Origin of the sequence: Sphingomonas sp. Leaf339, from assembly GCF_001426195.1 — a bacterium.
Taxonomy (GTDB): Bacteria; Pseudomonadota; Alphaproteobacteria; order Sphingomonadales; family Sphingomonadaceae; genus Sphingomonas.
In genome coordinates, this window is sequence record NZ_LMRS01000045.1 from 226,867 (window position 1) to 275,696 (window position 48,830).

The following is a 48,830-nucleotide window of genomic DNA, read 5'->3' on the forward strand; positions in this document are numbered from 1 at the left end:
GACACCGCGCTCGCGAAAGATCTGCGCGGCCTTGGGGTCCATCTTGTCGGAAATCAGTACCTTGGGCATTGTCGTGTCCTTCAATGCGGCCGTCATCCCCGCGAAGGCGGGGATCCATAGTCGCTGACGTGGCGACTCCTGCGACGACCTTTGAGTGTATGGATTCCCGCCTTCGCGGGAATGACGATGATTATGCGGACCGCGCCGTCGCGTAGGCCCAGTCGAGCCAGGGCCCGAGCGCCACGATATCCGCGGTATCGACGGTCGCGCCGCACCAGATGCGCAGGCCAGCCGGCGCATCGCGATATCCGGCGACGTCGTATGCCGCGCCTTCGGCCTCCAGCAGCGACGCCATCTTCTTGATGAGCGCCTCGTCCGCGCCCTCGACCGTCAGGCACACGCTGGTCTTCGACCGCGTCGCCGGATCGACCGCCAGATGGCCCAGCCAGTCGCGTTCATCGACGATCCGGTCCAGCGCGGCGGCATTGGCGTCGGAGCGTGCGATCAGTCCGCCTTCACCCAGACCCTTGCCCCATTCCAGCGCGAAGATCGCGTCCTCGACCACCAGCATCGACGGGGTGTTGATCGTCTCGCCCTTGAACACGCCCTCGGTCAGCTTGCCCTTGGATACCAGACGAAACACCTTCGGCAGCGGCCAGGCGGGGGTGTAGCTTTCGAGCCGCTCGACCGCGCGAGGGCCGAGGATCAGCACGCCATGCGCGCCCTCGCCGCCCAGCACCTTCTGCCATGAGAAGGTCGCGACATCGATCTTCGCCCAGTCGATGTCATAGGCGAACACGCCCGACGTCGCGTCGGCGAAGGAAAGCCCTTCGCGGTCGGCCGGAATGAAATCGGCATTTGGCACGCGCACGCCGCTGGTGGTGCCGTTCCACGTGAAGAGAACGTCGGTCGACCAGTCGATCGCCGCCAGATCAGGCAACTGCCCGTAATCGGCGCGCACCACGACGGGATCGATCTTCAACTGCTTGACGGCATCCGTCACCCAGCCCTCGCCGAAGCTCTCCCATGCCAGCGCCGTCACGCCGCGCGCGCCCAGCATCGTCCACATCGCCATTTCATAGGCGCCGGTGTCCGATCCCGGCACGATGCCGATGCGGTGCGTATCGGGGAGCCTCAGAACCTCGCGCATCAGGTCGATGCAATATTGCAGGCGCTGTTTGCCGATCTTCGAGCGATGCGACCGACCAAGGCTGGCGGTGGCCAGCGCGGCGGCATCCCAGCCCGGAGGCTTGGCGCAGGGGCCGGAGCTGAAAAAGGGTCGAGCCGGCTTGGTAGCGGGCTTGGTCGCACCCCGAACGTCAGGGGCGGTGGCAGTATCCGTCAATGTATCTCTCCTCACAGAGAGCGCGCGCGGCGTTGGGACCGCGTGGCCCGTCGACGGCCCTAGCGGCTTGCGCCCGCCTGTCAATGCGCGGCGCCGGCCCCGATCCTCAAAACCCCAGCTTCTGCGACAGCCAGCCGCGAACCGGCCTGTCATACCACCGGTCGAGCAGCAGGGCCGCCGCCGCCAGTATCGCAGCGATCACGATGCCGACCCAGGGGGCCATGGCAGACCGATCGATGTGCAGCACCGTGAACGCCCGCTCGACGACCTGCACCGTCGGCAGATGAATGACATAAAGGGGGTAGGAAACCGTGCCGAGCAGGACGAACACCCGCTCACCCGTTCCCCCCATCGGCTCCACCCGCACCGCGAGCCAGACGAAAGCGGGAAACACGATCAGGACGATCAGCAGTTCGCCGCCCACACCGCCAAACCCCAGGAAGGGCACGATCACCAGCAGCGGCAACAGCCATGCCATCGGTGTGAACCGATGTTCACCGCGATACAGCCGGTGCATCGCCACGCCGATGGCGAACGACCATGTCACCCGCAGGAACCCGACCCACGGCAACCCCCAGTTCGCGCCGAAGTCAATCGATCCCTGAACATATGCCACCCCGCACAGCCCCGCCCCGGCGACCGCCGCAGCGGCGAGCAGCACCGGCAGCGTAAGCCACCGAAAGGTCAGCGCGAAGACGATGTTGATCGCCATTTCGAACATCAGTGACCATGCCGGATAATTGAATGGTGCCAGCATCATGTCCTGATCGGCGGTCGGTGATGGCAGCATCAGCAAGCCCGCAGCCAGAACGGTCGCAAAGCCACGCCCGTCCAGCACGCCCTGCCCTACCGCCAGCGAGATCGCGGCCCCCATGACGCCGATCGCCAGCCCCACCAGATATAACGGATACAGCCGGATGTAGCGGGCCAGCACGAACCGGCCGACCGACAGGCCACCCGCCAGCTTCGCCGCATAGGCATGGTCGATCACGAACCCGCTCAACAGGAAGAAGAGATCGACCGCCAGAAACGCATGGGGGACGCGGATCGGCGCGATCAACGCACCGGCGTGAAGACAGAACACCGCCAGCGCCGCCACGCCGCGCACGGCGTCCAGTGTAAGAAACCGCCTGCCCATTGCCGTCACCCCCCTTTATTCGCAGTGCCGGGCTATTGGGTGACGACGGCGTCAAACCGGTTAATCAACCTGGGTTTATCCGATCCGCGGCGGATCAATCTCCGAACGGTTTCAATCGACGATGTCCAGCTTGCTGCACGCGGCCGGCATCAATAGACCCGCGACTGTCCACGGAGGTTCTGAATGGCGGGGCGGTCCCGATTGCGCACTCTTGTCTCTCGTTGGTCGCCACGTCGTCGCCTGTCGATCCTGATGATCGCGTTCATTCTCACCGCCTGCGGCCGCACCGAACGTCCCGGCGCACCGCCCGCCTCCACCGCGCCGTCCGCGCGGCAGACCGCGCAATGCCATGCCGATCTGCGCCGCGAAGGCGTCGATTTCCGCGTCCTCCCCGACAAGGATTACGGCGGCGGTTGTGCGGTACTGGGGGCGGTGCAGTTGCTCGATATCGGTGTGCCCGTCACCGGCGTCACCGCCATGCGTTGCGGCACCGCGCGGGCGTTTGCCGGCTGGGTGCGCAACGCGGTCGCGCCCGGTGCGTATCAGATGCTGGGGTCCGAACTGGCGAAGGTCGAGGGGTTCGGCACCTATGCCTGCCGCAACGTCGTGGGGTCGCCGCGCAACAGCGGCCGCCGGTCGGGCCACGCACAGGCCAATGCGGTGGATGTCGGCGGCCTGACGCTGAAGGACGGTCGCCGCATCACCATCCTGCGCGACTGGAACGCGCCGGATGAGGCGACCCGCAATTTCCTGCGCATGATCCGTGCGTCCGCGTGTCGCCGGTTCGGCACGGTATTGTCGCCCGATTACAACGCCGCGCACGCCAACCACCTGCATCTGGAGGACGACGGCGCCCGCTTCTGCCGTTGAGGGCCGCCGAACTTTCGCCTAGAGGCCTTGGATGACCGATCCACGAGCACCGAACCGCGTATTCCCCCCCGCCAGCGAAGACGCCGCCAGCGCCAAGACCGTCGTATCGACGCCGCAGACCGAGCATCCCGCGTATAAGCTGGCGTTCCAGGACATGGATTTCCTGTTGCGTGAGGATTTGCGCCCGGTCCGCTTCCAGCTCGAATTGCTGAAGGCGCAATTGCTGCTAGACGAGGCGAAGATCGCTTCGACCTTCGTGTTCTACGGCTCGGCGCGTATCCCGGAGCCGGACAAGGCGCATGCCCTGCTGGAGATGGCCAGCGACGAGAAATCGCGCAAGATCGCCGAGCGCCTGGTCGCGAAGAGCAAATATTACGAGGTCGCGCGCGAGCTGGCCCGGATCACCAGCCGCCTGCCACGTGACGAAGCCGGCCAGCGCCACTTCGTCGTGTGTTCGGGCGGCGGTCCGTCGATCATGGAGGCCGCCAATCGGGGCGCGTCCGATGTCGGCGCCGAATCGATCGGCCTGAACATCGTCCTGCCGCACGAGCAGGCGCCGAATCCGTATGTCACGCCGTCGCTGTCGCTGCAGTTCCACTATTTCGCGCTGCGCAAAATGCACTTCCTGCTTCACGCCCGCGCACTGGCGGCGTTTCCGGGTGGCTTCGGCACGTTCGACGAGTTGTTCGAACTGCTGACGCTGATCCAGACCGGCAAGATCAAGGCGATCCCGATCCTGCTGTTCGGCCGCGAATTCTGGGAACGGGTGGTGAATTTCGAGGCGCTGGTCGAGGAAGGCGTCGTATCCGAACGCGATCTGGGCCTGTTCACCTATGTCGAAACCGCCGAGGAGGCGTGGGACGTGGTGCGGCACTTCTATGAGGAACAGGCGAAGAAGGATGCCGAGGAGGGCTGACGCCCTCCTGCTCCGTGGCGCATCGATCGCGTTGGAGCGGATCTAGGGCGTGATGCCTTTGGTTTGACCCGTCATGGCGAGCGTAGCGAAGCAACCCAGAGCGTTACGCGCTTGGCTTTGGGTTGCTTCGCTACGCTCGCAATGACGGACGGCTTGTACTGGGCCATCGCGCGCACCGTGTGCGCCTGCGACAGCAGGAGCCCAGGGTTGGAAGCGATATCGTTGGTGGCTCTGGGTTCCTGCCTTTGCAGGAACACGGGGCAGATTGTTGGCCGGTCCGAACCGGGCGCGATCTGGAAGATCGACAAGCAGCCGCGAAACCTGCCCTACCTATGTTCCCCGGCAAACGCCTCGGCCCAGGTGGGACGGCCGTGTTTAATCATCACAAGCGTTCACCCGACTGGACCCCGGCCTTCGCCGGGGAACAGCAAGTGCCGCTCAGCCCCTATTGCCGCGCGCCCTTGCGCGCAGCTTCCGGATCGATCGACGGCGCGCCGGTGGCGGGGGTGCCGGTGTTGGCGAGGTCGCCCGTCTCGCCGCGCGCATCCGTTTCGACCGCGTTGCTCGCCGCGGCGGTGTTGCCGCCGGCTTCTTCCGCCGCCGGTGCAGCGCCAGCCGCGGGGGCGGCCGGCAGCGGCAGGTTCGACCCCTCGCTGTTCAGATACGCGATCACGTTCGCGCGATCCTCGGGGCTCGACAGGCCGGCAAAGGTCATTTTCGTACCGTTGGCGAATTTGCGTGGGCTCGTCAGCCAGGCGTTCATCGTCTCGAACGTCCACTTGCCGCCGACCGCCTTCAACGCATCCGAGAAGGGATAGCCGCCCTTGCCCTGCGCGATGCCTTCACCCAGCGTCGCGTAGAGGTTTGGCCCGATGCCGTTGGCCCCGCCCTGCGCCACGGTGTGGCAGGCCGCGCATTTCTTGAACACCTCGGCCCCCTTGGCGGGGTCGGCGGTGGGCAGCAACGAGGCGATCGAGACTTCCGGCGCGCCGCCGCCGGCGCCCGCTTCCTCGACGCCTTCGATCGCGTAGCCCATCTTTTCGGGGCGGTGCCCGTCGAAGATCATGCCCCCGACGATCGCCGATCCGAGCGCGATCATGCCCGCGCCCAGTGCCCATCCAGCAATCGTGTTGGTCTTCAGGTCCATCATTTGCCCCTAAAACTTTGGTCGATCCTTAGGAAAGGCTGGCGCACACCGCAAGCCGCGCTTGATCGTCCGTCGTCGTCTGTTACCCCGCGCCGCCATGCAGAGCTTTGCCGCCCCCGCGCTGAAACTGGTCGATACCATGACCGCCGCCGCCGCCGCGGCGCCCGAACGCGCCGTCGCGTTTCAGGGCGCGCCCGGCGCCAACAGCCATGTCGCCGCGCGCGAGGCGTTCCCCGATGGCCTGCCGCTGCCCTGTTTCGACTTCGCCGACGCGCTGGACGCGGTGAAGGACGGGCGGGCGGATTGCGCGGTCATCCCGATCGAAAATTCGCTGCACGGCCGCGTCGCCGACATGCATTTCCTGCTGCCCGAATCGGGACTGGCGATCACCGGCGAACATTTCCTGCCGATCCGTCATGCGCTGATGGGCAGCGGCCCGATGGCCGGCATCCGTCAGGCGATGAGCCATCCGCAGGCGCTGGGCCAGTGCCGCCACTGGCTGCGCGCGCACGGCATCGCGCCGGTCGCCTATCCCGATACCGCCGGTGCCGCCGCGCTGGTGGCGGAGATGGGCGACCCCAGCGTCGCCGCGCTCGCACCACCGGGAGCGGCCAAGCTGTACGGGCTGAACCTGATCGCGACCGACATCGCCGATGCCGATCACAACACCACCCGCTTCGTCACGCTGGCGCGCGGCAGCCGCCCGGCGGTGGGCGACGGGCCGTGGATGACGACGATCATCTTCGAGGTCCGCAACGTCCCCGCCGCACTGTACAAAGCGCTGGGTGGCCTGGCGACCAACGGCGTCCAGATGTTCAAGCTGGAAAGCTATCAACGCGGCGGCAGCTTCGCGGCGACCGAATTCTATGCCGATGTCGAGGGACGGCCGGGCGAAACCGGGTTCGACCGCGCGCTGGAGGAACTGGGCTTCCATTCCAAATGGATGCGCGTGCTAGGCACCTATCCGCAGGCGCGGGCGCGAGGCTGAGCCATCACCCCGCCGCCCACGCCGTCAGCAGGTTATACGCGATGGCATAGGGCGGCGGCGCGATGAATGGCCCCACCTCGCCCGCCAGCACCGCGCGCACATCGGCGCGCGACACCCAGATCGCGTCCTCCAACTCGTTGCGGTCGATCGTCAGCACGTCCGATGCCGCGCGGCCGATGCACGCGATCATCAGCGACGACGGGAACGGCCAGGGCTGGCTGGCGACATAGCGGACGTCGGTAACGACCACGCCGGCCTCCTCCGCCACCTCGCGCGCCACCGCTTCCTCGATCGATTCGCCGGGTTCCAGAAAACCGGCGAGCGCCGAATACCGCCCCGCCGGCCAGTTTTTGCCCCGGCCCAGCAGCGCGCGGTCGTCATGCTCGGCGATCATGATGACCACCGGATCGACGCGTGGGAAATGCTCCGTCCCGCAAGCGTCGCATCGCCGTCCCCAGCCGGCGCGGAACATTACGGTCGCCGTGCCGCAATTGGCGCAGAAGCCATGCCGGACATGCCAGTCGATCACGCTGCGCGCCGCGGCATAGGTCGCCGCCTCCCCGCCGCTCAGCGACGCGAGCAGCGCCATCAACGCCGGCGAGCGCATCGCCGGTGCGTTGTCGACCCGCATCCCCGCCGTCAGCGCGGTGAAATGCGGCCGCCCGCCGCCGTCCAGCCCCAGCAGGATCGGCTGAGCCCCCGCCGGCAGATCGGCCAGCGTCGTCCAGCCGAGCAGCCCGTCGTCGGTCGCCGGCAGCAATCCGTCCAGCACCAGCAGCCGCGCCGACGGATCGGCCAGCGCCGCCGCCAGGGCGCCCTCGTCGTGACGCAGCGCATCCGCGCGATCGAGCATCCCGCCGGTGAAACCGATCGCAGACATGGCCTTCACAGCCCCAGCCGCGCCGCATCCTTCCGCAACGCCGTGCCGACATCCGTCGCCAGCGGATAGCGATCGGCGGGGAAGTAATTGACCATGACCGTCGCCCGCGCATGTTTCACCGGGTCGATCCACGCCAGCGTTCCCGCCGCCCCGCTCCAGCCATAGGAGCCCTTGGGCAAGCGTCCCGGCTGGTCGACGATGTTGAAAAAGCCGCCCGCGCCATATCCCTGCTTCGTGCCGTCGCTGTCGAAGAAGACGCCCGCCGGCAGCAGGTTCGACATGCCGAGCCGCACCGTATCCTCCTTCATCACCCGCACACCGTCGACCGTCCCGCCATTGGCCAGCATCGACAGGAACCGGTCGTAATCACGCGCCGACGTCACCAGCCCGGCACCGCCATAAGGGAAGGTCGGCTGTTGCAGGTACACCGACGTCGCAGCGGGGTCGAACGGGGTTAGGGTATCGCCGACAAAGGCGTAGTTCGTCACCAGCCGCTTCGCCTGCGCCGCCGGTACCGCAAAGAACGTCGAATTCATGCCCAGCGGCGTAAAGAACCGCGTCTGGAGGAACCGGTCGAACGGCATGCCGCTCGCCACCTCGATCACCCGGGCCATCACGTCCAGCCCGATCGAATAGCTCCACTTCGTCCCCGGCTCCGCGATCAGCGGCACGGTCGCGACGCGGTCGGCGAATTCAGCCAGCGTCTTGGGTCGCACCTGCCTCATCTGCGCCTCTGCGGCGGCATTGACCGCCGCCGGCAACAGGCCCAGCCGCTCATATTCCTTCAGCAGCGGCCCCTTGGCGACGATCGAATAGCTCAGGCCGGCGGTATGGGTCAGCAGGTTGCGGATCGTGATCGGCTTGGTCGCCGGCACCGAATCCAGGCTGGTATCCGGGCTGGTCAGCACCCGCATCTTCGCGAATGCCGGGATGTATTTCGACACCGGATCGTCCAGCCCGATCTTGCCTTCCTCGATCAGCAGCATCGCCGCCATGCCGGTGATCGGCTTGGTCATCGAATAGACGCGCCACAGCGAATCGGGGCCGGCGGCCGGCGCGTTCGGCTCCATCGCGATCCGGCCCGCCTGCACGAACACCGGCGGCAGATTGCCCGCGCCGAACGCCCCGACGATGCCGGGCAGCTTGCCGTCGCGGACATAGCTGGCGAACATCGCCTGTGTCGCGGGCAGCGGCGTGGCCGCGCGGGACGTCGGGGCGCCGGGAGCCGGCTGACGCAGAACCTGCCGCTGCGCCTGACGGGCATCGACGGCGGTCAGGGCGGGCGCCACCAGCAGCAAGGGCAGAGAAAGAGCGAATATCGGCTTCATGCGGAACTCCTGGAGACGGGATCGATGATGGCCCGCGCGGCCTTTGCGAACAAGGTGGGCAATCCGGCTGATTCGAGATCGTCGATCGGCCACCACTCGCCCGCCACATCGTTGGCGAGCCGCGCAGGCTCGGCAATCGCGAGCGCCAGATCGAGATCGAAATGCGTGAAACCATGCGCGACCCGTTCCGGGCGCCAGCGCCATTCGGCCGCGACCGGCGCCTCCGCCAGCCCCGGCGGCTCGTCGCTCCACGGCCCGGTCGGGAACGCGCGCATTCCGCCCAGCAGGCCCTTGTCCGGCCGCCGCACCAGCAGCACCCGGCCGTCATGTTCCAGCCAGAAGATTGTGCCGTGCCGCTGCGGCTTTGCGCGCTTCGCCGCCTTGGCCGGCAGTCGTTCCTGAATACCCTGGGCATGCGCGCTGCAATCGACGCGGATCGGGCAGAGCAGGCAGCGCGGGCGGCGATTGGTGCAGATCGTCGCGCCCAGATCCATCATGCCTTGCGCGAAATCACCCGCTCGCACCCGCGGCGTGATCGTCGCGGCGGCAGCACGGATCGCGGGGCGCGCGGCGGGCAGCGGTGTTTCGATCGCGAACAATCGGGCGACTACCCGTTCGACATTGGCATCGACCACCACCGCAGGTTCGCCGAACGCGATCGCCGCCACCGACGCGGCGGTATAGGCGCCCAGCCCAGGCAACGCGCGCAAGGCCGTCTCGGTACGCGGAAAAGCACCGCCATGATCCGCCACAACCGCGCGTGCCGCCTTCACCAGATTGCGGGCGCGGGCATAATATCCCAGCCCCGCCCAAGCGGCCATCACGTCCGCCTCGTCGGCGGCGGCCAGGCTGGCGACATCGGGCCACCGCGCCGCCCATGCGGCGAATCGGGGACGCACCGTCGCCACCGTCGTCTGTTGCAGCATCACCTCTGACAGCCATACGCGGTACGGATCGGCGACCTCGCCGGGCCGCGCCCGCCATGGCAGGTCGCGCGCGGCGACGTCGTACCATGCCAATAGATGATCCGGCACGCGGTCGGCCGCAGAAGAGCGCTTGGCGTCCACGCCGCTGCTATGGCATGGCACGCGGCATGAGCAAGCGCCTCCGCGCCCCCACGTCCGGCAGCAAGACCACCGAACCGCAGCGATCCAACCGATCGCGCGCGGTGGCCGAACTGCTGCCCGAAGTGGGCGGCGTCGCCTTTCGCCGATTCGGCTTCGTCCAGTCCTCGATCGTCAGCCGCTGGTCGGAGATCGTCGGCGAGCGGCTGGCCAGGGCTTCGTCGCCCGAATCGCTGCGCTTCCCCGTCGGCCAGAAACAAGACGGCACGCTGACCCTGACCGTGCGCGGCGCCCATGCGCCGATGATCCAGCATGTGATCCCGGAGATCGTGGAGCGGGTGAACCGATTCTTCGGGTACACCGCCGTCGCGCGCATCCAGATCCGGCAGGGCGAAGTGATCGCCGCATCACCCCGACGCGGCCCGGCGGCGATCCGGCCGGTCGCCGTCCCGATTGAGATGGGTGAGGGGTTGAAGGCGATCGTCGATCCCGAATTGCGTGCCGTCCTCGAATCCCTCGCCGCCGGCGTCGCCGCGACGCGGGGCCTGCCAAAGGTATCCTGATGCGCTTTGTCCTTGGCCTGATCGGCCTGTTGTTCCTGGCCCCGATGCTCACCGCCGCCACGCCGACGCGTGACTGGTCGGCCACCGCGACGATGAAACCCGATGGCGCCTATGTCATCGGCAATCCGGCGGCGCGTGTGAAGCTGATGGAGTGGGCGAGCTATACCTGTTCGCACTGCGCGCATTTCTCGAACGAATCGGCGCCGGTGCTGAAGGGTCAGATGATCCATTCCGGCTCGACCAGTCTGGAGGTCCGGCATCTGGTGCGCGACCCGCTCGATCTGGGTGCCGCAATCCTGACGCGCTGCGCCGGCGCGCGCGGGTTCGCCGGCGCCCATGCGGCGGTGATGGCGGACCAGGATGAGTGGCTGAAAAAGGGTGCGGAATACGCGCAGGCCAACGCCGACAAGCTTCAGGCGATGCCGCAACCGGCCGCGATCCGGCAGCTCGCCGATGCCGCCGGCCTGACCGCGATCGTCAAGGCGCGCGGCCTGTCCGATCCCGCAATCGCAGCGTGTTTCGCGGACAAGGCGGCGACCGACAAGCTGCTGGCGCTCAGCGCCACCGTGCCGGCCGATCTGCAGGGCACGCCCACTTTCTACCTTAACGGCAAGCTCGTCCCCAATGTGGGTTGGACGCAGCTGGAACCGCAATTGCGCGCCGCCGGCGCCCGTTAAAAAGCCAGGAGCCTTCATGAAATACGCCCTCGCCCTCATCGCCCCCGCCTTTGCGCTTGCTGCCTGTTCGGGCAGCGGCGACGGCGGCAACACGACCGCCGCCGCCCCCGTTGCCGCGGTGAAGGCACCCGCCGGCCAAAGCTGGACCGACACGGTGACCAAGACGTCGGAAGGCTATCTGATGGGCAACCCCAATGCCCCGATCAAGCTGGTCGAATATGGCGCACGCACCTGCCCCACGTGCGGCGCCTTCGCGCGCGAGGGATTCCAGCCGCTGACCAACAACTATGTCTCGACCGGCAAGGTCAGCTTCGAATTCCGCGATTATCTGGTCCACGGCGCGCCCGATCTGGTGCTGAGCCTGCTCGGCACCTGCGGCAGCGAGGCGGCGTTCTTCCCGATCCTCGAACAGACCTATGCCAACCAGAGCGCGTTCCTCGACAAGCTGCAGGCGCTGACCCCCGCGCAGCAGGAAGCGTTGCAGGCGCAATCGCCGGTTCAGCAGATCACGGCGCTGGCCGATGCGATGGGCGCGGTCGATTTCATCAAGCAGCGCGGCATTCCCGAGGCACAGGCCCGCCAGTGCCTGACCAGCCAGGCGCGTATCGACGCGATCGCCAAGCCCACCGAAACCGCGACGAAGAACGGCACCGTCACCGGCACGCCGACCTTCATCATCAACGGCAACACGATCGCCAACACGGTGACATGGCCGCAGTTGGAAACCGCACTGAAGAACGCCGGCGCCTGATCGCCGCACCCGTCATGGCGAGCGGCGCTCGCCATGACGATGGCTAGAAACTGAAACTCAGCCCGCCAATCGCGCTGTGATTGCGCACGTTCAGGTCGACGCGGATGTCGCCGGTCGATCCGGTGACACCCATCACCTCGCCGCCGATCCGCCCGGCCACCGCATCGGCGGCGACGCGCGTGTACCGATACTCGCCGAACACCGCGAGATTACGCGTCAGTGGCAGCTTCACGCCACCGCCCGCGCGCAAGCCCCAGTCGCCCGAGATATCCGAATCGGTGACCAGATAGACCGGCCCGGCAAAGGCATAGGGGGCGATCCGCCCCTGCGGCCGCCCCGCCGCCGCACCGATCGGCATGCGCACCATCGCCAGCGCGGCCACCGTGGCGGTCGTCGGCACCGTGATGCGCGGGATATCGACCGCCACCGACCGGCCGGGATCGATCGTGATCTGCTCGCCGAACACCGATTCGTCGAATCGCAGATTGGCAGTCGCACGGATCGTCTGCCGCTTTACGTCGGGATCGAGTGTCGAGGCGTCGAGCGCCAGGCCGATATTGCCGAACCAGTGCCCCAGCCGCACGCCATAGATGGTGGAATTGGTCGGCCGCAGCCGCTCGACCTCGACGCGTAGTTCGGCCGGCACAATCGCGCCGTTGATCCGCGCCTCGTCGGCGGTCAGCGTGGCGCGGGTATTTTCCGGGAACGACCGGCCAGCGAACACGTCGATGAACGTCTCCGCGCTCGCCGGAGTCGCCGCCAACAGGCTCAGCGCCACCAGTCCGATCCGTCGCATCATGGTCTCCCCGTTTTCGATGCGGGCAAAGCGCTTCATGCCGCGCGCCGTCCCCCGGGCATCGATCCATGACCCATTAACCCATGTCACTTGCCCCGCCCCATGGCAGAACGTACATGGAACAGATGGCGCAGCTTGATACCCGGGAGAAGCTGGCAATCCTCGCGGATGCGGCGAAGTACGACGCGTCCTGCGCGTCGTCCGGCACCGCCAAACGCAACAGTCGCGATGGCAAAGGACTGGGCTCGACCGAGGGGATGGGCATCTGCCACGCCTATGCGCCCGACGGTCGCTGCATCTCGCTGTTGAAGATCCTGCTGACCAACAGCTGCATCTTCGACTGCCATTATTGCATCAACCGCAAAAGCTCGAACGTGCGCCGCGCGCGGTTCACGGCGCAGGAGGTGGTGAACCTCACGCTCTCCTTCTATCGCCGCAATTATATCGAGGGGCTGTTCCTGTCGTCGGGGATCATCGGATCTTCCAACTACACCATGGAACAGATGGTCGAAGTCGCCCGAAGCCTGCGCGAGGATCATAATTTCAGGGGCTATATCCATCTTAAGACGATCCCCGATGCCGACCCCGAACTGGTGCATCAGGCGGGCCTCCACGCCGACCGGCTGTCGATCAACGTCGAGCTGCCCACCGCCGGCGGCCTGAAGCGGTTGGCGCCCGAGAAGGACGGTGCCCGCATCGAAGGCGCGATGGCGGCCAACAAGACCGCGATCATTGACAACAAGGACGCGGTGAAACGCTACAAGTCCGCGCCCCGCTTCGCCCCCGCCGGGCAATCGACCCAGATGATCGTCGGCGCGGACGCCGCGACCGATGGCGACATCGTGACGAAGGCATCGACGCTCTACGACCGCTTCGGGCTGCGCCGCGTCTATTACTCGGCGTTCAGCCCGATCCCGGATGCCAGTGCCGTCCTGCCGCTGCAACGCCCGCCGCTGATGCGCGAACATCGGCTGTATCAATCCGACTGGCTGATGCGCTTCTATGAGTTCACGCCGCAGGAGGTTGTCGCCGCCGCCGACGATGCGACGGGAATGTTGCCGCTGGATATGGATCCCAAGATGGCCTGGGCGCTCAAGTTTCGCGGCAGCTTTCCCGTCGATGTGAACCGCGCCCCGCGTGAGTTGCTTTTGCGCGTGCCGGGTCTGGGCGTGAAGGCGGTGAACGGCATCCTCACCAGTCGCCGCTGGCGCAAGCTGCGGCTGGACGATGTTGCCCGGCTGACGGTGTCGATCGCCAAGCTGCGTCCGTTCATCGTGACCGAGGACTGGCGGCCCGTGGTGCTGGCCGACCGCGCGGAGATCAGGCCGATCGTCGCGCCGAAGAAGCAGCAGCTGGAACTGTTCGCGGCCTGACGATGCGCGTCGTCACGTTATCCGAACCCGACGATTTCGACACGTGGCGCGATGCCGCGCGCGGACTGGCGGCCGAACAGGTGCCGCCCGACGATGTGATCTGGCAGGTCGGCGACCAGCCGACCGACTTGTTTGCGGGCGAGGCCAATGGCCGCCCCCCTGCGCCCGCCGCCTCGCCCGGCTTCTCCGTCCCCCGCGCCTTCCTCGACCTCGCGCGTAGCGTCATCCTGTCGAACGAGCCGCAACGTTTCGCGCTGCTCTACACGCTGCTCACCCGATTACGGCTGGAGCGCGGGTTGATGGAGGACCGCGCCGATCCGCTGATGAAGCGGCTCGACGTCATCGCCAAGCATGTCCGCCGCGACATCCACAAGATGCGCGCCTTCCTGCGTTTTCGCGAGGTCGAGGATGGCGGCGACGAGCGCTTCGTCGCCTGGTTTGAGCCGGAACATCACATCGTCCGCGCCAACGCCGCATTCTTCGTCAACCGTTTCGCCATCATGCGCTGGTCGATCTTGACTCCGGAGGTATCGGTCCACTGGGACGGCAAGGCGCTGACCGAAGGGCCCGGCGCGACCAAGGCCGATGCTCCCGACGGCGATCCGGTCGAGGAGGTGTGGAAGACCTATTACGCCAGCATCTTCAACCCCGCCCGCGTGAAGGTGGGCGCGATGTTGAAGGAGATGCCGCGCAAATACTGGAAGAACATGCCCGAAACCGCGCTGGTGCCGCAATTGCTGGCGGGCGCACAGGCACGGGAGGTGCGGATGATCGAAACGGCACGCGCGCAGGACCATCACGGCGGCATCGGCGGCAACAGTCAGATCGCGTGGGAGGCCCTGCGCGAGGAAGCGATGGGCTGCACCCGCTGCCCGCTCTATAAACCCGCGACGCAGACGGTGTTCGGCGAGGGGTCGGTCGATGCGCCGCTGATGTTCGTCGGCGAGCAACCGGGCGATCAGGAGGATTTGGCCGGACGCCCGTTCGTCGGCCCGGCGGGGCAGGTGTTCGACCGCGCGCTGGCCGAGGCGGGCGTCGACCGTTCGCGCGTGTACGTCACCAACGCGGTCAAGCATTTCAAGTTCGAACAGCGCGGCAAGCGCCGCATCCACGACAAGCCGGGCACCGGCGAGATCGACGCCTGCCGCTGGTGGATCGAACAGGAACAGATGCTGGTGAAGCCGCAGGTCACGGTGGCGCTGGGCGCGACGGCGGCGCGGTCGCTGTTCGGCAAGACGATGACGATCGGCCGCGAACGCGGTCGTGAGATGCAGTTGCCCAACGGCGGCGCGGCATGGATCACCGTCCACCCCAGTTACCTCCTTCGCCTGCCCGACAAGGCGCAGGCTGAGGAGGAATATGCGCGCTTCGTCGCGGAATTGCGGATGGCGCACGCGACATTGGCGTGACCGGCTTTCAGTAATCAAGACACGTCGTCATTGCGAGCATAGCGAAGCAACCCAGTGTCCCGCGCGTCGCCCTGGATTGCTTCGCCGCGCTCGCCACGACGAGCATCCACCGTTCTTCATCGACGGTTTATGGTTAGGTTCCGACTGCAACCGGCAAGACGGCGCGGACCAGCGACCAGCCGGCCGGCAGATAGTCGGTCGACATGTAGAAATAGAACGCACAACTGCCGTCGGCGCGGTACGTGCCGCCCTTGACCAGGCCGAAGGCGACGGTGCCGGCAAACACCGGCGCACCGCTGTCACCGTTCTTGCAGGTCGGGCCACCCACGGTGATCCAGGTCGGCAGGCAGGCACCACCACACAGGTCGCCGGCGGGCGCGAAGTCAGTCAGCTCGACCTCCGCACAGCTATATCCGGTCCGCTCGCCGCGATGGCAGACGGTCTCGCCGGCGCGGGTATTGGCGAGCCGCCGCTGGCCGGTGACGGGGCGCATGACCGCCTTGGCGGTGTCCGCGTAGAACAACGGACTAATGGCGCCGGGCGACAGGTTTACCTGCACGTCCTGATACCCCCAGCCCCATTGACCGACCATCGGCATCGGTATCTCCGGCCCGCCCGCCGGATCGACGTAACGGAGCGTATCAGGGCAATGCGCGGCGGTCGCGATGCCCACCCGCGTGCCATCGGTCACCGTGAAGCCCGCCGTGCAGATATAGCGGCGACCATCGACCGGGCTGATCCCGACGACGCGCGCGCCGCCCGCGATGACGGGGTCGGCGATGATAGGGTCGGCCATGTCCAGTTCGGGCCGATCGACGACACGGACGCGAACCGGCACGCCGGTCATCGCCGCGAACCGCGCCTGCAGCGTCGCGGGACCATCGCGATCGGCATCGCGTCGCGACACGAACACCACCAGCTCCCCGGTGCGCGGATCGACGCCGATGCCCGGCGGCGTGGACAGCGCGGCGCGGATGCCGGCCTGATAAGCGCTGATCGCCGCAACCAGTTGCGCATGCGTCGCGGGCAATCCGGGGCGGAAGATCACCGGCACCGTCATCCCGCCCGCCGCCACGATGCGGCTGGGGACAGGATCGGTGCCGGTCAGGCGCACGATCAGGCGGAACGCGGGTTCATGCTCGATCGCGATGCCCACGAAGCGGTCGGCGAATTCGATCGCCAGCGCATCGGCGGTCGCCACGGTCCCGGCCTCCGCGCGCAGACGACGCACGGCATCGTCCAGCGGTACGCCGTGGCGCGCAGCATAGGCGGCGGCATCCTGCGCCATCGCCTCATCCACCGTCTGGACATGCGCGGGTTCGACGATCTGTGCCGAGGCGGGGGATGCGGACAGCCACAGGGCCATCGCCAGAATCGTAAGTCTCAAACCATCCACCGCCGGCTTATGTCAGATCGCCGTAAACCCCGGCTGAACGCGAAGCCTGTCGAGCCGCAATAATGCCGTTCCCCGGCGGAGGCCGGGGTCCAGTCGGGAAGGCCGTGGAAAGTCATCACGACACTTCACCCAACTGGACCCCGGCCTTCGCCGGGGAACAAATCGACTGGCCCGTGCCGCGCGAGAGCGCCGTGACCCCCAGGTCCGACGCCCTTCCCCTCAGCGGCTATATGCCTTGGGCAGATCGCTTTCGCCCGGCGTCAGATACCGATCGCGTAACCGGCGCTGGCGTGAGGACATCGGTTGGGCGCGGCCGTCGATCCACACCGATACCGGCGCCGACGACAGTTCCAGCGGATCGCCGTCCCACAGCACCACGTCCGCGCGGCGACCCGCGCGCAGCGAGCCGATCTCGCCATCCATGCCCATCACCTGTGCCGGCTTCGACGTAATCGTGGCGAACGCCTGACCCCAGTCGAGGCCGGTCGCGCCGGGCACTTTGGCGATCGCGACCAGATTGCCGGCGAACTGCGTCACGCCATGTTCCCCGCCACGGCCGTCGGCTAGTACACCGACGGTGATGCCCGCGCGCGTCATCCGGCCGACGTTCGATTCGGTAGCCGCCAGTTGTTCGAACGACGCGGGCAGGTCGGCGATGGCCGATGCCATCACCGGCACGCGCGCCGCCGCGATCTCTGGCGCGACCATCCATCCCTCGGCCGCCCCCGCGAGGATCAGCTTCAGTGCCGGATAGCGGCGCGGCAGGGTCAGCACCTGCCGGATGTCGCTGGCGCGCTCGACATGCACGACCAGCGGCATCTTGCCGTCGAGGACGGGCAGCAACGCCTCCGCATCCGCCCGCTTCAACAGCGAATCGGTGCTGCGGCCATCGAAGCCGGCCGGGTTGCGGCGGAAATCGGCGGCCTGCGCAAAGGCGTCGAACAACATCGCATAGGCGGCCGGGCGGCTGCCACCGGCGCGATCCGCCCCGCCCTCGCCCAGTTCGACATACTGAAACGCGCGCGGACGGGTGACGGGATCGGGATCGTCGCCCAGATCGATGATCGCCCCCTGCCCGGCGAAGATCGATCCGGCCGCATCGTCGGCGACGATCGCGCGCGTCACGCCACCGGCGCGTTCGTTGCCGATGATGACGCCGTTGGGGTTGATCGCCGTCGACACGTCGAGGCCGGCGTTGAACGGCGAGGTCCGCGCGCGGCTGTCGTTGCTTTCCTGCACCCCGCCGACATCGACGAGGCCAAGGCTGCCGATCCCGGCGACGATGCCCGGCGTCACCCATTTGCCGGTCGCATCGACGATCTGCGCGCCGGCCGGCACCGCGACGCCGCCGCCGGCCGCCACGACGCGACCATCGCGGATCACGACGGTGCCGCCGGGGATCGGTTGCGATCCGTCACCGATCGCGACGGTGCCGCCGGTGATCGCAATGGTCTGAGCCGAAACGGGCGCGGCGATCAGCGCCGCGGCAGCGAGGAGCAGCGCCTTCACTTCACGTCTCCTTCGCCCGGCTGGCCGAGTTCGAAATCGCTCACCGGCCGTCGCTTGGGATCGTTCGCATCATAAAGCAGCGCACCGTCCACCCACACCTTTTCGGGCCGCGAATAGACGCTCAGCGGATTGCCGTTCCACAGCACCACATCGGCCATCTTGCCGGGTTTCAGGCTGCCGGTGCGGTCGGCGATGCCCAGCGCCTTGGCGGGATTGAGCGACAGCCATTCCCACGCCGCCTCGTCCGAAATGGCGATGCCGGCGCGACGACCGGAGGCAAGCGCCTTGGCCACCTCCTGGTTCAGGCGCTGGATGCCGTTTTCGTCATCGGAATGGATCATCGCGCATGCGCCCTCCTTTTGCAGGAGCGCGAGATTCTCGCCGATGCCGTCATAGCTTTCCATCTTGAAGCCGTACCAGTCGGCCCACACCGCCGCGCAGGTGTCGTTCTGCTTCAGCAGGTCGCCGATCTTGTACGCCTCGACCGCGTGGTGAAAGGCCGTGACCTTGTATCCGAACTCCTTGGCCATATCCATAACGACGGCCATCTCGTCGGCGCGGTAGCAATGGTTCTGGACGCGGATCTCACCCGACAACACACCGCGCAGCGTGTCCATCGCGATGTCGCGATCGGGCGGGTCGCCGCCAGTATCTTCATACTTGTCCCATTTGCGCTTGTACGTCACCGCCTTGGCCCAGGTCGCGCGATCGACCGCGACGTTGCCCATCCGGGTGGAGGGCTTGCGGTTCTTGCCGCCGTACACGCGCTTGGGATTTTCGCCGCACGCCATCTTCAGGCCGTATCCGGCGCCGGGGAACTTCATCCCCTGCATCGTGCGGGCATAGACGTTCTTCAGCACGACCGACCGACCACCGAACAGGTTCGCGGAGCCGGGCAGGATCTGGAGCGTGGTGACACCGCCATTGGTCAGCGCGCGGCCGAAACCGGGGTCCTGCGGCCAGATGCTGTGTTCCGCCCAGACATCGGCGGTGACCGGATCGGTCGCCTCGTTGCCGTCGGACAGCGCCTCGACCTGGGGGCTTGGATAGTCGCCCAGATGACTGTGGATATCGATGATGCCGGGCGTCACCCATTTGCCGGTGCCGTCGATCACCGTCGCGCCGGCCGGCGCCTCCAGCGTCTGGCCGACGGCGACGACCTTGCCGTCGGCGAACAGCACCGCGCCGCGTTCGATCCGGCCGCCCTCGCCGTCATAGACGGTGACGTTGCGGACCAGCGTGGGGACGCCGGGATAGGCATGATAGGTCGAGGGGAAGGGATCATGGGCATAACCCTGGTTCCGGCCGGGCGCGGGCGCTTTCGCCGATGCGCTTTTCGGCTTGTCATCCTTGCCGTCGGTGGCGCAGGCGGACAATGCCACCGCCCCGGCCACGGCCGCCACCAATCCCCGCGAAACCCGCCCCGCCATATCGCCCCCTTTTGATTATTCAGGGGAAACCTACGCAGGGCGACGCCCGTCGTCCATGCGTTTCGCGTCAGGTGGTGGGCGTTATCTCGTCGGTGTGGACATCGAAGCGCACCAGTTCGGCGGGGCCGAAGGCCGTCGTCAAGGCGGTGTCGGTGGCGTCGCGGCCCCGCGCCATCAGGATGCGACCGATACGTGCGTGGTTGTGGCGTGCATCGAACGTATGCCAGCCGCCGCCGAGATACACGTCGAACCAGGCGGAGAAATCCATCGGCGCATCCGAGATCGGCACGCCGATATCGCCCAGATAACCGGTGCAATACCGGGCCGGGATGTTCATGCAACGGCACAGCGTGATCGCCAGGTGCGCGAAGTCGCGGCACACGCCCTGCTGTTCCTGATGCGCGTCCCAAGCGGTCTTCGTCGAACGGGCGTGGTGATAGCCGAATTCGACATGGTTGTGCGTGAACTCGACGATCTTGCGCACCCGTTCCCAGCCGGCGGGGACATGGCCGAACAGCGACCATGCCGTCTCCGACAACCGGTCGGTCTCGCAATACCGGCTGCCCAGCAGATAGACGAGGACCTCATCGGGCAGATCCTCGATCGCATGCTGGACCGCATCGGGCGAGGCGGGATCGGGCTGGCCGTCATCCTCGATCGTGAAGTCGCACGACAGGGTGACGCCGCCGGCCGGCACCGTCAGACGGGTGCAGATATTCCCGAACGAATCGACATAATTGTACATCGGGATTTCGGGCGACGCGGTGATGCGATGCGGCGTCCGTAAGTCCTTGTTGCGCGACGGATGCACGCTGAGGAGCGCGAGCATCGGGGTCGGTTTGTCGCAGTTGAAGCTGATATCATAGCCGGCACGGATCAGCATCAGCCTGTTCTCCTCATGTCCGATGCAGCGGCATCGGGATTCGCAATAAGTGTGTGGGCGGCGGTCGCGGCGGCATCGACATGCGCATCGACGCTGACCGTCATGTCGAGGAAACTACCCGGGAAACCGGCCCAAGTCCCCGACACCGGCACCGCCTGATAGATGTCGCGCGCGATGGCGACGCGGATCAGGCCGGTGTTGCCGACGATGCCGTTGGTAGGATCGAACTCCACCCAGCCGGAGCCGGGCAGATAGACACGGACCCAGGCATGCGTGTTGCCGCCGCCGGTGCGATGCTCGCCGATCGTGGGGCTATAGACATATCCCGACACGAAGCGTGCCGCGAAGCCCAGCGCGCGCACCGCCTCGATCATGAACATCGCATAATCGCGGCACGTGCCTTTCATCCGCGACAGCGTCTCGATCGGGCTCTGCGTCCCCTTTTCGGGGCGTGGGACGTAGGTGAACTCGCGCCGGATCGCGGCGGTCATGTCGGCCAGCATGCCCAGCGTATCGGTGGGGCCATGCGCGTTGACGAAACGCCGCGCCCAGCCGTCGATCTGGCGCTGCGGATCGTGGTGCTGGCGTTCGATCGACCGGAGGAGATCGGGCATCTCCTCGGACGAATAGGTGAACGGATAGGAGCGGGCATATTCCTCGATATGCACCTCCTGCAATTCGGCGGGGCTGTGCAGCACACGCACCCGGCTGTCGAAGATCAGCTCCTTCGCGCGCCGGTCGAACGTGGCGATCGCCACCGAATTGCCGAACACGTCCTGCAACCAGCGCACCTCGCTGGGTTCGGGTGAGATCAGCAGCGCGGCATCGAGCAGGTGCTGATCGAAACTCTCGCGCGGACGCACCATGATCCGATGTTCGCCGAACGATACGGGGTGACGATAGGTGTACGTGGTGACATGGGACAGGTTCAGGAATGGCATGGAAAGGACAGGTCCAATGCGTGATTCACCGAACGGACCGCTGCTGACGCCGGACGATCCCCCACCGGTTCAGGTGATTAACCCTTCCGGTGCGTCACGGTTCCTACTTATCGGCGACCATGCCGGCAATATCGTTCCGGATGCGCTCCGATCGCTCGGGTTGTCGGATGACGATCTTGGCCGGCATATCGGCTGGGACATCGGCATCGCCGGGCTGGGCGAGGCGCTGGCGGCGATGCTCGACGCCACGTTCATCCGGCAAACCTATTCGCGGCTGGTGATCGACTGCAACCGCGATCCCGGCGCCGTCGACGCGATGCCGCCGGTGAGCGACGGCACCGTTTTGCCGGGCAACGCCGCCCTCGACGCCGATGACCGCGCCGCGCGGGTTGCGGCGATCCACGCCCCCTATCAAGCAACAATCGCGGCCGAACTGGCGCGGCGCGATGCGGCGGGCATGGTGACCGAACTGGTGTCACTGCACAGCTTCACGCCCACCATGCGCGGCTTCGCGCGGCCATGGCAGATCGGCGTGCTGCACGATCGCGGTAACCTGAGCCTCGCCCACCGTTCGCTTCAGCGGTTGCAGGCGATGGCGGACCTGACGGTCGGCGACAACGAGCCGTACCGGATGGACAGCATCGATTACACCATCCCCCGCCACGCCTATCCCGATCGCCCCTATCTGGAACTGGAGATCAGGCAGGACCTGCTCGCCACGCCCGCCGGCATCGCCGAATGGGCGGATCGGGTCGCGGCGTTGCTGGCGGATTAGCGGCTAATCGGTCGGTGTTGCGAGCAGAGCGAAGGCCGCTACGCTCGCAGCACCGGCATGGATCAGACCGTCAGCGGCCACAGCCGCGCAGCGCCACGCACGCCCGATGAATCGCCCCAGCGCGCCGGCACGATCCGGCCCTTCCAGTTGCGGCCAAACGCATAGGCGTTGATGACGGCAGGCAGCCGGTCATAGATTTCCTCGACGTTCGACATGCCGCCGCCTAGCACGAACACGTCGGGGTCAACGATATTGGCGATCATCGCCATCGAACGTCCCAGCCGGTCGACATAGGCGTCGAGCGTGGCGACCGCGCCGACATCGCCGCGCCGCGCCGCCTGCACGATCGCCGGGCCATCCAGCGTATGGCCGGTGCGGCGGGCATGATCGGCCTGAAAACCGGTGCCGGATACGAACATATCAAGGCAGCCATGCAGCCCGCACCAGCACGCCGGCCCCGGAAATTCGTCCGCCGTCATCCATGGCAGCGGCACATGGCCCCATTCGCCGCCCATGCCGTTCGCGCCCTCGACGATCTGGCCATCGACGACCAGTCCACCGCCGACACCTGTGCCGACGATCACCGCGAACGCCGATTTCGCACCCGCCGCAGCGCCATCGACCGCTTCCGACAGGGCAAGGCAATTGGCGTCGTTGGCGGTGCGGACCTCACGACCCATCACGACCTCGACATCCTCACGAAAGGAACGGCCGTTCAGGAACGTGGCGTTGGCGTTGCGCATCAGGCCGTCACGCGGGCTGATCGATCCGGGCATGCCGATGCCGACGGTACCGGCGGCGCCGGCCTCTGCCTCCACCTTGGCGACCAAATCGCGCAGGTCGCGCAGCGCCTGGTCGTAATCGCCGGGATTGGGGGTGCGAACGCGCGACAGGAAACGGCCGGACGCGTCGAGCGCCGCCGCCTCGATCTTGGTGCCGCCGAAATCGATACCGATCTGGATCATTTCAGTGCGCCGCCCCCGGCCGGACCGCGTCGGCCATCACCACGCGCGCCTTCGCCGCCGCCAGCGCGAAGACGGCGATGATGACGTAACAGACCATCGGCACCACGAACGCCGTCGACCGCGTCGTCGCGTCCGCCACCGCCGCATAGGCGAGCGGCACGACCGCGCCGCCGACGATCGCCATGACCAGCAGGCCCGACGTCGCCGGTGCCGGCGCGCTCGATCGTTCCAGCGTCAGCGTGAAGATCACCGGGAACATGATCGCGTTAAACAACCCGATCGACAGCGCGAGCAGACCGGCGACCGATCCGCTCAACTGCGTCAGGATCAGGCACAACAGCGCCGCCCCCGTCGCCACGATGGTCAGCAGGCGCCCGGCCGGAATCCTCGCGAGCAACGCGGTGCCGGCGAACCGGCCGATCAGCGCCCCCAGCCAGTACAGGCTGACGAGGCTGCCCGCCTCGACCGCGGTGACCGCCAGGATGTTCGGCTGTTCGAGGTAATTGACCATCGCGGTACCGATCGACACCTCTGCCCCGACATACAGGAAGATCGCGCCGGCGCCGAGCAAGGCCCAGCGCGACCCGAACGCCGCCAGCACGCTGCCGCCCGCGACTTGCGGTGCGGCCGCGTCGATCAGATGGCGGGCGCGATACAGCAGGATGGCGAGCACGACGATGATTGCCGCGATCACCGCATAGGCGATGTCGATCTTGCCCAGCGATTCGACGATCTTGGCATCGGTGACGGGGCCACCGTCGAACAATCCACCGCGCAGCAGCGTGTGGGCGGCAAGAAACGGGCCGACGACGGTGCCGACCGAGTTGAATGCCTGGCTCAGGACCAGGCGGAAATGCGACCGTTCAGGCGTACCCAGTACCGCCGACAGCGGATTGGCCGACACCTGCAGCAACGTGATGCCGCTCGCGATCACGAACAGCGCCAGCAATACCAGTGAATATGCGCGCAGGCTGGTGGCCAGCGGCATCAACACGCAACCGACGACCATCACCACCAGCGCAGCGGTGATCGACCGCGACGCGCCCAGCCGCGCGACCACCGCCGCCGCCGGCAACGACACGATGCCATACGCCAGGAAGAACGCGAACTGCGTCAGGAATGCCTGGGTATCGGTCAGCGCGAAGATCGATTTGACCGCCGGCACCAATACGTCGTTGACCGACGTCACCGCCCCCCAGATGAAGAACAGTGCGGTGACATAGGAAAAGGCGAGTTGCCCCCTGCCGCCGTCGCCCGCCTCGGTACTTGCCGATGTCGATGTCAATTGCGTATCCTCCCCCATTCCGGTGGTGCCGGATTGGTATCCTACAGGCCGGTTCACGGTTAAAAAGTCAATTTGAATTATTTGTTCATTGGTTGACCTTGTCTGACAATCCGCGAATAATTGGTCAAGCCACTGTATCCGGTTGTCAGCGCAATCCGGCTTTTTACTAGTCCAGGGAGCGTCGAGCGGTAATGTTGAGCAGGATCGAATCGGGTTCATACGATCCGCTGAGCGCCGATAGCCGGGAAGCGCGCCTGTCACGCAGCCTGTCAGGCACCAACCTGGAACGCGCCGGCGACTATAATCTGCGCACCGTCCTGCAGGCGATCCGGCTGAAACGGTCGACGACGCGGGTCGAGATCGCCCGGATGACCGGCCTGACCGCGCCGACCATCGCCAACATCACCGGCCGGCTGGTCGATATGGGGCTGGTCAGGATCAGCGGCCGCAAACAGGGCGGTCGTGGCCAGCCCGCACTGCAACTGGAGGTCGAGCCGGACGGCGCGTTCGGCATCGGCCTGAACATCGATCGCGATCACCTGACGCTGGTGACACTCGATCTGGCGGGCGCGGTGCGCAGCCGCGTGACGCGCGAGATCGCCTTCGCCCTGCCGCAGGATGTGGTGGCGTTCGTTCAGGACGAACTGGATGCGGCGATCGCCGCGGGCGGCATCGACCGTGCCCGTGTGCTGGGCGTCGGCGTCGCGATCCCCGACGAACTGGGCGCGATCGCCCTGCCCCACCAGCCGGCGGGATACGAGGCGTGGAACGACACCAATCTGTCAACGCTGCTCGGCGATACGCTGGTCTGGCCGATCCATTGCGACAACGATGCGGCATCGGCCGCGCTGGGCGAGGCCGAATATGGTTCCGCCTTCGACAATCCTAGCTTCTTCTACCTGCTCATCAGTGCCGGGCTGGGCGGCGGCGTGGTGATCGACCGCAGCTATCATCGTGGCGCAACCGCGCGGTCGGGCGAGATCGGCCTGATGCCCGATGCCACCGCCGGGACGAAGGGCGCGACGATTCAGGACACCGTCTCCGTCTCCGCGCTGCTTGCCCGGCTGGAGGATGCCGATTGCGACGTGCCGGCGGTCGCCGATCTCGCCGCGGCGACGGGCACGGCCGGCGACGTGGTCGATCGCTGGCTCCTCGATGCGGTCCGGTCGCTGATGCCACCGATGGTGGCGATCAACTGCCTGCTGAACCCCGATGCGGTGCTGATCGGCGGGCGGCTGCCGGTGCCGTTGATCGAGCGGCTGTCCGCCGCCCTGTCCGACGCGCTGCGCGTGCTGAAACTGCCCGCCCGTGCGCACGTGATGCCCGCCGTCATGGCCCAGGATGCGCCGGCGATCGGCGCGGCGATCCTGCCGTTCCTCGACCACCTGTTGCCGTCGGATTCGATCCTGATCCAGGCGGGACGATAACCCGCCCCGCCCGTCTCCCGACCTTCAGCTCTCAGATCAGCGCCTCGATCTTCGTCAGCTCCTCGGCTGTCAGCGGCGGCGCCTGCGTCGCGTCGAGCAACTGGTCGAGCTGTTCGAGCGTCCGCGCGCCGATCAGGGCAGAGGTGACGCGGGCATCGCGCAGCACCCAAGCGACCGCCATCTGCGCCAGGCTCTGCCCCCGCGCAGTCGCGATCGCATCCAGCCCGCGCAGTCGTTCGCGCAGCTCGTCGGTCAGCCGATCCGGCGTCAACGTCCGCGCCTTGGCCAGCCGCGTGCCCGCCGCCGGGGCGCCGTCGCCGAGATATTTGTTCGTCAGCAACCCTTGCGCCAGCGGCGAGAACACGATGCACCCCGCGCCGACCTTCTCCAGCGTATCGAGCAGACCGCCCTCGATAGTGCGCTCCAGCATCGAATAGCGCGGTTGATGGATCAGCAGCGGAATGCGCTCCTCGGCCAGGATTTCCGCCACGCGCGCGGTCGCCTCGGGCGTGTAGTTTGACACGCCGACATACAGCGCCTTGCCCTGCCGATGCAGTTGCGCCAGCGCGCCGCAGGTTTCCTCCAACGGTGTCGTCGCATCCATCCGGTGCGAATAAAAGATGTCGACATAGTCCAGGCCCATGCGCTTCAGGCTTTGCTCGGCGCTGGCGATCACATATTTGCGGCTGCCCGACGGGCCGCCATATGGCCCCGGCCACATGTCGTACCCGGCCTTGGACGAGATGATGAGTTCATCGCGATAGGGGGCGAAGTCCTGCGCCATCCAGCGGCCGAAATTCTCCTCCGCCGACCCATAGGGCGGGCCGTAATTGTTCGCGAGATCGAAATGCGTCACGCCGCGATCGAACGCGCGGCGGAGCAGCGCGCGGCCCGTCTCGAACACGTCCTGCCCGCCGAAATTCTGCCACAGGCCCAGCGAGATCGCCGGCAGGTCCAGCCCGCTGCGCCCACACCGTCGATAGGGCATCCGGTCGTCGTAGCGCGTCGCGTCGGGCTGATAGGGCATCCTCGGTTCCTTCTGTCGGATTTTGAGTGACGGCTAGGAATTGCAGGCCGCGCGGTCAACGCGTAGTAAGCCTGCGGAGAGGTTTTGTATGATATTTGACGCGTCCGAACATCCGCACCGGCGGCGCAACCTGCTGACCGGCGAATGGGTGCTCGTATCGCCCCATCGCGCCAAGCGGCCATGGCAGGGCGAAGAGGCACCGCCGGCGCCCCCGCCGGGCCCCCGCCACGACCCGAACTGCTATCTCTGCCCCGGCAATGTCCGCACCAGCGGCGAGCGCAACCCGGACTATACCGGCACCTTCGTCTTCCCCAATGATTTCGCGGCGATGCGGCCCGACACCCCCGCCCCGCCCAGTGATCCGCTGTTCCCGGCGCAGGAAGCGAGCGGCGAGGCGCGGGTGATCTGCTTCTCCCCCGATCACTCCCGCTCGCTGCCGCAACTGACCGATGCGGAACGCCGCGTGATCGTCGATACCTGGGCGAGCCAGTCCGCAGAGCTGGGCCAACGCTGGGCGCATGTGCAGCTGTTCGAGAACAAGGGCGCGATGATGGGCTGTTCGTCGCCGCATCCGCACGGGCAGGTCTGGGCCGGCGATTTCGTCCCCGCACATGTCGAACGCGAGGATGACGCGCAGCGGGCGTGGCTGGCCGAACACGGCACCGTGCTGCTCGATGCCGTCGCCGAACGCGAGGCGGGTGGCGAGCGCGAGGTCGAGGCGAACGAGCATTGGCTGGCGATCGTGCCATGGTGGGCGGCATGGCCGTTCGAAACGCTCATCATCGCCCGCGATCCCGTCGTCCGCATGGAGGATCTGTCGGACGCCGCCCGCGATGCGCTGGCGCAACTGCTCGGCCGGTTGATGGCGCGGTATGACAATCTGTTTTCGACCAGCTTCCCCTATTCGTTCGGCTGGCACGGCGCGCCGCACGGCACCGCGAACACCGATGGCTGGCGCCTGCACGCGCACGTCTTTCCGCCGCTCCTTCGCTCGGCGACGGTGCGCAAGTTCATGGTCGGCTTCGAGATGCTGGGCGAGCCCCAGCGCGACCTGACGCCCGAACAGGCCGCCCAGCGCCTGCGCGCGGCCAGCCCCTTTCTGGAGACAACAGCGTGACCGATCTGAATACCCGCCTGCTCGACGGTTTCGCCGCGACGTTCGACGGCAAGCCCGACGGCATCGTCCGCGCCCCCGGCCGCGTGAACATCATCGGCGAGCATACCGACTATAACGACGGCTTCGTCCTGCCCTGCGCGATCCCCGTCGAGACGCGGATCGCATGGCGCGCCCGCCCGGACACCACCGTCCGCGTCGTCGCCTGCGAATTCGGCAACGAGATCGACGCGTTCGACCTTTCGCGCCCGGTCGAACACGCCGCCGAGGGTGGTTGGCGCGATTATGTCCGCGCGATGATTGCGACGCTCATCAAGGAAGGCCGCACGCTGAAGGGCGCCGATCTGGCGATCGTCGGCGATATCCCGCGCGGCGCCGGCCTGTCGTCGTCGGCCTCGCTTGAGGTCGCGGTCGGCCATGCGATGCTGGCGGTGCTGGGCGAAACGCCGGACGCGACCAAGATCGCGGTGCAGGCGCAGACCGCCGAGAACGACTTCGTCGGCATGAAGTGCGGCGTGATGGACCAGCTCGCCTCCGCCGCCAGCGTCGCCGACGCCGCGCTGCTGATCGATTGCCGATCGCTGGAGACGCGGGCGATCCCGATCCCCGCCGGCACCGCGATCGTCATCATCCATTCCGGCGTCGTGCGCGGGCTGGTCGAGGGGCATTACAACCGCCGCCGCGCCGAGTGCGAGGAAGCCGCGCGGCTGCTCGGTGTTGCCAAGCTGCGCGATGCCACCGTGGCGATGCTCGACAACCCGGCGCTGACCGGCGACACGCTGGCCCGCGCCCGCCACGTCGTGACCGAGAACGACCGTGTGCTGCTGGCCGGTGAAGCGCTGGCCGGCGACGACCTGCGCGAGATGGGCAAGCTGATGGCCGAAAGCCACGCCTCGATGCGCGACGATTTCCAGGTGACGGTGCCCAAGGTCGACGAACTAGCCGCCACCGCACACGACCTGATCGCGACGCTGTGCGACGGTCAGGGCGGCGCCCGCATGACCGGCGGCGGCTTCGGCGGTGCGGTCGTCGCGCTGATGCCGGTCGACGGTGTCGAGGCGGTCACGGCCGGCATCCGCGAACGCTATCGCACGCCGGCCGGCGACGCGCCGGACATCATGGTGGCGCACGCCGTAGCGGGTGCCGGGCCGGTGGCGGGGTAATATCTGGGCTTTGACCGCCGCTGTTCCCCGGCGAAGGCCGGGGTCCAGTTGGGAAGGCCATCGTAAGCTATCCCAAACGTTCACCCAACTGGACCCCGGCCTCCGCCGGGGAACGGCGCTTGTAGCGACGCGATCGTTTCCCCAATCCGCGCGCACCCTTATCTGACCAAGATGCCCCCCGACTTCTACACCCGTGCCGTCCTCGACCTCGCCCGCGCCCTGATCAGCTGTCACCTGACGGTCGACGGCGTCGGCGGTTTCATCGTCGAGACGGAGGCGTATCATGCCGGCGACGCCGCATCGCACAGCTTCGCCGGGCCGGGACGGCGCAACGCGGCGATGTTCGGGCCATCCGGCCACGCCTATGTCTATCGCAGCTACGGCCTGCACTGGTGCCTGAACATCGTCGGCGGTGAGGAGCCGGGCGCCGCGGTGCTCATCCGCGCGCTGGAGCCGACCGATGGCATCCAGACGATGGCCACGCGGCGCGGCATGACCGATCCACGGCTGTTCTGCGCCGGACCGGGCCGGCTCTGTGCGGCGCTGGACGTTACCGACGTCCTGAACGGCGCGGCCCTCGATACCCCACCCTTTGCCCTCACACCCCGCGTCGAGGACCCGGCCCTCCTGAACGGCCCCCGCATCGGCATCACCAAGGCCGCTGCCGAACCCTGGCGCTTCGGCCTCGCCGGCTCCCGCTTCCTAAGTCGCCCTTTCCGCTAACGTCGCCCACTCAAGCCCCCGCGACACTCCGCGCGATGCCCAGCTCCAGCCCCCGCAGCTCCGCCAGCCCGCGCAGCCGGCCGATCGCCGAATAACCGGGGTTCGTCACCTTGCGCAGGTCGTCGAGCATCTGGTGGCCATGATCCGGCCGCATCGCGATGCGCCGTCCGTCTGCGCGGGCCACGTCGTGCAGCGCCGCGACCACCGCATACATATCCACCGATCCCGACAGATGCTCCGATTCGTGGAATTCGCCGTCGGCGATGCTGCGTGTGTTGCGCAGGTGAACGAAATGGACGCGACCGCCCAGCCGCCGCGCCATGCCGGGCAGGTCGTTGTCGGGCCGCACCCCCAGCGATCCGGTACACAGGCACAGACCGTTCGACGGATTGGGCACCGCCACGAACAGCGCCGCCAGATCGGCCTCGGTACTCACCACGCGGGGCAGGCCGAACAGCGGAAATGGCGGATCGTCGGGATGCACCACCAGCCGGATGCCCAGCCGGTCCGCCTCCGGGCAGATCGCGCGCAGAAAGGCGACATGGTTCGCGCGCAGCCGGTCGGCGTCGATCCCGGCATAGGCGCCGATCGCCTGCAACAGCGCATCGCCGGTGAAACTCTCCTCGCTGCCCGGCAGGCCGGCGGCCACCGTCCGTTCCAGCGCCACCCGCGCCGCCTCATCCATCGCCACGAAACGCGCCGCCGCCGCCTCGATCGTCGCGGTGTCGTAATCGCGCGCGGCGTCCGGCCGCTTCAGGATGTGGAGGTCGTACGCCGCCAGCGCCGCCATTTCGAACCGCAGCGCCCGCGCACCATCCGGCAATTCATAGGCGAGGTCGGTGCGCGTCCAGTCCAGCACCGGCATGAAATTATAGGTGACGATCCGCAAGCCACAGGCGGCCAGATTGGCCAGGCTCTGCCGATACGCATCGACCAGTGCTTCCCAACCGGGGCCTTGCGCCTTGATCGTCTCATGCACCGGCAGGCTCTCGACCACCGACCACACCATGCCCGCCGCCGCGATCTCGGCCTGACGCGCGGCGATCGCCTCGACCGTCCAGACCGCGCCGTTCGGCACCTCGTGCAGGGCGGTGACGACGCCGGTGCAACCGGCTTGACGGATATCCGCCAGGCTGACCGGATCACGCGGACCGAACCAGCGCATCGTCTGTTCCATCATGCCGGGCATCGCCCCGCCCATCGCCGTTGCAGGCACCATCCACTCCCCCGTTTCGCTGTACCGATCCGCACGCGGCATCGGTCAAACCCGCCGCGCGCCGTGGCGATCCCCACACGCGGACCGCGCATCGCCCGACCGTGATGGATTCGGGGCGCGCGGCTGGCAAGGCCAGCGTCGCCGATTTTTCGGACGCCGCCCGGTTTGGGCCGGAAGAAAGAATGAAAATGGTCGGAGCGACAGGCGGCTCAACGCTCAGATATGATCTGAACGGCGCGCGGAAAAGAGGTCCGCCCTGATCGATGCAGCAGCGTGTATGCGCTTCGGCTATCTGTCGTGGCGGCTGATAACTGGATCGCGAAGATCGAACAAATATGAGCGCCCCTCGATCATACCGCTGGTCATGCGATCGACGGCAGCCCGTCGAGATGCTTTTCGAGCGTGATCGGATACTCGCGCACTCGCACGCCGGTCGCGTTGTAGATCGCGTTGGCGACCGCAGGCGCGACCCCGGTCAGACCTAGTTCACCGACGCCTTTGGCCTTTACCGGCGAAATCGTCGGATCTACCTCGTCGATGAAGAAGGCGTCGAGATGCGGGATGTCGGCATGCACCGGCACTTCGTAACCGGCCAGATCGTGGTTCACGAAGAAGCCGAAGCGTTTGTCGATCACCATGTCCTCCATCAGCGCCGCGCCGACGCCCATCACCATCCCGCCGATCACCTGGCTGCGCGCGGTCTTTGCATTGAGGATCCGGCCCGCTGCGCAGACCGCGAGCATGCGGCGCACCCGGACCTCGCCGGTATAGGCGTCGACCGCGACCTCTGCGAAATGCGCCCCGAAGGTCTGCTGCTGGAACTGATCGGCGAGCTTGGCGAACTCCATCAGGTCCTCGACCAAGATCTCGCCGTCCCTGGCCGCATCGGCCAGCTTTACCGAACGATTGCCGCTGCGGACCTGCCCATCAGCGAAATCGACGTCAGCGGTGTTGAAGCCAAGCCGCTGGGCCACGGTTTCGCGCAGCTTCATGCATGCCGCATAGACGCCCGCCGTCACTGACGGCGCGCCCTGCTGACCACCCGATCCCGGTGTTTCCGGAAAAGTGGAATCGCCGAGCTTGACGACGATGCGGTCGGGCGTGACGCCCATCATCTCGGCCGCGGTCTGTTGGATGACGGTGTAGCTGCCGGTGCCGATATCCGTCATGTCGGTCTCGATCGTCACCACGCCGCGCCGATCCAGCCGCGCCCGCGCGCCGGCCTTGGCGATCTTGCCGCCGCGGATCGCGCCCGCCATCCCCATGCCGATCAGCCATTGTCCTTCGCGGACCGCACCGCGCTTGCTCTGGCGCTTGTCCCAGCCGAAGCGTTCCGCGCCCTCCCGCAGGCAACGGACGAACGCTCGGGTCGAGAACGGCTTGTCGGGATTTTCGGGATCGACCTGCGTGTCATTCACGACGCGAAGCTCGATGGGGTCCATCTTCAGCTTTTCCGCCAACTCGTCCATCGCGACCTCCAGCGCCATGAGCCCCGGCGCTTCGCCCGGCGCGCGCATCGCATTGCCCTCGGCCAGGTCGAGCTTCGCCAGCCGCATCCGCGTCAACCGGTTCGCGCCAGCATACAGCGTCCGTGTCGAGGTGACGGTCGGCTCTGTCCGCCCACCAACCAGATTACCCGACAGGCTGTCATGACCGATCGCGGTCAGCCGGCCGTCATGGCCTGCCCCGAGTCTCACGCGCTGGATCGTCTTTGGCCGGTGGATCGTGGTGTTGAACATGATCGGACGCTGCAGCGCGATCTTCACCGGGCGCTTCACCACCCGCGCGGCGATCGCCGCCAGCGCCAAGTCGATCTGCACGGTCCCCTTCCCGCCAAAGCCGCCGCCGATGTAAGGTGAGATCAGGTGGACGTTCTGCTTCGGGATACCCAGGATCAGCCCGAGGTCGCGCGTCCCCCAGTTCATCTGCTGGATCGACGTCCAGCACGTCACGCGGTCACCATCCCATTTCGCGATCGAAGCATGCGGCTCCATCATCGCATGAGCCTGGTCGGGTACCGTATATGTCTCATCGACCTTGACCGGCGCGGCGGCGAACGCCTTGGCAAAGTCGCCGACCTGCTTTTCGTTGGGGCCGCCAAACTCGCCCTCCGGCGGGACCGGCGCGCTGGCGTTCTGCGCTGCCAGATCGAAACGCCCGGTGGTGCGTTGGTAGTCGATCCGCACCAGCGCCGCAGCCGCGCGAGCCTGTTCAAAGGTTTCCGCAACGACGACCGCGACCGGCTGATGATAATGGTCGACGTCCGGCGCGGCGAGCATCTTCTGGACGTAGAACTTGCCGACCCCGGGTGTGCCAGCATTGAGGTATGTGACGACCCCGACCACGCCGGGCGCGCGTTCGGCATCGTGCGTATCGATCGTCGTGATCCGGCCCTTGGCGATCGCGGCGCCCACGATGTAGCCATAGGCAAAACCGGGCGCGACATCCTGCCATTCATAGGCATAGGTCGCCGTGCCGGTGGTTTTCAGATGCCCCTCGTAACGATCGAGTGGCTTGCCGAGCACCTTCATCCGATCGGTGGGATTGGCGCCTGCTGGTGTGTCGAAAATCATGGCTTCACCTCTGCAATCACTGCCGCGAGGGTACGCGTCGCGAGTGGGATCTTGAATGCATCGTCGTCGGTCGGCCGTGCGTCAGCGCGTAGGACGTTTCACTCACCGCCATGGCGACCTTGTACGTCGTCACAGTCGTTACAGGTTTAGCAGCCTTGGCCGTTTCACCCATGAGCGACAATACCGCAGCGGTGGTGGCGCTGGTCATGATCGTTGAACGCTTTCAGGCGGCGTCGGTTACCTGAACGTTGCTTGATGAAGCCATGAATGCAGTTCAGCATCATCCGATGCCTATCAACCGTACAAACCTGACTGATCTGGCTTTTTTCTAGCGATCGCGCGGTATCGTCATTTCCATCTGGCTGGTTTCGAGCTTGGCGTGTCCGCTTCCGCGGTCAGTCATGCACTGAAGAGTTTCGAGGATCGCGCCGGCGTCCGCTTGGTCAAGATGCCGGATTGGGCGGGTGGTATCATGACGAGTCCATGCAATGATATAAATATATAAGGATATCTTTATATCACCGTTGACAGCGCCGGACTGATGGTGTTGAACGGCGATGTCGAGGTTCCTCATCCCAGGCATGGCGATGGGGCTAAGACGGGAAGCCGGTGGTGCTCTTCGGGGCAGAGTCCGGCGCTGCCCCCGCAACTGTAAGCGGCGAGCGGCGGTTCCATTTTGTGTCACTGGGTTCCCGCAAGGAGCCTGGGAAGGCCGGAGCCGCCGCATTGACCCGTAAGCCAGGAGACCTGCCTATCGACGGTATAACGTTCCTCGGACGGGGGTTCCTCCGGTGGATCGCGCTTGATGCGACGGTCTGTGGCTTGACGCCGTTCGGGCCTGTCCGCGCCTTGCGTGCTTTCGCCTGGCCCTCCGCCCGCAACGCCTGGGTGGGTCATGACGAATAGCGGGTTCACATTTTCGATCAGCAATATCCCGTTCGACGAGGATTATCGGCCGGCTGACAACACGCGCTTCACCACCAACTTCGCCAATCTGGCGCGCGGAGAAAGCCGCAGGGAAAATCTGCGCAACACACTGGTGATGATCGACCATCGTTTCAACGCGTTGATGCACTGGGACAATTCCCGGGGTGATCGCTATACGCTGGAGTTGAGGATTGTCTCGGCCGCTCTCACGCTCGGTGACGACGCAGACGACGAAGCGTTCCCGCTGATCGAGATCCTGCACACCACCGTCATCGACAGGAATAGCGGCGAGCGGTCCGATGGCATGATCGGCAACAACTTCTCATCCTATGTGCGCGACTACGACTTCAGCGTTGTCCTGCCCGATCACCGCAAGGCCGGGGGTGGCGGCGCACCGGAGGGCTTTGGCGACCTGCACGGCAATCTCTTCAAGCACTTCCTGGGTTCTAGCGCTTACCGCGCCAATTTTCGCAAACCCCCGGTCATCTGCCTGAGCGTATCGAGCAATGAGGTCTATCACCGGATCGCCAACATCCATCCGATCCTTGGCGTTGAGTACAGGAACGACAAGTTCTCACCAACCGACCAGTATTTCGCGAAGATGGGCATGAAGGTGCGCTATTTCATGCCGCCGCACAGCGTCGCGCCATTCGCCTTCTACCACATCGGCGATCTGGTCAGCGATTATACCAACCTTGAACTCGCCAGCACCATCGCCACGATGGAGACCTTCCAGAAGATCTATCGGCCTGAGATCTACAACGCGAACTCCGTGGCGGCAGAGCATTATCAGCCAAGCCTGAAGTACCAGGACTATTCACTGACCCGCATCGTCTATGATCGCGAGGAGCGCAGCCGGCTCGCCGCCGATCAGGGCAAATTCGCCGAAGAGCATTTTATCAAGCCGCACCGTGCCGCGCTTCAGCACTGGTCCGCGACCTGCGGCCTCTGATCTCCAAGCATATTTAGGTATTTCCCATGAAGACATTGTTGCCGACGACGACCGCGGGCAGCCTGCCCAAGCCATCCTGGCTAGCCCAGCCCGAAACCCTGTGGTCGCCGTGGAAGCTGCAGGGCGGGGAACTGATCGCCGGCAAGCAAGACGCGCTGCGCCTCGCGGTCGACGATCAGCGGCAGGCGGGCATCGACATCCTGGGCGACGGGGAACAGACGCGCCAGCATTTCGTCACGACGTTCATCGAACATCTCGACGGTGTCGATTTCGAGAAGCGCCAGACGATGCGCATCCGCAATCGCTATGACGCCAGCGTGCCGACGGTCGTCGGGGCGGTATCCCGACCGAGGTCGGTGTTCGTCGACGACGCCCGTTTCCTGCGCGCCCAGACCGACCAGCCGATCAAGTGGACCCTGCCGGGTCCGATAACGATGATCGATACCCTGTACGACGCGCATTATCGAAGCCGGGAGAAGCTGGCCTGGGAGTTCGCCCGCATCCTCAACGAGGAAGCACGGGAACTGGAAGCGGTCGGCGTCGACATCATCCAGTTCGATGAGCCCGCGTTCAACGTCTTCTTCGACGAGGCGAACGACTGGGGCATCGCCGCATTGGAGCGTGCGGCCGAAGGGCTGAAGGCCGAAACCGCCGTCCACATCTGCTATGGCTATGGCATCAAAGCGAACACCGACTGGAAGAAGACGCTCGGCTCCGAATGGCGGCAGTATGAGGAAACCTTCCCCAACCTCCAGAAGTCGACGATCGATATCATCTCGCTCGAATGTCAGAACTCGCGTGTACCGATGGATCTCATCGAACTGGTCCGCGGCAAGAAGGTGATGGTCGGTGCCATCGACGTCGCGATCGACACCGTCGAGACGCCGGAGCAGGTTGCCGACACGCTGCGTAAAGCATTGCGCTTCGTCGACGCTGACAAGCTCTACCCTGCCACCAACTGCGGCATGGCGCCGCTGTCGCGCGATGTCGCATGGGGCAAGCTAAAGGCGCTGAGTGCTGGCGCCGAAATCGTTCGACGAGAGATCCTCGATGACCATTGCTGACGCAATGGCTGGAAATGGGTCATCACGCCGCAAAAATTAATCAGAGCGGGTACAGGTTGATTTCTGGCTGCGGCTCAACCCGCGCGATCGATCGTCCACGTCGCGAGTGTCGCTCCTGTCTCGGGCAGCTCCATTCTGACCTCTTCGATCGTTGCCGCGATCGCGCAGATCGGATGCTGTTCGATACCGGCGGGCTGGAAGCAGTGTACCGGAGAACCAGCATCGGCGCGATCGAGCCGACCGGTGATACGCATTCTGAGTCCCTGTGATCCGTCGAACCGGGGTACACGCTGCACTGTTTCGAAGGCACGATCTGCTCGGCTGAGCGCTCCCTGCACGCCGAACGTCGCGATCGCCAGGGTCTGGCCCGGCAGCGTCACCGACGCGGTTCCGCTAGGCGCGGCCTCGCCGACGCGAGCCGGACAGCGCTCGCTGCTCGACCAGGGGCGGTTGATCCAGAACCCGGTCGCGGTCGATGCCTCGTCGCCCTGGCGGACGTGCCAATCCGCCCCGCTCCATGTCACCGGCGTTGCCGATACGCGTAGTGTCCCCGTGTTCGCATCATACTGCCATCCCATCGCCGTCGCGGCGGGATCGTTCGGGCCGGAGCAGCCGAACGGCAGGACCAAATCGAACTGCCGTCCTGCGGCGGAGGTCAGCTCGGCCGGCGCCGGTTGGCCAGCCGCAAACGCGTCTGCCGCGGCATTCGCCAGCTTCAGGAGGTCGGCGCGACCGAGCGTTGTCGCCGATGTCTCGGTCGGCTGCGGAGAAGGGGTTGGGCCAGGCGTCACAGGAGTTGCAATGGCGACGGGCGCAGGCGGCGATGTACTTTCCCGGCCGAGTAAGAAGCCTGCCGTACCCACCGCGATTACCACGGCCAGACCACCACCGATGGCAAGACGACTGGAACGAGGGCTGGGTTCGCGCATAGGCGCACGATAGCGGAAATGAGCGGCCGCTCCACTCCCCAATACGCTTGCCGGCACGTTGACACAGCGCCTGCCACGTCCGACTCAGGAGCATCATGCCGTTCGACCAGATACTGACGCTCGCCGTCCTCGTCGCGGTCGTCGCGGCGCTTGTTTGGGACAAGGTGCGCGCCGATGTGGTCGCGCTCGCCGGCGCCGCCGTCCTGTTGATGACGGGCGTCGTCCGGCCAGTTGCGATGCAGGGTGCCTTCGCCAGCCCGGCCATCGTCGCGCTCGCATCCCTTTTCGTCATTGCCTACGCGCTCGAGCTGTCCGGGCTTCTCGACCGTGCGATCGAGCGCGCCGTCGCCATGTGCCGCCGGCTCGGTACGGCGGGCGTCTGGCTGCTGCTGTCGATGATTGGCGGCGTGTCCTGCTTTTTGAACTCGACGCCGATCGTCGTGCTTGGCGCACCGGTGGTCCGCGATGTCGCGACTGCGCTAGGTCAAAGCCCGAAACGCTACCTCATCCCGCTGTCGTACGTCACGATATTGACCGGCTGCTGCACATTGATCGGCACATCGACGAACCTTCTGGTCGACGACATGGCCAGCGTGGCCGGTCAGCCGCGCTTCGGCATCTTCGAGGTGACTCCAGTCGGCCTGCCGATGGCGATCGTCGGGGGGCTCTATCTTTTTCTCTTCAGCAACCGCCTGCTAGGCCGCCATGCGGATGAACTGCCAGAAGGCGGATCGGCGCCGGTCGATCCGACCCGCATCGCCAGCGCATCGATCGGCAACGCGGAGGTGTTCGCCGAGCATCGCCCGCTTCAGCCGCGCAAGGCGGTCGCCGCCTTGGCGGTATTCGGGGGCGCCATCGCGCTGGCCACCACGGGCGTCGCGCCGATTGCTGCCACCGCTTTTGCCGGTGCGGTGCTCCTCATCCTGCTGCGGGTCATCAGCGCGGACGAGGCGTATCACGGCCTAAAACCCGAAATCCTGGTGCTGATCGCCGGTATGGTGGTGATCGGCATCGCCATGGAGGAAAGCGGCTTGGCCGCGGGCATCTCCGAGACGCTGATTTCAAGCGTCCATGGGCTTGATCCGCTGATCGCGCTGGTGGCGCTCTATTTGGTCACGATGGTTCTGACCGAACTCCTGTCGAATGCCACTGTCGCTGTACTGGTGACGCCAATTGCCGTGGCGCTAGCAGACAGTCTATCGGTCAGCCCGCGGCCCTTCCTGGTCGCGGTGATGATGGCCGCCAGCGCGGCGTTCGCGACGCCGTTCGGCTATCAGACGAATGTCATTGTCTACCAGATGGCCGGTTATCGCTATATGGACTTTGTTCGCATTGGCCTGCCGCTTAATCTTCTTACCTGCGCCGTGGCGGTGACGGCGATCCGCTTCTTTTTCCCTTTTTAGATCGAGTCTTCTTCAGCGTCCGAACGCTCTCGCCAGTAAGGCCCGGATGCGGCCCGCGCTTTCCGCGGTGAGCGGCGCCAGGACGCCCCGTGTTGTCCGCGGGATATGCGCCGTGACCTCGGGGCCGGCGACGAATACATAATGTTCGAACATGTCGCGCCAGTGCCGCTTTTCCTCATCGGGCAGGTCGCGGATCGCGAGCATCGCATGGCTGAGCGCATCCTCCGGTCGGCCGAGCCAGCGGGGGCTGTCGCGCCACCAATAGTTCACCAGGACGTTGAAGTCCGCCAGCCCCTCGACATGATGCCACCACATCGTCGGGATGTAGAGCGCATCGCCCGCGCCGAGCTCGGCGACCTGCGCATGATCGAGCGCTTGCCGGAACCGTGGATAGGTCGCGAAGTCGGGGTCGTGGAAATCGACCATGCTGATCGCGCGCCCGGCCGGCGTCGTGTCGACCGGGCCGAGATAGAGGTTGCGGAACTGATCGCGCGGGAAGAGCGTGAACCGACGCTCGCCGACCGCCACGCAGGCAAGGTTGTCGGCCACGTCGTTGTGCGCCGCGATCCGCGTCCGCGTTCCCATCCAGATGCTGGCAAGGGGCACGCGGTCGCCCAGATCGACATGGTTCGCCTCGTGCAGCCCGGTGAAGAACTCCTGCATGTTGATCGACGCGAGGTAGATCGGCGGCGTGTTCGGAATGCCCTCGTCGGCGTCGATCCGCGCGAAGACGTCGGACAATCTTGCCTGCGCCGTCTGGAAATTCATCCCCGCGGCGTCGTCGTAGAACAGCCGACCGCCGCTCCGCGGATCGGCGACCGACACGGCGAAGGGCACCGGCCGGGCGTGGCGCGCGATATAGTCACGCGCCGCGCGCGCCGATTGCCTGCCTGCGCGCACGACCGGCCAGTCGGCGACGAGCCCGCGAACGACAAACGGCTCGCTCGCCTCGCGCAGCGTGCGATCGAGCGTCGCCGCGTCGTCGATGACGACCTGGCGGACGCGCGGCAGGCCGCTGAGGATGTCCTGACGGGTGTCAGTCATAGCCGACCCGACCTTCCCCGCAGACGCCAGGGCCGCCGCCGATACCGGGTGATGCGAACGCGATAAACGATGCCATCGTTTATCGAACGATGCGCCGGTCCAATGTCAAGGAAAGATCGATCCTCCGGGGGAAGCCCCCCTGATCCGCGCCGCGCCGGACACTGCCTGTTACCGGGCTCCGGCATGGCACCATCGACCGAACCGGCGACGCACCGCGGAACCCGATAGATCGGCGTCCACCCCCTTCGATATCCTGAATGTCGATCCGCTCTAGCACCCTTTGTCTGACGACCCTGTATCGGTCGGGTGTGACGGAGACAGGGAAGCGCACGACTTAAATGGCCAGATCGGAACCAAAGTCCGGCGGCCGGGTTCGGCCAAGCTCGATCAACAAACCATAGGAAAAATTTATGAAGCCGATCCTCGCCACGGCATTGCTTGCCATCATGGCTGCGCCACTGGCCGCCTGCGGTGGAAATGGGGACGACAAGCTGGCTGAGCGGGTCGAGGACCGTGCCGACAACCGGGCCGACCAGTTGGAGGCGATGGCCGATAACCTCGAGGATCGCGCTGACCGTACGCGTGAAGTCGGCGAGCAGCGAGCAGACGCCATCGATGCAGCCGATCTGAACGCTCAGGCGATGTCGAACGAGCAGAAGGCGGATATCGTGGCTAACGAAGCTGCCGCCGTTCGATGATGTTCTGCCGCCCGGTCCCGTGGGCCGGGCGGCGCCCTCACTTCAGCGCCCTGAAGTGACCCCTACGGCAGGCTGACGCCCGGCCAACCGGCTTTTCAAGTCAATCATCGCAAGACTGATCGTTATCCAGCACAGGGCGACGTCCTGACCCTCGCCGATTCAGAACAGCGGTTCCGACCGCAATCGTCGCCACAATTGCCGCTATACCGATGGCAGTGGCACTTTTCGGTGAGATGCTTCCATCGCTGCGATGCAGATGCGGTCGCAGGCGACCGAGCAGTGGTTTGCGTGCTGACAGCGCCTCGAACATCTCTTTCGGGCCTTCCGGATCAAGTATCTTGTTGTCCGCCAACCAGGTACGCACCGCGTCGAGATCGGGCACCTCGTACGGACGCAGCGAACGGCCCTCACCGCGTAGGCGCTCGATGGTGGTGATGATCGACCCAGTCTCCTCGATCATCGCCGCGATCGTTTCCGAAGTCGTATCCAGATGCTCCGCCAGAAGCGAGTTGCGGATGCCGGCGATAGTGGCGCGTTCATCGGCATTGTCGGGGTGCGCGGCATCGATCACGACGTCGCATTCGGTGTCGAGTCTGAGTGAGCGATTGTTGAAGTTCGACGAGCCGACGCGCAGCACCTCGTCATCGATCACCGTTACCTTGGCATGGACGTAGATCGGCACCCCGCCCTTGGTGAAAGGATGATAGAGGCGAAGGCGGCCATGCGGGTCCTGCTCGCGCAGCGCCTCGACCAGTCTGGCGCGCGCTGAGTCCATTGCAATCGGTTCCAGCCAGCCCTCGGCGGTGGTTGGATGGACGATGACGAATTCCGGGCCATTGGGCTCGACGAGCCGCTTGCCGATTGCCTCCGCAACCCGGCGTGATGCGAAATACTGGCTCTCCGCATAGAAAAGGCGCTTCGTTCGAGCGATCAGATCGACATAGAGCGCCTCAATCTCGTGACGCGGCTCCTGGTCGGCCATTTCAGGCACGGTCAGCGCGATGCCGACCTCGACGTCGGTGAAATCCGGGGTCACATGCTCGGGCCAGCACTCGGCCCCATCCTTCACCGGTTCGATCGCAGGCCCGCCCGATACCTCCCACCGTTGACGACACATGTCACCGAGTGACTTGGCCACAGGCCCTTGCAACATCGTCGTGGCATCGTGCCATGGTCCATAGGCGGTTCCATCCGGCTCCAGCCTGCGCGGTTCGTCGTCCGCGTGGTCACGCGTGTCCCAGCGATCGACCGTCATGTCGATGCCGCCACAGAAAGCGACGTCGTCGTCGATCACGACCACTTTCTGATGATGCGAGCCGGCAGGCGGATGATGTCCGTCAAGACGCAGATGAATCTGCGGATCCCTGATCCAGCGCACCAGCCGCAGCAAGGTCTGCGCGTGGAACAACGTCTTGATCGCGCCGGTGTCCCAGCGGAGGATGTGAACCTGCAGCCCCGGCGTGCGCCGGACCAGCCAGCTGACGAAGCTGCCGACCCGGTCGGGACCACCATCGTCGACGTCCCCGCCAAAGCGGATACGAGCGTCAAAATCCCAGCCGACCAGAATGATCTGTGTCTTGGCCTTCAACATCGCCGCGCGTGCGGCTTTGAAATAGTCATCGGCATCGATGATGACGGCGGCTCGCGCCGCGCGTTCGATGCGCGAGCAATTATAGCCCAGTTTCAACAGTGGTTCGTCTTTGTTCATGATCGCACCCTCGCAGCCCCGTCACCTCTCGCCAAGCGCTGACCCGTCAGCCAGCGAAAGAAACTGCACCGCCGTTTGGGAACCCAACCGCTCGAGGGATGTCATGCGGGGATGAACGCTCACCGCTTTTTTCCCATCAAACGGTACTTTTGCGCATCCTGATGGGATGGATCCGAACGCTGCGCGGATCGTGGGTCGCTATTCGTGATGCGCCGTCGCGTGGCAAAGATGCTTCATGCCCATGGAAGATACCGGTCGCTGGCTGGCTGGACGTACTAGTGCGAACGCGGCGGAAAACCTTTGACGAGCATTTGACGCTGCTGGCGTCGGGCATCGCCTATCATGCGTTCCTGACGCTCGTTCCTACCGTCGTCGCAATCGCCTTGATCTATGGGATGGTCGCCGATCCGGCGCAGGTCGCCCACGACATGGCGTCGTTGATCGAAATTGTGCCGGCCGGCGGTCAGGTGTTACTGACGGAGCGACTGACCCACGGCATGGGGTCCCGCCAGCGCGATCTGATCGGCGCTGCATCGACCGTGCTGATCACGCTGTATACCGCGTCGCTCTTCGCGCGATCGGTCATGGCGGCGATGAACCTTGTCTATCACCAGCGGCGGCGGCCACGGTTCCTCAAGCGTTGGGCGGTCGCGGCGGCGATAGCATTGTCCGGGGGCTTGTTCCTGTTGATCGCGCTCTGCGGGATCGCGCTGCTCGGTTATGTCGAAAATATCCTGCCCAATGGAACGCCGTTGCTGTGGAACACTATCCGGATCGGATTCTGGTGTTTGATGGCGGCAGCAGCGGGGATCGGTTTTATGCTGATCTATCGATTTGCCCCCGCGCGGGAAGACGCGCGCTGGTCATGGTGCCTGCCGGGTGCGCTGGCCGCGACCATATTATGGCTCGCCGCAACCTATGGCTTTGGCATCTATGTCGCCAACTTCGCACGCTATGACGCCGCCTATGGGTCGCTGGCGGCGGTCGTCGTGCTGCAGGTGTGGATGTTCCTGTCGTCCGTCGCGCTTCTGCTCGGCGCGCGCCTGAACGTCGAGCTTGAACTTCAGACCGCAATGGACACCACCACCGGTGCGCCGAAGCCGCTCGGCCAGCGCGGTGCGACAGCCGCCGACCGGGTTGAGGCGGGAACCTTGTCATCACAGGAGAATGACGCATGACATCGCCGATCCGAACGTTCGTATTGGCCGGTATCGTCGTCCTTGCCGCGGCCGCGTTCATGGCGCTGGCCTGGTTTGCATCGGCAACGCTGTTGCTGATTCTGGCCGGTATATTGTTCGGCATCTTCCTTGATGCGATGAACCGGCTGCTGGGAAAGGTTCTGCCGCTTGGGCATTCGATCCGACTGGCGATCGTTTGCGTGCTGCTGTTCGGTGCGCTGGGCAGCGTCGTGGCGGTCGGCGGTGTGCGTCTGACGCAGGAATCGACCAATGTCGGGGCACTTCTGGATCGCCAGATGAAGGCGGCGCAGAGCTGGCTGCGCGACAGTGGCGTTCCCGTCGGCATGGTCGCGCCCAAGGCGGAGGAAAGCGACCGTGCCGGGACGATCTTCTCGAACCCGGCGGCGCTGTTGCCTGGCGATGGATCGATCGCCAGTCGGGTGCTGGGTCTCGTCTCGGTCGTGCTTGGGTATCTCGGCAACGCACTGGTCGTGATCTTTCTCGGACTTTTCATCGCTGCACAGCCGGGTGCCTATAGATCCGGCATTTTGCGTTTCATTCCCCGACGCCATGTTGGAACCGCCGCTGCCACGCTTGACGACATGGGCGAGACGCTGCGACGCTGGCTGACGGGTCAGCTGACGACGATGTCGGTGATCTTCGCGGTTACCTGGGCAGGCTTGACGGTCATCGGCGTGCCCGCAGCGTTCCTGCTGGCGATACAAGCGGGATTGCTTGCCTTCATTCCTAATATCGGCCCGATCGTCGCAGGCATCGTCATTGTCGCGGTCGCCCTGACCGGCGGGATCGAGATGGCGTTATATGCGGTCGGTCTCTACGTGCTGGTGCAGACGCTGGAGAGCTACATCCTGACCCCGTTCATTCAACGGCAGGCGTTGTCGGTGCCGCCCGCTACCCTGTTTGCGGCACAAATCCTGCTGGGTGTGGTCTTTGGCCTGTGGGGTCTCGCGCTTGCACTGCCGATGGTGGCGATCGTGAAGGTGCTGCTCGACCAGCTTTACCTTCCGGATCAGGCGTCGTCGGGGGCATCAGGCTGATCCCAACCGTTGGGCTGGACGTGTGGCGGTCGAAGATTGCATCGATGTAATGTTCGTCACAGGCGGCCTTCACGGCGGTGATCCAGAAAGGAGGCAATCACAGCCCCAAGACAAGGATCTCTACCATGGCAGCCAACCGTCGTCTGACCGTCCGTCCCATGATCGCCGCGGCGACCCTTGGCGTCACCGCGATCGCCGGTGTCGCTGGCGGCGCGATCGCCGCCGATCAGAGTCATGACGGGGTTGTCGGGCGGTTCATGGCGCCCGGGCCCGCCGCCGTTACCTCCACGGGCGTTCACGCCTCTCTGTCCGACATGGTCGAGGCGGTCGGGCCGAGCGTCGTCCAAATTCAGGTCAAGCCGCAATCCGCCGCGGCTCAGCAGGCGACGCCGATGCAGTTCGGATCGGACGACAGCGATCTGTCCGACCGGCTTGGCCAATTGTTCGGGTTCGCCGTGCCGGACGGCAGCGACCGGTCCGGGCAGCCGGAACAGCAGCAGGAGCCGCAACGCGGTGCGCTGGGGTCCGGGTTCATCGTCGATGCTTCCGGACTGGTCATCACCAACAACCACGTCGTCGAAGGTGCCGACCGGGTCACCGTCCAGATGTCGGACGGACAGGAATTTCCGGGCCGCGTCCTCGGTCGCGATCCCAAGATCGATGTCGCGGTCGTGCGGATCGAGGGGAAGGGCAAGTTCACCGCGATCAAATGGGGCGACAGCGATCATATCCGGGTCGGCGACAGCGTGTTCGCGGTCGGCAGCCCGTTCGGTCTCGGCAACACGGTGACGTCGGGAATCGTCTCCGCGCGCGGGCGCGAAATCGGGGCGGGGCCGTATGACGATTTCCTCCAGGTCGATGCCGCGATCAACAGCGGCAATTCGGGCGGCCCGCTGTTCGATGGCAGCGGCCGGGTGGTTGGCGTCAACACTGCGATCTTCTCGCCCAGCGGTGGCAATGTCGGCATCGGCTTTGCCATTCCCGCCAAGATGGCACGTCAGGTCGCGCTCCAGATTGCCCAGACCGGCCACGTCTCGCGCGGCCGGATCGGTGTTGCATTGCAGGACGTGACGCCGGAGATCGCCGGCGCGATGGGCCTGAATGCCGCCAAGGGTGCCTTGATCGCGGAGGTGGAGGACGAAGGCTCTGCCGCTCGATCCGGCATACAGCGTGGCGACGTCGTTCGCCGATTCGGTTCCAGGTCGATCGACAACGGACGCGACCTCGCACGCGCCGTGGCAGAGGCCCGGATCGGGTCGAGCATTCCGACACAGGTCATCCGCGATGGCCGTGCGGTCTCGCTCGACCTGCGTATTGCGGGCGAGGCTTCCGCCCGGTCGTGAACCGATGGAACCGGGAAGCGGCACGCGCGTCCGCTTCCCGGAAACCCCGATGGAACACCCCTGCCTTGAAGCTCTTGTTGATCGAAGATGACGCGCAGACCGCGGATTATGTTTGCCGAGGCTTGGCGGAGCTGGGCCACGCGACCGATCATGCCGCGACCGGTGTCGATGGCCTGACAGCCGCGATTGTCGGTCGCTATGATGCGATCATTCTCGATCGCAATCTGCCGGGGCTCGATGGATTGTCCGTATTGAAGTCGCTGCGTGCGCAGGGGAATCGGACTCCCGTTCTCGTTCTTTCCGCTCTGGGGCAGGTCGATGACCGCATTGCCGGCTTGCGTGCGGGTGGCGACGATTATCTGGCCAAGCCGTTCTCGTTCGGCGAGCTCATGGCGCGGATCGAGGCGATCTCGCGCCGGCGTGGCGATGAGAATATTACGGAGGCGGTTCGCCAGACGGGTTCGTTGAAGCTCGATTTGCTTGCCCGCACGGCCATGCGCAACGGCCGCCGGATCGAACTGCTCAACAAGGAATTCCAGTTGTTAGAGTATCTGACCCGCCATGCCGGGCAGGTGGTAACCCGGACGATGCTGATCGAGGCGATCTGGGACTACAGCTTCGACCCCGGCACCAACATCGTCGACGTCCATGTCAGCCGCCTGCGCGCAAAGATCGATGGCCCCGGCGAGCCTTCGATGATCCGCACGATACGCGGCGCCGGCTATCGGCTGGACGCCGACTGACATGCCGCGTCTGCCGTCGATCGCGGCCCTGCGCGGAGCATTGTGGATCACACTGATCGCACTCCTGGCGACCGGAACCGCGCTGACCGTCCAGTATGTGCAGACGGTCCGCCTGCTCGATGCCCGTGCGCAGGCGAGCGTCGACGACGAGATGGCCGGTCTGGTCGAACGCTATCAGGGGGATGGGCCGGTCGCCGTCGCGCAGGCGGTGTCCCGCGCGGTCGGTCGTCCGCGCGTGACGGATTTCATCTACCTGATGACCGACGTGGCCGGACGGCCGATCGCAGGCAACCTCGCCGCTTGGCCGGGCGAGATCGATCGCACGGGATATCGCTTGTTCGATACCCGGATAGCGACGACGCGCGGCACCACGATCGAACGACAGGTGGCCGCGCGAACGGTGTTGCTGGGGGACGATTATCGCCTGCTGGTGGGTAGTCTGTCGGACGATCGCCGTTTGCTTCACGATCGCTATATATCGGCGCTGATCTGGTCACTGCTGGCGACGGGCGCGGTCGGCCTGCTTTTCGGGTTGTGGTACAGCCGGCGCGGCCTCGCCTTCCTCGATGCGGCCAGCACGGCCGGGGATCGATTTCGGGCGGGGCATCTGGACGAACGCCTGCCGGTGACCGGGCGCGGCGACGAGTATGACCGGCTGGCCGCAACGCTGAACCACGGTTTTGCCGAGATAGAACGTCTGGTCGATTCGCTGCGAACGGCGACCGACGCGCTGGCGCACGACCTCAAGACGCCATTGACCCGCATCCGGTCGCGCATCGAACTTGCGACGATGCAGGGGGATGCCGATGGCGTATCGGCGGACATCCGCGACGATCTGGACGCTTTGCTTCGGACGATCGACGACACGCTGCGCCTCGCTCGCGCTGAGACGACGGTGACTAGCGAGTTTGCTCCGGTCGATCTGGCGGCGATCGTCCGCGAAGCCGGCGAGTTGTTCGATCCGGTTGCCGATGATCGCGGGATCACATTCACCGTCACCGTGACGCCGGCGATCATCAGCGGCGTTCGATCGCTCCTTGCGCAATTGGTCGCGAACCTCATCGACAATGCGCTCAAGTACACGCCCACGGACGGTTTGGTCACGGTGTCGCTGTCGCAGGAGAGTGACGGCATCCGGTTACGCGTGGCGGATACCGGACCAGGCATCCCCGTCGACCAGCGCGAACGTGTCCTGACCCGCTTCGTCCGGCTCGACACGAGCCGGCAAACGGATGGCAGCGGTCTGGGGCTGAGCATTGCGCAAGTTGCCGCACGCGTCCACGGTGCCCGCATTCTACTGGAGGATAATCGGCCGGGGTTAATCGTCACCGTCCATTTCCCCGGCGCTGATGTCGCTTGATCGTCAAGGCATCTCGCCGATTGCATCCCGCTGATCATTGTGGTCAGCACGAACGTGACGGGCTCTAGGGTCAGGACTCGTTGATTACAGCCAGAAGATGACGGTGGCAGCGAGAGCAACGGCGGAAAAGAAGGCCGTTGGGCAGCGATCGTAGCGGGTGGCAACACGCCGCCAGTCCTTGAGGCGGCCGAACATGNCCGATGCCGTTCCAGATGACATACGGGGCTCTAGGGTCAGGACTCGTTGATTACAGCCAGAAGATGACGGTGGCAGCGAGAGCAACGGCGGAAAAGAAGGCCGTTGGGCAGCGATCGTAGCGGGTGGCAACACGCCGCCAGTCCTTGAGGCGGCCGAACATGATCTCGATGCGGCTGCGGCGCCGGTAGCGGCGCTTGTCGTATCTGACCGGCTCGTTGCGTGACCGCCGGCCCGGGATGCAGGGTTGGATGCCCTTGGCCTGGAGAGCGTCCCTGAACCAATCGGCGTCGTAGCCGCGGTCGCCGAGCAGCCACTGCGCTTTTGGCAGGTCGTCCAGCAGCGCTGCCGCGCCGGTATAGTCGCTTATCTGCCCGGCGGTCATGAAGAAGCTCAGGGGGCGGCCGTTCCCGTCGGCGACGGCATGGAGCTTGGTGTTCATGCCGCCTTTGGTGCGTCCGATCAGGCGGCCGAGATCCCCTTTATGGATGGCTCGCCCCTTATCCGAATCGTTGTCATCCTACGACAGCAGGTCGTTTGAGGAAGGAGCGAAGGT

At 65.8% G+C, this 48,830-nt stretch carries 44 protein-coding genes, 2 pseudogenes and 1 riboswitch (1 of these 47 running past the window's edge); of the genes and pseudogenes, 23 read left to right on the forward strand and 23 right to left on the reverse strand.

What is annotated here, in order from left to right; all coding sequences use genetic code 11:
- From serA to ASG67_RS15235, 3 genes are all read right to left on the reverse strand, one after another.
- Nucleotides 1-69, reverse strand: partial view of a phosphoglycerate dehydrogenase gene (serA, locus tag ASG67_RS15225; RefSeq protein WP_056531985.1) — the 5' portion only. 1,509 nt of this gene lie to the left of the window's left edge; the window shows 69 of its 1,578 coding nt (coding positions 1-69); the start codon lies at nt 67-69; the stop codon falls past the left edge of the window.
- A gap of 121 nt (nt 70-190) precedes the next feature.
- Nucleotides 191-1,345 carry a phosphoserine transaminase gene (locus ASG67_RS15230; RefSeq protein ID WP_056531838.1) on the reverse strand — a complete coding sequence of 385 codons (1,155 nt, stop codon included), beginning with the start codon at nt 1,343-1,345 and terminating at the stop codon, nt 191-193.
- Between the two features lie 106 nt (nt 1,346-1,451).
- Nucleotides 1,452-2,483: an acyltransferase family protein gene (locus ASG67_RS15235; protein WP_056531841.1), complete on the reverse strand. Its 1,032-nt coding sequence runs from the start codon at nt 2,481-2,483 to the stop codon at nt 1,452-1,454.
- A gap of 252 nt (nt 2,484-2,735) precedes the next feature.
- On the opposite strand from ASG67_RS15235, the gene ASG67_RS15240 reads away from it, so the two are divergent.
- Together ASG67_RS15240 and ASG67_RS15245 are read left to right on the forward strand one after the other, a co-directional pair.
- Nucleotides 2,736-3,353: an extensin family protein gene (locus tag ASG67_RS15240; protein WP_056531843.1), complete on the forward strand. Its 618-nt coding sequence runs from the start codon at nt 2,736-2,738 to the stop codon at nt 3,351-3,353.
- A gap of 31 nt (nt 3,354-3,384) precedes the next feature.
- Nucleotides 3,385-4,269: an LOG family protein gene (locus ASG67_RS15245; RefSeq protein WP_056531845.1), complete on the forward strand. Its 885-nt coding sequence runs from the start codon at nt 3,385-3,387 to the stop codon at nt 4,267-4,269.
- A gap of 445 nt (nt 4,270-4,714) precedes the next feature.
- On the opposite strand, the gene ASG67_RS15250 is transcribed toward ASG67_RS15245, so the two are convergent.
- Nucleotides 4,715-5,416 (reverse strand): c-type cytochrome, encoded by a 702-nt coding sequence (locus ASG67_RS15250; protein ID WP_056531987.1) that lies wholly within the window; start codon nt 5,414-5,416, stop codon nt 4,715-4,717.
- Nucleotides 5,417-5,513: 97 nt separating this feature from the next.
- Between ASG67_RS15250 and ASG67_RS15255 the strand changes: the two genes are divergently transcribed.
- A complete protein-coding gene (locus ASG67_RS15255; RefSeq protein WP_056531847.1) occupies nt 5,514-6,404 on the forward strand; it encodes a prephenate dehydratase in 891 nt (296 codons plus the stop codon).
- Between the two features lie 4 nt (nt 6,405-6,408).
- Here ASG67_RS15255 and nudC read toward each other — a convergent pair whose 3' ends face one another.
- The 3 genes from nudC to ASG67_RS15270 are packed head-to-tail and all read right to left on the reverse strand — an operon-like array spanning nt 6,409 to nt 9,679.
- Nucleotides 6,409-7,284 (reverse strand): NAD(+) diphosphatase, encoded by an 876-nt coding sequence (gene nudC, locus ASG67_RS15260; protein ID WP_056531989.1) that lies wholly within the window; start codon nt 7,282-7,284, stop codon nt 6,409-6,411.
- A 5-nt stretch (nt 7,285-7,289) separates the two neighbouring features.
- A complete protein-coding gene (locus ASG67_RS15265; protein ID WP_056531848.1) occupies nt 7,290-8,612 on the reverse strand; it encodes a serine hydrolase domain-containing protein in 1,323 nt (440 codons plus the stop codon).
- Complete coding sequence (locus tag ASG67_RS15270; protein WP_056531850.1) at nt 8,609-9,679, reverse strand: A/G-specific adenine glycosylase; 1,071 nt, start codon at nt 9,677-9,679, stop codon at nt 8,609-8,611. Before ASG67_RS15270 ends, ASG67_RS15265 begins: the two co-directional genes overlap by 4 nt.
- Nucleotides 9,680-9,705: 26 nt before the next feature.
- Between ASG67_RS15270 and ASG67_RS15275 the strand changes: the two genes are divergently transcribed.
- Genes ASG67_RS15275 through ASG67_RS15285 form a run of 3 tightly spaced genes read left to right on the forward strand, consistent with a single transcriptional unit; the run spans nt 9,706 to nt 11,667 of the window.
- A complete protein-coding gene (locus ASG67_RS15275) occupies nt 9,706-10,239 on the forward strand; it encodes a DUF721 domain-containing protein (RefSeq protein WP_235535241.1) in 534 nt (177 codons plus the stop codon).
- The gene (locus tag ASG67_RS15280) at nt 10,239-10,916 is read left to right on the forward strand and encodes a DsbA family protein (protein WP_056531853.1); all 678 of its coding nucleotides are present in this window, start codon (nt 10,239-10,241) and stop codon (nt 10,914-10,916) included. Before ASG67_RS15275 ends, ASG67_RS15280 begins: the two co-directional genes overlap by 1 nt.
- Nucleotides 10,917-10,932: 16 nt before the next feature.
- Nucleotides 10,933-11,667, forward strand: coding sequence for a thioredoxin domain-containing protein (locus ASG67_RS15285; RefSeq protein WP_056531855.1), 735 nt, complete (start codon nt 10,933-10,935; stop codon nt 11,665-11,667).
- 43 nt (nt 11,668-11,710) lie between these two features.
- Here ASG67_RS15285 and ASG67_RS15290 read toward each other — a convergent pair whose 3' ends face one another.
- Nucleotides 11,711-12,502 carry an outer membrane protein gene (locus ASG67_RS15290; protein ID WP_056531857.1) on the reverse strand — a complete coding sequence of 264 codons (792 nt, stop codon included), beginning with the start codon at nt 12,500-12,502 and terminating at the stop codon, nt 11,711-11,713.
- Nucleotides 12,503-12,588: 86 nt separating this feature from the next.
- Between ASG67_RS15290 and ASG67_RS15295 the strand changes: the two genes are divergently transcribed.
- Both ASG67_RS15295 and ASG67_RS15300 read left to right on the forward strand, forming a co-directional pair.
- Nucleotides 12,589-13,836 (forward strand): putative DNA modification/repair radical SAM protein, encoded by a 1,248-nt coding sequence (locus ASG67_RS15295; protein WP_056531991.1) that lies wholly within the window; start codon nt 12,589-12,591, stop codon nt 13,834-13,836.
- A gap of 2 nt (nt 13,837-13,838) precedes the next feature.
- Nucleotides 13,839-15,245 (forward strand): UdgX family uracil-DNA binding protein, encoded by a 1,407-nt coding sequence (locus tag ASG67_RS15300; protein WP_056531859.1) that lies wholly within the window; start codon nt 13,839-13,841, stop codon nt 15,243-15,245.
- 133 nt (nt 15,246-15,378) lie between these two features.
- Here ASG67_RS15300 and ASG67_RS15305 read toward each other — a convergent pair whose 3' ends face one another.
- The 5 genes from ASG67_RS15305 to ASG67_RS15325 form a co-directional block, all read right to left on the reverse strand.
- The gene (locus ASG67_RS15305; protein ID WP_056531861.1) at nt 15,379-16,611 is read right to left on the reverse strand and encodes a hypothetical protein; all 1,233 of its coding nucleotides are present in this window, start codon (nt 16,609-16,611) and stop codon (nt 15,379-15,381) included.
- Nucleotides 16,612-16,860: 249 nt separating this feature from the next.
- Entirely contained in the window at nt 16,861-18,150 is a 1,290-nt protein-coding gene (locus ASG67_RS15310; RefSeq protein ID WP_056531863.1) for an amidohydrolase family protein, read from the reverse strand.
- Complete coding sequence (locus ASG67_RS15315; RefSeq protein WP_056531866.1) at nt 18,147-19,580, reverse strand: amidohydrolase; 1,434 nt, start codon at nt 19,578-19,580, stop codon at nt 18,147-18,149. The genes ASG67_RS15310 and ASG67_RS15315 overlap by 4 nt, the downstream gene beginning before the upstream one ends.
- Before the next feature lie 67 nt (nt 19,581-19,647).
- On the reverse strand, nt 19,648-20,463 hold the full coding sequence (locus ASG67_RS15320) for a transglutaminase-like domain-containing protein (RefSeq protein ID WP_056531867.1): 816 nt from the start codon (nt 20,461-20,463) through the stop codon (nt 19,648-19,650).
- The gene (locus tag ASG67_RS15325; protein WP_056531869.1) at nt 20,463-21,404 is read right to left on the reverse strand and encodes a transglutaminase family protein; all 942 of its coding nucleotides are present in this window, start codon (nt 21,402-21,404) and stop codon (nt 20,463-20,465) included. The genes ASG67_RS15320 and ASG67_RS15325 overlap by 1 nt, the downstream gene beginning before the upstream one ends.
- A gap of 16 nt (nt 21,405-21,420) precedes the next feature.
- Between ASG67_RS15325 and ASG67_RS15330 the strand changes: the two genes are divergently transcribed.
- Entirely contained in the window at nt 21,421-22,179 is a 759-nt protein-coding gene (locus tag ASG67_RS15330) for an N-formylglutamate amidohydrolase (protein ID WP_056531871.1), read from the forward strand.
- A gap of 62 nt (nt 22,180-22,241) precedes the next feature.
- On the opposite strand, the gene ASG67_RS15335 is transcribed toward ASG67_RS15330, so the two are convergent.
- The gene (locus tag ASG67_RS15335) at nt 22,242-23,144 is read right to left on the reverse strand and encodes an ROK family protein (protein ID WP_056531873.1); all 903 of its coding nucleotides are present in this window, start codon (nt 23,142-23,144) and stop codon (nt 22,242-22,244) included.
- A gap of 1 nt (nt 23,145) precedes the next feature.
- Nucleotides 23,146-24,429 carry a sugar MFS transporter gene (locus tag ASG67_RS15340; protein ID WP_056531993.1) on the reverse strand — a complete coding sequence of 428 codons (1,284 nt, stop codon included), beginning with the start codon at nt 24,427-24,429 and terminating at the stop codon, nt 23,146-23,148.
- A gap of 191 nt (nt 24,430-24,620) precedes the next feature.
- Between ASG67_RS15340 and ASG67_RS15345 the strand changes: the two genes are divergently transcribed.
- Nucleotides 24,621-25,856: an ROK family transcriptional regulator gene (locus tag ASG67_RS15345; protein ID WP_056531875.1), complete on the forward strand. Its 1,236-nt coding sequence runs from the start codon at nt 24,621-24,623 to the stop codon at nt 25,854-25,856.
- A gap of 31 nt (nt 25,857-25,887) precedes the next feature.
- Here ASG67_RS15345 and ASG67_RS15350 read toward each other — a convergent pair whose 3' ends face one another.
- Entirely contained in the window at nt 25,888-26,883 is a 996-nt protein-coding gene (locus ASG67_RS15350) for an aldo/keto reductase (RefSeq protein WP_056531877.1), read from the reverse strand.
- 88 nt (nt 26,884-26,971) lie between these two features.
- On the opposite strand from ASG67_RS15350, the gene ASG67_RS15355 reads away from it, so the two are divergent.
- The 3 genes from ASG67_RS15355 to ASG67_RS15365 all read left to right on the forward strand — a co-directional run bounded on the left by ASG67_RS15355 (nt 26,972) and on the right by ASG67_RS15365 (nt 29,883).
- Nucleotides 26,972-28,000 carry a UDP-glucose--hexose-1-phosphate uridylyltransferase gene (locus tag ASG67_RS15355; protein ID WP_056531879.1) on the forward strand — a complete coding sequence of 343 codons (1,029 nt, stop codon included), beginning with the start codon at nt 26,972-26,974 and terminating at the stop codon, nt 27,998-28,000.
- The gene (gene galK / locus ASG67_RS15360; RefSeq protein ID WP_156460852.1) at nt 27,997-29,160 is read left to right on the forward strand and encodes a galactokinase; all 1,164 of its coding nucleotides are present in this window, start codon (nt 27,997-27,999) and stop codon (nt 29,158-29,160) included. Before ASG67_RS15355 ends, galK begins: the two co-directional genes overlap by 4 nt.
- A 171-nt stretch (nt 29,161-29,331) precedes the next feature.
- Nucleotides 29,332-29,883: a DNA-3-methyladenine glycosylase gene (locus tag ASG67_RS15365; protein ID WP_056531881.1), complete on the forward strand. Its 552-nt coding sequence runs from the start codon at nt 29,332-29,334 to the stop codon at nt 29,881-29,883.
- 10 nt (nt 29,884-29,893) lie between these two features.
- On the opposite strand, the gene uxuA is transcribed toward ASG67_RS15365, so the two are convergent.
- Both uxuA and paoC read right to left on the reverse strand, forming a co-directional pair.
- Nucleotides 29,894-31,102, reverse strand: a complete 1,209-nt coding sequence (gene uxuA / locus ASG67_RS15370; protein WP_235535242.1) for a mannonate dehydratase — start codon at nt 31,100-31,102, stop codon at nt 29,894-29,896.
- Between the two features lie 359 nt (nt 31,103-31,461).
- Nucleotides 31,462-33,672, reverse strand: a complete 2,211-nt coding sequence (gene paoC, locus ASG67_RS15375) for an aldehyde oxidoreductase molybdenum-binding subunit PaoC (RefSeq protein WP_056531883.1) — start codon at nt 33,670-33,672, stop codon at nt 31,462-31,464.
- A gap of 379 nt (nt 33,673-34,051) precedes the next feature.
- On the opposite strand from paoC, the gene ASG67_RS19605 reads away from it, so the two are divergent.
- The 3 genes from ASG67_RS19605 to ASG67_RS15390 all read left to right on the forward strand — a co-directional run bounded on the left by ASG67_RS19605 (nt 34,052) and on the right by ASG67_RS15390 (nt 36,615).
- On the forward strand, nt 34,052-34,177 hold the full coding sequence (locus ASG67_RS19605) for a LysR family transcriptional regulator (protein ID WP_235535243.1): 126 nt from the start codon (nt 34,052-34,054) through the stop codon (nt 34,175-34,177).
- A gap of 41 nt (nt 34,178-34,218) precedes the next feature.
- A riboswitch (cobalamin riboswitch) is annotated at nt 34,219-34,442 on the forward strand.
- Nucleotides 34,443-34,567: 125 nt separating this feature from the next.
- Nucleotides 34,568-35,551, forward strand: coding sequence for a putative oxygenase MesX (locus ASG67_RS15385; RefSeq protein ID WP_056531887.1), 984 nt, complete (start codon nt 34,568-34,570; stop codon nt 35,549-35,551).
- Between the two features lie 26 nt (nt 35,552-35,577).
- A complete protein-coding gene (locus ASG67_RS15390; RefSeq protein WP_056531889.1) occupies nt 35,578-36,615 on the forward strand; it encodes a methionine synthase in 1,038 nt (345 codons plus the stop codon).
- Nucleotides 36,616-36,689: 74 nt separating this feature from the next.
- Here the strand turns inward: ASG67_RS15390 and ASG67_RS15395 are convergent, their stop codons facing one another.
- Complete coding sequence (locus tag ASG67_RS15395; protein ID WP_056531891.1) at nt 36,690-37,406, reverse strand: hypothetical protein; 717 nt, start codon at nt 37,404-37,406, stop codon at nt 36,690-36,692.
- A 233-nt stretch (nt 37,407-37,639) separates the two neighbouring features.
- On the opposite strand from ASG67_RS15395, the gene ASG67_RS15400 reads away from it, so the two are divergent.
- Nucleotides 37,640-38,947 carry an SLC13 family permease gene (locus ASG67_RS15400; RefSeq protein WP_056531893.1) on the forward strand — a complete coding sequence of 436 codons (1,308 nt, stop codon included), beginning with the start codon at nt 37,640-37,642 and terminating at the stop codon, nt 38,945-38,947.
- A gap of 12 nt (nt 38,948-38,959) precedes the next feature.
- On the opposite strand, the gene ASG67_RS15405 is transcribed toward ASG67_RS15400, so the two are convergent.
- Entirely contained in the window at nt 38,960-39,991 is a 1,032-nt protein-coding gene (locus tag ASG67_RS15405) for a cupin-like domain-containing protein (RefSeq protein ID WP_056531895.1), read from the reverse strand.
- A 410-nt stretch (nt 39,992-40,401) separates the two neighbouring features.
- Here ASG67_RS15405 and ASG67_RS15410 point away from each other — a divergent pair, with 410 nt between their 5' ends.
- Complete coding sequence (locus ASG67_RS15410; protein ID WP_056531897.1) at nt 40,402-40,689, forward strand: hypothetical protein; 288 nt, start codon at nt 40,402-40,404, stop codon at nt 40,687-40,689.
- A gap of 100 nt (nt 40,690-40,789) precedes the next feature.
- Here the strand turns inward: ASG67_RS15410 and ASG67_RS15415 are convergent, their stop codons facing one another.
- A complete protein-coding gene (locus ASG67_RS15415; protein WP_056531899.1) occupies nt 40,790-42,397 on the reverse strand; it encodes a phospholipase D-like domain-containing protein in 1,608 nt (535 codons plus the stop codon).
- Nucleotides 42,398-42,708: 311 nt separating this feature from the next.
- Between ASG67_RS15415 and ASG67_RS15420 the strand changes: the two genes are divergently transcribed.
- The 5 genes from ASG67_RS15420 (at nt 42,709) to ASG67_RS15440 (ending at nt 48,079) form a co-directional block, all read left to right on the forward strand.
- Nucleotides 42,709-43,575, forward strand: coding sequence for a YihY/virulence factor BrkB family protein (locus ASG67_RS15420; RefSeq protein ID WP_162244370.1), 867 nt, complete (start codon nt 42,709-42,711; stop codon nt 43,573-43,575).
- The gene (locus ASG67_RS15425; protein ID WP_056531903.1) at nt 43,572-44,633 is read left to right on the forward strand and encodes an AI-2E family transporter; all 1,062 of its coding nucleotides are present in this window, start codon (nt 43,572-43,574) and stop codon (nt 44,631-44,633) included. Before ASG67_RS15420 ends, ASG67_RS15425 begins: the two co-directional genes overlap by 4 nt.
- A gap of 125 nt (nt 44,634-44,758) precedes the next feature.
- Nucleotides 44,759-45,976, forward strand: coding sequence for a trypsin-like peptidase domain-containing protein (locus tag ASG67_RS15430; protein ID WP_056531905.1), 1,218 nt, complete (start codon nt 44,759-44,761; stop codon nt 45,974-45,976).
- A gap of 65 nt (nt 45,977-46,041) precedes the next feature.
- Complete coding sequence (locus ASG67_RS15435; protein ID WP_056531907.1) at nt 46,042-46,719, forward strand: response regulator transcription factor; 678 nt, start codon at nt 46,042-46,044, stop codon at nt 46,717-46,719.
- A gap of 1 nt (nt 46,720) precedes the next feature.
- Nucleotides 46,721-48,079: a sensor histidine kinase gene (locus ASG67_RS15440; RefSeq protein WP_056531909.1), complete on the forward strand. Its 1,359-nt coding sequence runs from the start codon at nt 46,721-46,723 to the stop codon at nt 48,077-48,079.
- A gap of 84 nt (nt 48,080-48,163) precedes the next feature.
- Here the strand turns inward: ASG67_RS15440 and ASG67_RS19015 are convergent.
- Together ASG67_RS19015 and ASG67_RS15445 are read right to left on the reverse strand one after the other, a co-directional pair.
- Nucleotides 48,164-48,275 (reverse strand): annotated as a pseudogene (locus tag ASG67_RS19015) (IS5/IS1182 family transposase); the annotation flags it as partial.
- A 51-nt stretch (nt 48,276-48,326) separates the two neighbouring features.
- Nucleotides 48,327-48,764 (reverse strand): annotated as a pseudogene (locus ASG67_RS15445) (IS5 family transposase); the annotation flags it as partial.
- Nucleotides 48,765-48,830: the final 66 nt, after the last annotated feature.

Bases quoted from the DNA above. Each gene is read 5' to 3' on its own strand.
- ASG67_RS15320 (WP_056531867.1), bottom strand. From the start codon at position 20,463: ATGCTGATCCGTGCCGGCTATGATATCAGCTTCAACTGCGACAAACCG.
- paoC (WP_056531883.1), bottom strand. From the start codon at position 33,672: ATGATTTTCGACACACCAGCAGGCGCCAATCCCACCGATCGGATGAAG.
- ASG67_RS15400 (WP_056531893.1), top strand. From the start codon at position 37,640: ATGCCGTTCGACCAGATACTGACGCTCGCCGTCCTCGTCGCGGTCGTC.
- ASG67_RS15290 (WP_056531857.1), bottom strand. From the start codon at position 12,502: ATGAAGCGCTTTGCCCGCATCGAAAACGGGGAGACCATGATGCGACGG.
- uxuA (WP_235535242.1), bottom strand. From the start codon at position 31,102: ATGGTGCCTGCAACGGCGATGGGCGGGGCGATGCCCGGCATGATGGAA.
- ASG67_RS15425 (WP_056531903.1), top strand. From the start codon at position 43,572: ATGACATCGCCGATCCGAACGTTCGTATTGGCCGGTATCGTCGTCCTT.
- ASG67_RS15285 (WP_056531855.1), top strand. From the start codon at position 10,933: ATGAAATACGCCCTCGCCCTCATCGCCCCCGCCTTTGCGCTTGCTGCC.
- ASG67_RS15355 (WP_056531879.1), top strand. From the start codon at position 26,972: ATGATATTTGACGCGTCCGAACATCCGCACCGGCGGCGCAACCTGCTG.
- ASG67_RS15235 (WP_056531841.1), bottom strand. From the start codon at position 2,483: ATGGGCAGGCGGTTTCTTACACTGGACGCCGTGCGCGGCGTGGCGGCG.
- ASG67_RS15410 (WP_056531897.1), top strand. From the start codon at position 40,402: ATGAAGCCGATCCTCGCCACGGCATTGCTTGCCATCATGGCTGCGCCA.
- ASG67_RS15275 (WP_235535241.1), top strand. From the start codon at position 9,706: ATGAGCAAGCGCCTCCGCGCCCCCACGTCCGGCAGCAAGACCACCGAA.
- ASG67_RS15345 (WP_056531875.1), top strand. From the start codon at position 24,621: ATGTTGAGCAGGATCGAATCGGGTTCATACGATCCGCTGAGCGCCGAT.
- ASG67_RS15440 (WP_056531909.1), top strand. From the start codon at position 46,721: ATGCCGCGTCTGCCGTCGATCGCGGCCCTGCGCGGAGCATTGTGGATC.
- ASG67_RS15365 (WP_056531881.1), top strand. From the start codon at position 29,332: ATGCCCCCCGACTTCTACACCCGTGCCGTCCTCGACCTCGCCCGCGCC.
- ASG67_RS15245 (WP_056531845.1), top strand. From the start codon at position 3,385: ATGACCGATCCACGAGCACCGAACCGCGTATTCCCCCCCGCCAGCGAA.
- ASG67_RS15300 (WP_056531859.1), top strand. From the start codon at position 13,839: ATGCGCGTCGTCACGTTATCCGAACCCGACGATTTCGACACGTGGCGC.
- ASG67_RS15325 (WP_056531869.1), bottom strand. From the start codon at position 21,404: ATGCCATTCCTGAACCTGTCCCATGTCACCACGTACACCTATCGTCAC.
- nudC (WP_056531989.1), bottom strand. From the start codon at position 7,284: ATGTCTGCGATCGGTTTCACCGGCGGGATGCTCGATCGCGCGGATGCG.
- ASG67_RS15250 (WP_056531987.1), bottom strand. From the start codon at position 5,416: ATGGACCTGAAGACCAACACGATTGCTGGATGGGCACTGGGCGCGGGC.
- ASG67_RS15390 (WP_056531889.1), top strand. From the start codon at position 35,578: ATGAAGACATTGTTGCCGACGACGACCGCGGGCAGCCTGCCCAAGCCA.
- ASG67_RS15385 (WP_056531887.1), top strand. From the start codon at position 34,568: ATGACGAATAGCGGGTTCACATTTTCGATCAGCAATATCCCGTTCGAC.
- ASG67_RS15350 (WP_056531877.1), bottom strand. From the start codon at position 26,883: ATGCCCTATCAGCCCGACGCGACGCGCTACGACGACCGGATGCCCTAT.
- ASG67_RS15240 (WP_056531843.1), top strand. From the start codon at position 2,736: ATGATCGCGTTCATTCTCACCGCCTGCGGCCGCACCGAACGTCCCGGC.
- ASG67_RS15405 (WP_056531895.1), bottom strand. From the start codon at position 39,991: ATGACTGACACCCGTCAGGACATCCTCAGCGGCCTGCCGCGCGTCCGC.
- ASG67_RS15295 (WP_056531991.1), top strand. From the start codon at position 12,589: ATGGCGCAGCTTGATACCCGGGAGAAGCTGGCAATCCTCGCGGATGCG.
- ASG67_RS15415 (WP_056531899.1), bottom strand. From the start codon at position 42,397: ATGAACAAAGACGAACCACTGTTGAAACTGGGCTATAATTGCTCGCGC.
- ASG67_RS15315 (WP_056531866.1), bottom strand. From the start codon at position 19,580: ATGGCGGGGCGGGTTTCGCGGGGATTGGTGGCGGCCGTGGCCGGGGCG.
- ASG67_RS15280 (WP_056531853.1), top strand. From the start codon at position 10,239: ATGCGCTTTGTCCTTGGCCTGATCGGCCTGTTGTTCCTGGCCCCGATG.
- ASG67_RS15430 (WP_056531905.1), top strand. From the start codon at position 44,759: ATGGCAGCCAACCGTCGTCTGACCGTCCGTCCCATGATCGCCGCGGCG.
- ASG67_RS15305 (WP_056531861.1), bottom strand. From the start codon at position 16,611: ATGGCCCTGTGGCTGTCCGCATCCCCCGCCTCGGCACAGATCGTCGAA.
- ASG67_RS15330 (WP_056531871.1), top strand. From the start codon at position 21,421: ATGCGTGATTCACCGAACGGACCGCTGCTGACGCCGGACGATCCCCCA.
- ASG67_RS15335 (WP_056531873.1), bottom strand. From the start codon at position 23,144: ATGATCCAGATCGGTATCGATTTCGGCGGCACCAAGATCGAGGCGGCG.
- ASG67_RS15265 (WP_056531848.1), bottom strand. From the start codon at position 8,612: ATGAAGCCGATATTCGCTCTTTCTCTGCCCTTGCTGCTGGTGGCGCCC.
- ASG67_RS15255 (WP_056531847.1), top strand. From the start codon at position 5,514: ATGCAGAGCTTTGCCGCCCCCGCGCTGAAACTGGTCGATACCATGACC.